Below are 51,271 nucleotides of genomic sequence, written 5' to 3'. Positions count from 1 at the left end.
GAGCACAACCTTGCCAAGGTTGGGGTCGCGGGTTCGAGCCCCGTTGTCCGCTCCAGATTGCTCAGGCCTCGCTTTCGCGAGGCCTTTTTCGTATTCTTCCTCACTCATATAATTCGATATCATTCGGGCTGCGATCGCGCTTTTGTATCGCGATTCCTGAAATGCGGGCATTGAAAAGCGCCCGCCGCACGATTCCGCCACGAATGGGTGCGGGTGCGACGGGCGCTTCGGATGCATAGCGCGTTTTCGTGCGGATCAGCGCTCCAGATACTTCATCAAGCCGCTGTAGCAACGTGCGGCTTCGGCGTATCCCTGCTCGTAAAGATCGAACAGCTTTTCGGGGTCCTTCTCCATATTGGAGATGGTCACGGGTTCGACGGGTTGAATCATGAAGACTTCGCCCGCGTCATGCAATCGCTTGATCCATCGATACGTACGGTTGTACTCGACGTGGCGGTATTCCATGCGTTCGAGGAACAGCGGGTAGTCGCTGTAAATGCGTCGTGCGAGAGGCATGGTCTTATCGGGTCCCTTGGTATAGGTCTTGTCCTGCGTGAGCACCACGATGCGCTTGTTGGAGCGGTGGTCGAGCATCGAGCGGAGCAGGGGGATGCTGTCGCACGTTCCGCCGTCGAGCAGCTTCTTGCCGTCGACTTCGATGATTTTCGATACGAGCGGCATGCTCGCCGACGCCTGTAGGTACGAGATTTCGCGTTCGCTGCGCGCCTCTTCCATGATGTGGTAATCGGCTTCTCCCGTTTCGATATTGCTCGCCACGGTGGTCAGGTTCATCGGAGAATTGCGGAACGCGTCGTAATCGAAGGGGTCGAGCACGTTCGGGATGGCGTCGAACATGAAGTCGCGACGCAATGCGCTGCCGGTAAGTGCGAAATTGCGCATCGACAGATACCGCGAGTCGCTGCAATACTTCGTGTTCAGATAGCAGGTTCGTCCCAATTCTCCGGCTACGTAGTTGTATCCGTTGAGCGCGCCCGCGCTCGTTCCGTAGACGTTTTTACACCAGATTCCGTGGTCCATGAAAAAATCTAGAACGCCCGCCGTGAACTGGCCGCGCATGGCTCCGCCTTCAAGGATGAGGTCGGCGTCCATGATGGTGGCGCCTTCGTATGCGGGCGTACGTTCGAGAGCGGTGCGGGTGGAATACGATTGCTTCATTCCTGATTCCTTCCTCGTCCATGCCATCGTCGGCGAAATAGTATTGGTGGTCAAGTGCGGGCGAGGCGGTTGTCGCGAAAGCGTCGAAATAGAACGCCGCGTGCGGATGCGCAATGTGCGCGGACGCACGGCAGCCGCAGGGCCATGATGGCCGATGTGCAGGAATCGTGATGAAATCGGATTCCGGTCCGTGTCGCTTGTGTCCTTCGTGCCATATGCTATCATTCAAGTATCAAATAAGCGATCGGCATGCGAAGCCTGGCGAAAGCCCGCCGAGCATGACCGGCATCACAGAAAGGTCCCTATCATGGCCAAGGTTATCAGCTCCTCTGAATTCCAGTCCGAAGTTCTCGAGTCCGACGTACCGGTCCTGGTCGATTTCTTCGCCACCTGGTGCGGTCCCTGCAAGATGGTGGCTCCGATTCTCGACGAGGTCGCCGAAGAGGTCGCCGTTAAGGCGAAGGTCTACAAGGTCGACGTCGATCAGTCTCCCGACCTGGCGCAGCGCTATAGCATCATGAGCGTCCCCACCATGATCGTGTTCGAGAATGGACAGATTAAGAAAACCTCCATGGGGGCTCAGCCCAAGCAGGGCCTGCTTGCTCTCCTCGATTAAAATCAATGCATGAGGCGCCCGGTTCTTTGGAGCCGGGCTTTTTCGTATACCATCGCGAAAGCGGCGTCGTCGCGCCATTGCGCCGCTTTGTTTCATAGGAGGTCGACGATGAGTAATCAAGAAAAGCATTTCGACGTGGCCGTGATCGGGCAGGGGCCCGCAGGCATGACGGCCGCTTTGTATACCGCCCGTTCGGGGCTTTCCACCGTTTCATTCGAGCGCATGGGGCCGGGCGGCCAGATGACCGACACCGAACAGCTCGATAATTACCCCGGCTTTCCCGACGGCGTGGCAGCATTCGAGCTTGCGTTCGCCATGAGCGGCCAGGCCGCCCGCTTCGGGGCGCAGTCCGTGGGTGAAGAAGCGGTCGAGCTGGACTTGAACGTCTCGCCTAAGAAGATCGTCGTCGCTTCGGGTGCGGTCTATACGGCCGACGCCGTCATTCTGGCCATGGGCGCCGAGCCCAGGCCGCTGGGCGTCGAGAGGGAAGGCGAGCTGGCGGGCCGCGGCGTTTCGTATTGCGCCACCTGCGACGGCGGATTCTTTCGCGGCAAGCCCGTGGCGGTGGTCGGCGGCGGCAACACGGCCGTCGGCGACGTCTTGTATCTGGCGCGTATCTGCTCCGAAGTGCATCTGATCCACCGTCGCGACGCGCTGCGCGCCGATGCCGTCTATACCGAGCCGCTGCGCGAACTACCCAACTTGACGGTGCATTTCGACAGCGTCGTGGACGCGCTACATGACGAAGATGGCAAGCTTTCCGGTCTGACGCTTCGCAACGTGAAGACCGACGAGGTTTCCGACATCGAGGTGGCCGGCATGTTCGTGGCGGTGGGAACCGCCCCGAAAAATGCGCTTCTGGCCGAAGCGGGCCTCGATCTCGATCGCGGCGGATACGTGGTTGCCGATGAAACGGGTAAGACGAGCATCCCTGGCGTTTTCGTTGCGGGCGACTTGCGAACCAAGCCGCTGCGCCAGGTCTCTACTGCCGTTGGCGACGGAGCAAACGCCGCTCAGGCTGCTTTCGAATTCCTTTCGTTCTCATAGGTATATGCTATGTTTCTTAATCGGACGGGTCGCAATGCGGCCCGTTTCGTCGTGTCCGGACGCGTTTTGCAACGTCTTGTCGCGGCGGTCCGAGAAGGTCCGTTTCGACGAAAGGGAGGATGTCGAACACTATGAAGATGAAGAAGGTTCTCATGTCATTGGCATGCGCGGCCATGCTTGCGTGCGGTCTGGCGCTTGCGGGATGCTCCAACGGCTCGGATCCGCAGGAGAAATCCGAGGAGGCGCAGGTGCCCGCCATGCGTATCGGAACCATGCAGACCGAGGACGCGCTGCCGTTCTGGGTTGCCGAACAGGACGGCCTGTACGGCGACGCCAAGGTCGATATCGTCACGTTCCAAAGCGCCCAGGAGCTTTCCACCGCATTCGCGGCGGGCGAAATCGACGCCGCGATGACCGACGTGCAGCAGGCCGCGTCCCTGAAGCTTTCCGGCGTCGACGTCCAGCTTGCCTGGGTCACGCTCGGCACCGAGGCTTCTCAGGGCCGTTTCGGCATCATGACCTCGCCCGAATCCGGCATCAAGAGCCTTTCCGACCTTGCCGGCAAGGGCATCGGCGTCGGCTCCAACACCGTTCCCGAATACGTGATGGACAAGCTGATGGAAGCCGCAGGCGTTCCTGACGACCAGATCGTGAAGGAAGAGATCAAGAAGATGCCCGTTCGCTATGAGTCCATGGCGAACAACCAGGTCGCCGCGGCCGCGCTTCCCGCGAGCCTGCTCGCTCTCGGCGAACAGACGGGCATGGTGCTTCTGGCCGACGACACCCAGGGCGAAAACATCAGCCAGTCCGTCTTGGCCGTGCGCGCCGATTGGCTGTCCAACGGCGGAGATAAGACGCTCGACATGGTGCGCGCCGCATGGGACGAGGCCGTGACCTCGATCAACGCCGATCCTGAGGCGTATCGTTCGCTGCTGGTGGAGAAAGCTAATCTTCCCGCGCCGGTTGCAGACACCTATGCGATCTGCACGTATCCCGAGGCGGCGCTTCCTACGACCGCCATGGTCCAGCCCGTGCTCGATTGGATGCATGACAAGGGTTATCTCGCCAAGGCGATGACCTACGACGAGTCGACCGGCACCTTCTCGGTGGCCGAGTAGGCTTCGAAACGTTCAGGCCCCGTGCTGCGGACTCGTTCGACTGCGGCACGGGGCTTTACGTTTTTTCGGGTGCGTTCGCCGCATTCGAGGCGGTGCGATGGATCGACTGCTGTGGAAAGCGCATGACGAGGCTTCGGGCGTGGTAATATATGCAGTCGGCAATTCTCTATAAATGGAAAACGCGGCCCCGTGTCGCTCGAATAAGGGAAACATAATGCGCGATAAGCTCGAAAAGATCATTCAAGGCTATGAAGACTTGCAGGAAAAGCTCGGCGACCCTGCGGTTCTCGCCGACCAGAAGGAATACACCCGCCTCTCGAAGGAACATGCGAACCAGGGTCCGCTCGTGGCCAAAGCCCGCGAGTACGTCCAGGCGTGCGATGACATCGCCGACGCCAAGGAGATGCTCGACGACCCTGACATGAAGGAATTCGCCCAGGAGACCATCGCGGCCGCCGAGGCGAAGCTTCCTCCGCTCGAGGAAGACATCAAGTTCATGCTCATCCCGTCCGATCCCGCCGACGAGAAAGACATCATCGTCGAAATCCGCGCTGCCGCGGGCGGCGACGAGGCCGCCATTTTCGCGGGCGACCTGTACAAGATGTATATGCGCTTCTGCGAGCATCATCGCTGGAAGGTCGAGACCATGGACGTCTCTGCGTCCGAGGCCGGCGGCTATAAGGAAATCCAGTTCAAGGTAAAGGGCGACAAGGTTTACTCGGTCATGAAGTTCGAGTCGGGCGTCCATCGCGTCCAGCGCGTCCCCAAGACCGAAAGCCAGGGCCGTATCCACACCTCTACCGCCACGGTGGCCGTTTTGCCCGAGGCTGACGAAATCGATATCGAAATCAACGAGAACGACCTGCGCATCGACGTGTATCGCGCAGGCGGCCCCGGCGGTCAGTGCGTCAACACCACCGACTCCGCGGTACGCATCACGCACCTTCCTTCGGGCCTGGTGGTTCAGTCTCAGGACCAGAAATCCCAGTTGCAGAACAAGATTGCAGCTATGGCCGTTCTGCGCGCCCGCCTCTACGAGAAGATGCTCGCCGAGCAGCAGGCGGCCGAGGGCGCAGAGCGTCTGGCCCAGATCGGTTCGGGCGACCGCTCCGAGAAGATCCGCACGTACAACGGTCCCCAGGACCGCGTGACCGACCACCGCATCGGCTTCAACTCCACATACAACGGCGTGCTGCTGGGCGACGGCCTGGGCGATGTCATCACGGCGCTTCAGGCGGCCGACCGTGCTCGCAAGCTCGAGCAGGCGGTGTAATTTCCGAAGGCACGCGAGATACGGTTTCTCGCATCGAAGCGCCCGGCATGTCCGGGCGCTTTTCTATAAACGCGTTTTCATGCGCATGGCGAAGATGCGTGCGGCGGGCAGGGAACGAGACGAGAAGGAGAGGCATCCATGGCGAATTCGACCGAGGTATGGACCGTCAAGGCGGCGCTCGATTGGACTGCGGGCTATCTCGAAAGGAAAGGCGACGAGAATCCCCGTCTTTCGGCCGAGTGGCTTCTCGCCGAGGCGACGGGTATGCGCCGCATCGATCTGTACGTGAATTTCGACCGCCCCCTCTCTATGGACGAGCGCGATATCCTGCGCGGCTACGTTTCGCGCCGCGGCGTGGGCGAGCCTCTGCAATACATCACCGGCGAAGTGGCTTTCCGCCATATCGCCGTGAAGGTCAAGCCCGGAGTCCTGATTCCACGTCCTGAGACGGAGGTGCTGGTCAGCGAGGCGTTGTCGCTCCTGCCTGCCCAGAAACGCCGTTGTGCGATCGACTCGCTTTCTTTCGAAGAGCAAAAGGCGCTGCTGTCCGCCGCAACCGAAGGCGACGATGCGGCGCGCGTCGGCGACGAGGGGGAGCGCGGTCCTTTGGCGGCCGACCTATGCACCGGTTCCGGCTGCATCGCATGTTCGATCGCTTACGAATATCCAGGCGCGCGCGTCATCGCTACCGACATCTCGCCCGTCGCGGTTTCACTTGCGAACGAAAATGTCACGGCGCTCGGGCTGCTCGACCGCGTCGAGGTGCGCGAGTGCGATCTCGCAGGAGCGCTCGTCGACGAGTTCGCGGGCGCCTTCGACTTGGTGGTGTCGAATCCCCCCTACATTCCCGACGACGTGATGGAGCGCCTGCCCGATGAAGTGGCGCAGCACGAGCCTCGCCTGGCGCTCGCAGGAGGCGCCGACGGGCTCGACGTGTATCGGCGTTTGCTCGAGCAGGCCCGCGTGCTGCTGAAGCCCGGCGCCGCTTTCGCATTCGAGCTCCACGAGGACTGCCTCGATGCGGCCTCGTCCATGGCGCGCGAGGCCGGCTACGAAGACGTTCGCATCGTGAACGACCTGACGGGCCGTCCGCGCGTCCTTACGGCTCATCGGGCTTGCGGCGGCCGATAGGACCCTTTCGCGACGACTGAGACGCTGACGCGCATCTTCGCGCCGCTGCTCCGATGCAGACGGCGCCGCGCTCGGGCTCGCGGGTATAATCGCGTTTCAGGTCCGCCTTCCGCGGAGTGCACTATTTCGCCGTCTATGCCTGCAAGGGAGTATGCCGTGAAGATTCTGATAACCGACAAAATCGTCGACGAGGGAATCGCCATTCTCGAGAAGAAGGGCTATACGGTCGATACCCGTTACGATATGACCCCCGACGAGCTTCTTGCGGCCGCGCCCGAGTATGACGCATTCATCGTCCGTAGCGCCACGAACATGACCGCCGAGGTGATCGAGGCGGCGAAGAACTGCAAGATCATCGGCCGCGCGGGCGTGACCTGCGACAACATCGACGTCGATGCGGCAACGGCCTGCGGAATTCCCGTATGCAACGTGCCTACCAGCAATATCGTCTCCGCCGCCGAGCATACTATGGCCCTCATGCTGGCCGCAGCACGCGAGGTGCCTGCCGCCAATTCGTCGGTGCACGAAGGCGCATGGCGTCGCGACGCGTTCATGGGCCATGAGCTTTTCGAGAAGACGCTCGCCATCTTCGGTCTGGGTCGCATCGGGGGCCTGGTGGCCGAACGCGCCCGCGCATTCGGCATGCGAGTCATCGGCTACGATCCGTATTGCTCTCCGTCGCGCGCAAGCCAGCTCGGCGTGACGCTGTACGACACCATGGAAGAAGTGCTGCCTTTGGCCGACTTCATCACGGTGCATGTGCCGCGCACCGAGGAAACCCATCATATGTTCGCCGCCGAGCAATTCGCGATGATGAAAGACGGCGTGGTGCTGGTGAACACCGCCCGTGGCGGCATCATCGACGAATCCGCCATGGCCGACTTCATGGCCGCAGGCCGCGTGTTCGCCTGCGGCGTCGACATGCTTGAATCCGAGCCTGTCGCCGAAACTCCCTTGGCCGAGTTCGATCGTGCGGTTCTGACTCCGCATCTCGGAGCCAATACGGAAGAGGCGCAGATGCGTGCCGGCGTCAATATCGCTCGCTACGTGGCGAACGGCCTCGAAGGCCTGGTCGTTCCCACGGTCATCAACATGGTGGCCGACGATCTTGCCGATGCGGTGGCGAAATACATCCCTGCCTGCCAGATGTGCGGCAGCATGCTCGCCCAGCTCGGGGGCGATATTCCCAAGACCCTTTCCATCATGGCCGCAGGCCCTTGCGCGGGCGATTTACAGGTACTGTCGGCTTCGGCTTTGAGCGGCGTGCTTTCCCGCCACGGCCAGGCCTCCGTTTCCACCGAGAACGCCGACGCCTCGGCGCGCCGTCACGGCGTGAAGATGGAGGCGTGCGCCTCGGCCGATTCGCGCGGTTATGATTCGATCGTGTCCATGGAGGCCGACGGCCTCGAAATATCGGTCACGGTGCCGGGTTCGCTGCATGAAGCCCATATCGTATCCATCATGCGCTACCGCCTCGACGTAGTCCCCGCCGATCATGCGCTGGTCTTCATGTACGCCGACGAACCCGGCCAGATCGGCCGCATCGGCACCATTCTGGGCGAGGAGGGAATCAACATCTCCACCATGGCTATCGGCAAGCGCGCAGGATGCCACGAGGTGCTCGTGTTCCTCAACGTCGAAAGCGAGGCCCCCAAGGAGGTGGTCGACCGCGTTTCGGAGGCCATCGGCGCTACGCATGCATGGAGCATCCGCCTCTAGCCGCGCAGGAGAAGGCCCTCGCATACCATTCGCAGGAAACGATGCCCGTGCTTCGCGTGCGGGCATTTTTCTTTATTCAGGGCATTCGCGATTCGGCCTTTATGTGTATGCGGTCTGCATCGCGTTCGCGCAATTTTTCGTGTGCTAAAATGGGCGGTCGTGTATAGCGGCTATGCCTTAGGGGGCATGCTGAAGATAGAGAAAACGAAACGGAAAAGGACTCTCTCTATGTCGTTCATGGATTTCATAAGCAACCTGACCGGTGGCTTCGGCGGATTCGGGGGTTCCTCTTCGTCTGACCTGGCTATCGACCTGGGTACTGCGAACACGCTCGTCGCGGTGACGGGGCAGGGCGTGGTTCTGAACGAACCGAGCGTCGTTGCAATAGAGCGGAGCACGCACCGCGTGCTCGCCGTCGGCCACGAGGCCAAGCAGATGATCAATCATACGCCCGACGCGTTCTCGGCGGAGCATCCGCTGCGAGACGGCGTGATCGCCGATTACGATGTCACCGAAGCGATGCTTTCCGCCTTCATCAATAAGGCGATAGAGCGTCGTTATCCGTGGCAGGCGAAGCCGCGTATCGTCATTTGCATTCCGTGCGGTGCGACGTCGGTCGAAAAGCGAGCCGTGTTCGAGGCTGCGATTCAGTCGGGCGCTCGCCAGGCGTACCTGATCGAAGAGCCCATGGCTGCCGCCATGGGCGCCGATTTGCCGGTGACCGAGCCGACCGGCTCGATGGTCGTCGACATCGGAGGCGGCACCACCGAGGTCGCCGTCATTTCGCTCGGCGGCATTGTGACCAGCTCCAGTCTGCGTCTCGCCGGCAACAAGATGGACGAGGCGATCGCCATGCACCTGCGCGACCTGTTGGGCATCAAGGTGGGCGAGCGCACGGCCGAGATCATCAAGATCAAGATCGGCTCCATCCTGCCGTTCGAAGACGGCCGCGAGAAGGATATGATCATTTCCGGCCAGGACGTCGTCACCGAGCAGCCTCGCGAGGTCACGATTCAGTCCGAGGATGTGCGCGCCGCGTTGCAGCCGCCGATCGAGGAAATGGTCGTCCATATCAAAGAGACGTTCAAGAAGACCAACCCCGACCTCGCCAGCGACATCATCTCCAACGGCATCTTGCTGACGGGAGGCGGCGGCTTGCTTTCCGGCCTCGACCGCTTCCTCACGCAGCGCCTCGAGATTCCCGTCTGGACGAGCGAGACGGCCTTGACCAATGTGGCCATGGGCTGTTTGAAGGTTTTGGAAACGCCGTCTGCCCTCAAGCAGACGCTTATGCGCTCCAAATAAGGGGCCGTATCGCTATCTCGCGCCGGACATCGCGTCCGGCGCTCTCGTTTCATGGAGGTGTTTGCATCGTATGGCATTCAAACAGCCGACCGTCCATAAGAAGTCGATGGCGCCGGGCGGCGTGGCATTGCTCGTCACGCTTCTCGTGATGGCCGTCGTGTGCGCTTCTGTCTATAGCCGCGAAAGTGAAAACGGGTTTCTGCACAATGTCCAGTCGGTCGCGGGCATGGCGGCCGCGCCGGTGCAGTTCCTCGGAACGGGCGTAGCCTTCGCCGAAGAGGCCGCGGGCGACGCTGTGGAAAACGCTACGGTGAGCGATCAGTCCTATACCGCCCTCAAGGAAGAGAACGCCAAGCTCAAGTCGCAGGTCATCCAGCTCGAAGAATACCGTCAGGAAGCCCAGCGCCTCCAGGGCCTGCTTGACTTGTCCGACCAGTACGGGGTCGAGGGCGTGACGGCGCGCGTCATCGGTTTGGCATCGGATGCATGGGACCGCGTGATCACCGTGGGCGTGGGTTCCAACGCGGGCGTCGAGCCTGGCCTTCCTGTCATGGGGTCGAGCGGTCTTTTGGGCCAGGTTGTCGAGGTAAGCCCCTTGACGTGCAAGGTTCGCCTGATCGACGACCCGCAAAGCGGCGTTTCCGTCTATATCCAAGGAAATCGCGCCGAGGGCGTGGTGAAGGGATCGGTCGAGGGCCTGCTGTATCTTGAAAACATCGATTCGTCCGTCGAAGTGAATGTAGGCGACGTCATTGTGACGTCCGGTCTGGGTGGAAGCTACTTCCGCGGTATGGAGCTCGGCACCGTATCGGCGGTTCGGGCGTCTGCCGGCACGTCCGACCGGACGATCGTCGTTTCGCCTTTGTCCGTCGCCGACCCGCTTGAGGAAGTCACGGTGGTCATGTCCGTCGCCGAGCAGTCGACGGACGAGTCTGACGGCGATTCTTCCGCCTCTGCGACGGGGTCGACGGCGGTGGGGGAGTAGCCGATGCGCGGTTCGGTGCTTTTGTTCCTTGCCGGCCTGGCGAGCCTCGCATTGCAGCTCATCTTGGCGCCCTCGATCGCCATCTTCGGCGCCATGCCCGATTTCGTCCTCGTGTTCGTCGGCGTGGCAGCCATGTTTCGCCCGACTGATTCCACGATGGCGGTGGGCTTCGCTCTCGGCATGGTATACGACCTGGTGTTAAGCGGTACGCCCGGCGTCATGGCGGCGCTTTTGGCCCTGGTTGCCTTCTGCGCGAGCCGTGCTTCCATGCGCTTGGGAAACGATACGCTTTCGGTGTCGCTTCTGATTACCATGGCGTCTTCGCTTCTGGTCGAGACGTGCTACGCGCTGTTTTACGTGGCCACCACCGATGTTTCGGCGGCTGACGCGCTGCTGATGCGCGCCCTCCCGTGCGCGCTCTACGACTGCGCGGTCTGTCTAATCGTGCTCCCCGTGCTCTCGGCCTTGTTTTCGCGCGGCGCCTCGATTCATGCGGCGCCGGAATCTTCCACGATACGACTGCGTTAAGGAGGCGCTATGGTAACGGCGATCATCACGGCCATCGTCATCCTGGTCATATCGGGCGCCGCGCTGGTCATCTATTATCGATCTCGTTCGGTGAAGCCCGGCTCTTCGGTGGCCAAATCGGTCTCTTCGATCGGTTCGGCCGAACCGCTGCGTGTGCATAAGGGCGAATCGATGGCCGCCTCCGCAGGAGCCCATCAAAGCTCGAACAGTCCGTTGAAGGACCGCCTCAGGCCGCGCTACACCGCGCTCGGCGTGCTGATAGCAGGTATCTTCGGCAGCCTGTCGGTCAAGCTGTGGAGCATGCAGGTGCTCTCCTCGAGCGAGTATCGTGCCAAATCCGACGAAAACCAGCTCACCACCATCAAGACGCCCGCCGCCCGTGGCCGCATCTACGATAGCGAGGGCATCGTCTTGGTCGACAACAAGATCACGCCTGCGATCGTGGCCGATGCCGAGGTGGCGCAGGACCGCAGCGTCCTTATGCGCCTGTCGGCCTTGACCGGCGTTCCCTACGCCGTGGTCAGGCAGCGCATTCTGGATACCAGCGGCGGTGCTCAGGCGCAGCGCGAGGTGTCTTCGGATGCGAAGGCGCGCGATGTCGCGTTCATCGCCGAGCATCCCGAGGCGTTCCCCGGCGTCAGCGTGCAGAGGCGCTCCAAGCGCGTCTATCCCTACAAAGGCCTGGCCGGTCAGGTTCTCGGCTACACCGGCACGGTGACCGACGCCCAGTTGGGCGCCATTCCTGCCGGTCGCGACTACCAGAGCGGCGATGAAGTGGGCCAGTCGGGCGTCGAGCTGACTTACGACGGCTACCTGTTCGGTTCGCACGGCGCGAAGGTCGTCGTCTCCGACGTCGACGGCACCGTGCACGAGGTGCGCAGCGAAACGCCGCCCGCCCAGGGCAGCGACCTGTATCTCACCATTTCCGCCAAGGTGCAAAAGATCGCCGAAGAGGAGCTGCAGTCCCTGATCGCTCCGAACGGCGTGATCGGCGGAGGCACGGGCACGTCGGGCGCGGTCGTGGCCATGGAGGTCGATACCGGCGACGTGATCGCCATGGCGAGCTTCCCGCCGTTCGACCCGACGCATTTCGTCGGAGGCGTGTCGCAGGACGACTGGGATCGCTACAACGACAAGGAATCGTCGGGTTCGCCGTTGCTCAATCGCTGCATCGCCGGCCAGTATCCCGCTGCATCGACCTTCAAGGCGTTCACCGGCATGGCCGGCCTGCATTACGGATTCGCCGATTCCGCTCGTTCGTGGAACTGCACCGGTAGATGGACAGGTTTCGGCGAGGCGTACGGCCAGAATTGTTGGAAACTCGACGGCCACGGCCCCATATCGTTTCGCCAGGCCATGGTCATCTCGTGCGATACGGTGTTCTACGAGATCGCGAAGGATTTCTACAACGCGGCTCCGACGTTGGGCATGGATGCCATGGCTAATTACGTCAAGGAATTCGGCTTCGGCAAGAAGACGGGCATCGAGCTGGAGGGCGAGGGCGAGGGCGTGGTTCCTACCCCCGAATGGAAGGCCAAGAACTGGGAAAACGCCCCCGAGCAGGGACAGTGGCAGCCGGGCGATATGTCCAACATGGTGATCGGCCAGGGCAATGTCATCGTCACGCCTCTGCAGATGGCCGTGGGTTACGCGGGCGTCGCCACGGGCAAGCTGCCCAAGCCGAATCTTCTCAAAGAGGTACGCAATTCCAGCGGTGAAAAGGTCGTAGGCCACGAACCTGAGTTCACGGGCGAGCCCGACGTGCGCAAGGCCGAGCTCGAGACGGTGCGCGATGCGTTGCGCGGCGTGGCCGAAGAGGACGCCTCCATTCCCAATCTGCTGTCGCAGTACGACTACGAATGCGCCTGCAAGACGGGTACGGGCGAATGGGCCGAGCATGACGGATATGCGTGGTTCGCGATGTATGCGCCTTACGATAATCCGAAATACGTCGTGACGTGCGTCATCACCGAAGGCGGCGCCGGCGCGACCGCTGCGGCGCCTATCGCGGCCAAAGTCATGGACGGGTGCGTGAAGCTCGGTCAGGGCGCCCTCGACAAAGAGCTCACGCCCACGGAAGAGATCACGCAGTCCGTTGAGTATCACGGCACGGGCGCAGGAAGGGTCGACTAGCATGGCCGGATTCAACGAGATCGATCGTGTTCGCATGCCCGAAGGCGGCGTCGTCGGGTCGGGTTCTCCCGACGGCGCGACGCGACGCAAGCGCGGTTTCATCGACGCCATTCCCAAATCCCTCGTCGCCGTGGCGCTCTGCCTGATCGCCTACGGCCTTCTGGTGGTGTGGTCGGCGGTCCAGGGCAACGAGGATTACTCGTTCACGCGCCAGCTGATGGGCGTGGGCCTGGGCGTGGTGGCTATGATGGTCTTCTATTCGATCGACTACCGCCAGCTTGCGGGCTATACCACGTTGCTCTTGATCGTGAACGTGGTGCTGATCCTTTCGCCCCATCTGCCGATCATCGGCGTCGAGGCGAAAGGCGCACAGAGCTGGATCAACGTCGGCATGCAGCTGCAGCCTGGCGAGTTCGCCAAGATAACGGTGATCCTGCTCGATGCGAGCGTGCTCGCGCGCTATGGCGGCAACCTCGACGACCCGCGCGAGTATTTGAAGGCTCTCGGCTACATCCTCATTCCTTTCGCTTGCATCATGACCCAACCCGACTTGGGAACCGGCCTGGTCTATCTGTTCATCGGCGGCGTGACGCTCGTCATGGGCGGTGCACGTTTGAAGTATCTGCTGATTACGTTGGGCGCGTTGGTCGCCGCGGTGGCCGCGGTGTTCGCCGTCGACGAGGTATTCAAAAATGCCACGGGCGAATACAAGCTGCTCAAGCAGTACCAGCGCAATCGCCTTCTGGTCTTTTTGGACCCGGGCGCCGACACGTCGGGCGCGGGCTATAACCTCAACCAGGCCATGATCGCGATCGGTTCGGGAGGATTTTTCGGCAAGGGCCTGCTCAATGCGTCGCAATCAAGCCTAGGCTTCGTTCCCGAGGCGCCGACCGACTTCATCTTCTGCGTGCTTGCCGAGCAGTTCGGCTTTGTGGGCGCGCTTCTGTTGCTCGGCCTGTACCTGGCGCTCGTGCTTTCGTGCATCCGCATCGCGCGCAACGCCGGCGACCTGTTCGGCACTCTGATCGTGATGGGCATCGTGGGCATGTGGCTGTTCCAGATTCTCGAGAACATCGGCATGAATATCGGGCTCATGCCCGTCACGGGCATCCCGTTGCCGTTCATGAGCTACGGCTCGTCGTTCATGCTGGTCAATTTCTCGTTGCTCGGCCTGATCGGCTCGGTCTATGCGCACCGATGATGCGGAGAAGCGGTCGATAAACGCACGCCTGCGAGGCGGGCGTGGTAAGGTGAATCGAATGGCGGAATGCAGCGTGTCGATGCGCGCTCCGTCCGAACCGATCGTTCGAAGGGGAGATTCCCATGAAGAAGATACCTATCGATATCATGGCGGTGTTTCAGGAGGCGACCGACGTCGATGCCGCGCGCTCGGTGCCGCTGTGCGTCTCGGTGATGCTCGACGACACCGCACCTGCCGATTTGGCCGCTTTCGTGCGCTCGTCGTTCGCAAGCGCGTCGCCGCAGGCCCGCGTGTCGGTGAACTATTTCTCCGACGTCTCCGCGGTCTTCGACCCGCGAAGCGACATGGCGGTGATCGCCGCCGGCGTCACGCCTGAGGTGGGTCTGATTGCGGAGCGCGTGCGTGAGGCGGGCATTCCCGTCATGGTGGTCACCACGCTTCCCGAGCTGGTCGACGCCGCGGCGCGCGAGCGCGGTTTCGCCATTCCCGAAGGCGACCTGATCGCGCCCGAAATCAAGGACGGCAGCATCGTGATGCTGTCCGAGCCGATCGATATCGCCAAAGACGATGCCGATTCCGAAGGCGTTTATTCCGCCTTCGATCCGAGCGATCCGTTCGCCCTCGAGCCCGTTCCTCTGACGCAGGAATTCTCAGACGAGCTTTCTCGCAAGATGGGCGAGTGGGTGGTGGCTGCGTTTCGGACCAAGCGCCTCGCGTTCGCCCAGGCGTTCGATTTCGTGCGTAAGCCGCTTTCGGTCGAGGCGGTGCGCGCAACGTCCGTTCAGAACGCGGGCATCGGTTTCGTCGTGTTCATCCCGGGCGCCGACCTGCCGATTATGACGCTCAATCAGGCCAAGATGGTCCTGCAAATCGCGGCGGCCTACGGCCAGCCGCTGAGCGCCGAGCGCGTTAAAGAGCTTGCTGTCGTCGTGGGCGGCGGATTCGCATGCCGCGCCGTCGCGCGTCAGGCGGTCGGCGTGGTGCCTGCGCTGGGCTGGGCGATCAAGGCCGGCATCGGCTACGCCGGCACGAGCGCCATGGGCTGGGCCGCGATAGAGTATTTCGAGCATGGCGGCACCATGGCGGGCATCGCCGGCGTCGTCGACGACGCGCGCCGCGCCGTCCAGGACGCGGCCGCATCCACGCGTACCGGGCAGGTGGCCAAAGAGGCCGCGGCCGAAATGGGAAGGCAGGCGCGCGACGCGGCCGCATCGAAGGCCAAAGAGGCCGTACGCGAAGTCCCTTCGAAAGCGTTCGCTTGCGCTCGCAGCGTCGTCCGTTCGGCGGCTGGCGCCGTCAAGCAGGCCAACGACCGCGTCGCGCGCTAGGCGCCCGCGGCTTTGTACGAAACGACAGACAGGAATTTCCATGACCGACCTCTGGCCCCGCATCGAGGGGCTTTTGCGCCAGGCTGGCCGTTCGATCGAACGTCCTGCCCGTTATCTGAACCACGAATGGGGCTGCACGTATAAACCCGAGGCCCCGTATCGTTTCTGCATGACCTATCCCGACACCTACGAGCTCGGGCAGGCCAATCAGGCGGTGCGCATCCTGTGCAACTGCGTCAATGCCGTGGAGGGCATGGCGGCCGAACGCGCGTTTTTGCCCGCCGCCGACATGTGCGACCTCATGAGGAAAGAGGGCATCCCTGCGTTCTCGCTGGAAAGTTGCGCTCCGATTGCCGAGTTCGATGCCGTCGGTATCACGCTTCCGCACGAGCTCGCAGCCACCAACGTGCTCGAATTCCTCGATTTGTCCGGCATCGCGCTGCGCGCCGAAGACCGTGGAGAAGACGATCCCATGGTATTCGCCGGCGGCCCGTGCGCGTTCAACGCCGAGCCGTATGCGCCGTTTTTCGACGCGATCATGCTCGGCGAGGGCGAGGAGATGCTTCCCGAGCTTTTGGAGCTGCATCGCGGCATGAAGGCCGAGGGCGCCTCGCGCGCCGAGATGCTGCGCGCCATGTCCCACATGCACGGCGTCTACGTTCCTTCGCTTTATGACACGCTCGACGAGGCTGCGGCGCAGGAGCGCGGCACCTGGGCGGTTCCTCGCTACGAGGACGTGCCTGCCGTGATCGAGAAGCGCCTTTGGGACGGTTTCGCCGATTCTGACGCCTACGAGCCCATGATCGTGCCGTATACCGAGGTCATTCACGACCGATTCAACGTCGAAGTGCTGCGCGGCTGCACGCGCGGCTGTCGATTCTGCCAGGCGGGCATGATGTATCGTCCCGTGCGCGAGCGTTCGGCCGACAATATCGTGTCGGCAGTCTGTTGCGGCCTGGCCGAGACGGGTTATGACGAAGTGAGCCTGACTTCGCTTTCGTCGACCGACCACAGCCAGATCGAGCAAATCCTGCGCAGGCTTAATCGCGCGCTCGAGGGCAAGGGCATCTCGGTGTCCATTCCCAGCCAGCGCCTCGACTCGTTCGGCGTCGAGATGGCCGAGCTCGTGGCGGGCGGCAAGCGCGGCGGCCTGACGTTCGCGCCCGAGGCCGGCACCCAGCGTCTGCGCGACGTGATCAACAAGGGCGTCACCGAAGACGACCTGTTCGACGCGATCGACGCGGCGTTCGCGGCAGGCTGGCGCCGTTGCAAGCTGTATTTCATGATCGGCCTTCCCACCGAGACCGACGACGATATCAAGGGCATCGCGAGCCTCGCCCAGCGCGCTTACGACCGCGCGAAGAAGGCTGTTCCTGAAAACCAGCGCGGCAACGTGCGCGTGAGCATTTCGTGCGCCCTGTTCGTGCCCAAGTCCCAGACGCCGTTCCAGTGGGATGGGCAGATCGCGCCCGAAGAGGCGAAGCGTCGCATCGACTTGCTGCGCCGCTCCGTGAAATATCGCGCCGTCGACGTGCACTGGCACGAACCCGACGTGTCGCTCGTCGAGGCCATGATGAGCCGCGGCGGCCGCGAGGTGGCCGAAGTGGTCGAGGCCGCATGGCGTTCGGGCGCCCGCTTCGACGCATGGACCGAGCATTTCTCGCTCGATACCTGGAAGAAGGCGTGCGAGGAATGCGGCGTGAGCATGGAAGGCGTCGCCCAGGCAACGTATGACACCGATTACATTCCGCCTTGGTCCCATCTTTCCGCGGGCCTGTTCGTCAAGTTCCTTCAGCGCGAACGCAGACTTGCCCAGGCGGAGAAGACCACGCCCGATTGCACGTTCGACCACTGCTCCGCCTGTGGCGTGTGCATGGGCCTGAACACCGAGATCCAGACCCAGGAGGTGCGCCATGGCTGATTTCCGTTTGCGCGTGACCTATCGCATGGCGGGCCGCCTTGTGATGCTGTCTCATCTTGAAGTCGCTCGCGCTCTCGAGCGCGCCGTGCGTCGAGCCGATCTGCCTTATGCCGTGAGCCAGGGCTTTTCGCCCCATATGAAGATGGCCTTCGGCGCCGCGCTTCCTGTAGGCGTCGGCGGCGATGAGGAAATCTTCGACGTGCAGCTGACCGAGTACGTGGCCCCTGAACGTGCGCTCGAGCGTCTTCGTGCTGCAAGCGCCGATGATTTGATGCCGCATGCCGCACGCTACATCACCAAAGAAGACGCGGCCGCCAGCGTGGCGTATCCGTTTTCGACCTACCGCGCCGTTCTCGCTTTCGATGACGGGCACGACGACGCAGCCTTGCAGCAGGCGGTTGCCTCCTGCGAGATTCCCGAGCAGATCGTGGTGGTGCGCAAGAAAAAGGAGAAGGTGCTTGTGCCCTCCGAGTTCATCGTGGGCGAGATGGAGCGCGGCGGCGCGTCGCTGACTTTCACGCTTGAGGCGAAGAAGACGGGCAGTTTGAGGCCCGACGTCCTGCTCGACGCTATGCTCGATAACACGGGCCTGCATGCCGTTTCGATCATGCGTGTGCGTCAGGCCGAAGGTTGCTAAAGACGCTCGCGTTCGTTTCGACGTCATATATATGAGAGCCGCATTTCCGATTTCGAGCCGCGCTGCGGCAGCGAGGGTTTCGGAAATGCGGCTCCTTTTATAGGTCGTCGCAGGTTCCTTGCATCCATGGCCCGGAGAGACGGGTCGCATCGATGAAGTTTGGAAAAAATCGCCGCCTCAGGCCGAAAAATCGAAGCTCTGCCACAAAGGGGGACGGATACTTCGCCGCCTTGTTTCAATAAATCTACGTTTAATTACTTTATGGGTATTAAATAAGGTATTTATGCCTTGATTGAAGGGTGTCATGGGGTTTCGCCGTGGCAGAACCTCGAAAAAACGGCCTAGGAGGCCGATATTTTCCAAGAAGGGCTGAAGCGGGGTGGGGCTTTGCGCGCTTCTGCTCCGTGCGAGCCGAAAATCGCATCGCCAGCGTCTTCGATGTCATCGGAAATAGAGGCTTGTGCGCTTCGAGTAAAAGAAAAGAGCCGCCAAAGCGACTCTTTCGAATTCAGATGGCGGGATGTACGAGACTCGAACTCGCGACCTCCGACGTGACAGGCCGGCGCTCTAACCAACTGAGCTAACACCCCGTGTTGTTGTCTTTCGCTCCTGCGTCAGACAGCTCGGTTATATTACCTACAATCCCAGCGGCGTGCAAGTACTTTTTCAAAAAAATTTTCGTCAGTGCGAAAAAAGTCGAATCGAGCGAAAAGGGATGACGCACGGCCTGGTTTTCGCTTCTTAAGCGTCGAATATGGAATGCAGCCATTCTATTAATCAACTTTATTATGTAGGTGCTACAATTTATGCGTTTCATTCGTCCGTCCCCGTGTTGCCGACCGTTTTTTTTCGCGCGGCCCGCATCGCGACCGGATATCGGCGCATGCGCCGAACGACGAGAAAGGAAAAGTCATGGATCATGAAGAGTCCGAGGCCCTGCGCGCGAAGCTCTATGATCTTATGGGACGCTTCCATCGGGAGCGCTACGTTCCCGCCGAGATGCTGTGCGGCCTGACTCACGCCGAGATGCAGATCATTCGCTGCGTGAGCATGGCGGCCGAAAGCGGAGCGCCCCTGAGGCCGTCCGATGTGGCCCGCCGTTTCGGCGTGACGCCGTCGGCCGTGTCCCAGTCGGTCAAAAAGCTCCAGATGCAGGGCTATGTGGAACGCGTGCGCTCCGATGAAGACAGCCGCTCGGTCGCGCTGGTCCTCACCGCGAAAGGCAAGGGCCTCGCCGCAGAGGGTCGCGCCGCCCATCGCGCTTTCATGGACGAGATGTTCGCCTATGTGGGAACCGACCGCATCGAACAGCTGGTCGAAACGCTCGAGATGGTGCTCGACTTCTTCGAGCAGAGCCCCTCGGTGAAACGCTTCGAAGGAGAAGGGAAGGGTCCGTGCGCATAATACGGTATCTGAAAGAATCGAAGGCGGCGGTGGCCCTGGTGGTCGTGCTGCTTATCGTGCAGGCGTTCGCCGACCTGTCGCTGCCGCGCCTGACATCCGACCTCGTCGATGTGGGCATCCAGCAGGCGGGCGTGGAAGACGCCGCTCCCGAGGCTTTGCGCCCGTCCATGTTCGAGGCCCTTTGCATGCTCGCGCCGCCCGACGACGAGTCGTTCATCCGCTCGAGCTACGACCGGGCCGATGACGGCACGTACCGACTGAACGCGCAGGGCGAAGAGCGGCGAAAGGAGCTCGACGAGTGCATCGCGATGCCGTTCGCCCTGGCGTTTTTCGCCGAATCCGCCTCCGAGCGCGCTGACACGCTGTCGGGCGACGCATTCGACCTCGATGCGCTGACGGCGGCGTATGCGCAGGGCGCCGTTACGAAAGACGACGTGCTCGCCATGGCCGACGAGGCGCTGTCCGCCGCATCGGGCGTCGACGAATCCCTCGTCGCCCAGCAGGCCGTTTCCGCCGCGAAGGCGGAATACGAGAATCTCGGTTACGACATGGATTCGATGCAGATGCGCTATCTGCTGGGAATCGGCGGGCGTATGCTCGCGGTGGCGGCCCTCATGACGGCGGCGGCGGTCGCTGTCGGCTACATCGCGTCGCGCACCGCCGCAGGCGTCGCCAAGCGTCTGCGCGAGAGACTTTTCGCCAAGGTGCTCGCGTTCTCCGATGCCGACGTGCAGAAGTTCTCGGCCGCGTCGCTGATCACGCGCGCCACCAACGACATCCAGCAGATACAGATGGTCGTGACCGTGCTGCTGCGCATGGTGCTCTACGCGCCGATCCTTGCGATCGGCGGCATCGTCATGGTGTCGCGCACCGACGCCTCGATGAGCTGGATCATCGTGGTGGCGGTCGCTGCGATCTTTGCGACGGTCGCCGTGCTCATGGGGCTCGCCATGCCGAAGTTCAAGGTCATGCAGAAGCTGATCGACCGCGTGAACCTCGTGTCGCGCGAGATCCTTACCGGTCTTCCCGTAATCAGGGCCTTCGGTCGTCAGGAATACGAAGAGGACCGCTTCGACCAAGCTAGCAAGGCCCTCATGCGCACCCAGCTGTTCACCAACCGCGTCATGACGTTCATGATGCCCGCCATGATGCTGGTGATGAATGCAGTGTCGGCGCTCATCGTGTGGGTCGGCGGCTTTTCGATCGACGCGGGAACCATCCAGACGGGCGACATGATCGCGTTCATCACGTATTCGATGGTCATCATCATGTCTTTCCTCATGCTGGGCATGGTCGCCATCATGTTGCCGCGCGCCGACGTGGCGGCCCAGCGCGTCAACGAGGTGCTCGCCGCGCCGTGCTCCATTGCCGACCCCGCCGAGCCTGAACGTTTCGCGGGTTCTCGACGCGAAGGCGCCGAAATCGTCTTCGACGACGTGACGTTTTCCTACGATGAGGAAAGCGACCCGGTGCTCAGCCATGTCAGCTTCACGGCGGAAGCGGGCAAGACGACGGCCGTCATAGGATCGACCGGATCAGGCAAATCGACCGTCATCAAGCTGATCGAGCGTTTCTACGACGTAAGCTCGGGGTCGGTCCGCATCGACGGCGTGGATGTGCGAGATATGACGCAACACGACCTGCGCGCCCAGTTCGGCTATGTGCCGCAGAAGGCGTTCTTGTTCTCGGGCACGATCGCCGACACCATCGGCTACAGCGATCCAGGGATGGGCGATGAGCGCATGCGCGCGGCCGCAGACCTTGCCCAGGCCGCCGATTTCATCGCCGAACGCGAAGAGGGGCTGCTCGCTCCCATCGCCCAGGGCGGTTCGAACGTATCGGGCGGCCAGCGCCAGCGTCTCTCGATCGCTCGCGCCCTTGCGGCCGATGCCCGCGCGTACCTGTTCGACGATAGCTTCTCGGCGCTCGATTACAAGACCGACGCCCGCCTGCGTGCCGCCATCTCCGACGGCCTGCGCGGCAAGACGGTCCTGATCGTGGCCCAGCGCATCTCGACCGTGCTTTCGGCCGACCGCATCGTGGTGCTCGAAAACGGCGCTGTGGCGGGCTGCGGCACCCATGACGAGCTCATGCAGACGTGCGAGACCTATCGCGAAATCGCGCTGTCGCAGCTATCGGAAGAAGAGTTGAAAGGAGGCGGTGCGCTGTGATGCATCAGGATAAAGGAGCCATGCCGCCCCGCCGCCACGGTATGGGAGGACATGGCATGATGGGCGGCCATGGCGGCCACCATCGCATGATGCCCGGCGAGAAGGCGGGCGATTTCAAAGGCGCCATGAAGAAGATGCTTTCCTTGATGGCCGCGTTCAAGTTCGCGCTCGCCGCGGTGCTCGTCTTCGCCATCGGTTCGACGGTCTTCAACATCATCGGCCCCAAAGTGCTTTCGACCGCCACCACCGAGCTGTTCGAGGGCGTGGGCGCCAAGATCGCGGGAACGGGCGGCATCGATTTCGGCGCGATCGCCGCGATCCTCGTCGCTACGCTCGCGCTTTACGGCCTCTCTGCCGCCTGCTCGTTCGTGCAGGGCTGGCTTATGACCGGCGTTTCGCAGAAGACCTGCTATCTTCTGCGCCAGCGGATCGCCGAGAAGATCTCGCGCATGCCGATGGGGTATTTCGAGCGCACGAGTACCGGAGACGTGCTTTCGCGCATCACTAACGACGTCGACACGCTCGGCCAAAGCCTCAACCAGGGCCTGACCCAGCTGGTGACGAGCAGCGTCACCGTGGTGGGCGTCGTGGTCATGATGCTTACGATCAACGTCCCCATGACGCTGATCGCGCTTCTGGTCATCCCGCTGTCGCTGCTGCTGGTCAAGGCGGTCGTTTCGCGCAGCCAGCGCTACTTCCGCGCGCAGCAGAAAAACCTCGGCGCGATCAACGGCCAGGTGGAGGAGACGTTTTCCGGCCATACGGTGGTGCGCGCCTTCGGCAAGGAGGACGAGGCGCTCGAGCAGTTCCGCGCGACCAACGACGTGCTGTACGAATCCGCGTGGAAATCGCAGTTCCTGTCGGGTCTGATGATGCCCGTCATGAGCTTCGTGGGCAACCTCGGCTATGTGGCCGTGGCCGTGTCGGGCGCCGCGTTCGCGATCAAGGGAACGATCACGGTGGGCGACATCCAGGCGTTCGTCCAGTACGTGAAGAACTTCACGCAGCCCATGACCCAGCTCGCGCAGGTTTCCAACGTCTTGCAGCAGATGGCCGCGTCGGCGGAGAGGATCTTCGAATTCCTCGACGCTCCCGAGGAGGAGCCTTCGCGCGGCGAGGATGCCGTGCATGCGACGTCGGGCGAGGTGGTCTTCGATCGCGTCCGGTTCGGCTACGATGCCGACGAGCCTGTGATCAAGGACTTCTCGGCGCGTGTCGAAAGCGGCCGCACCGTGGCGCTCGTCGGTCCGACGGGCGCGGGCAAGACGACGATGGTCAAGCTGCTCATGCGTTTCTACGACGTGGATGCCGGCTCGATCCGTATCGGCGGCGCGGACGTGCGCGACATCGACCGCGACGAGCTGCGCTCGATGTTTTCCATGGTGCTGCAGGACACGTGGCTGTTCAAAGGGACCATTCGCGAGAACATCCGGTACGGACGCCTCGATGCGACCGACGAGGAAGTGGAAGATGCGGCTCGCGCGGCCTTCGCCGATCACTTCATCCGTACGCTTCCGGGCGGCTACGACATGATGATCAACGAGGACGCGAGCAACATCAGCCAGGGCCAGCGCCAGCTGCTCACCATCGCCCGTGCGATTCTGGCCGACCGCGGCATGCTGATCTTGGACGAGGCCACGAGCTCGGTCGACACGCGTACGGAGCGTCGCATCCAGATGGCCATGGACAGGCTTATGGAGGGACGCACGTCGTTCGTCATCGCGCATAGGCTCTCGACGATACGCAATGCCGACTTGATCTTGGTGCTCGAAGACGGCGACATCGTCGAGCAGGGCACGCACGACGAGCTGATAAGGCTCGGCGGCGCGTATGCCGAACTCTACGAAGCCCAGTTCGAAGGCGACGGGGAAGGGGAATAATCTCCGGTCGCGAAGCGCCGCATGTGCTCAGAGACGCATGCGGCGCTTTTTCCTGCCGTCAAGATGATCGCGTGATATAATTCTCTTTCTGTCATCTTGAATGAGCATCGGGAAACGAAGGGGCGCGGGCCATGTCCGAAGAAGCCATACACAAGATCGCCGCATTCGATTTCGACGGCACATCCATCCAGGGCAATTCTCCTGTGATTCTTGTCCGCCATCTGCGCAAGCTCGATATGCTGCGCAAGCGAGTCATATCGAAGGTCCTCGCGTGGGCGGCGGCTTACAAGCTTCGTCTGCCGCAGAGCGAAGCTTGGGTGAGGGGCCAAGTGTTCACGGCATTCGAAGGCATGTCCAAGAAGGACGTGGACGATTTTCTCGCCGAATTCTATGACAACTTGATCGAGGCGCCGGGGCGTTTCCGTCCGCAGGCCGATGCAGCCATGGAGCGTTTGCGCTCCGAGGGCGTGGAGGTCCTCGTCGTGTCCGCGACATTCGGTCCGATCGTGCGTCGCGCTCAATCGAGCCACCCGTTCGACGGCTGCCTGTGTACCGAGATGCAGGTCGACGCCGAAGGTCGCTATACCACGCACGTCGATGGGCCCTGCGTCGAGGGCGAGGAAAAGGTCAAGGCGCTGCATGCTTATGCCGACGCGCGCTATGGGGCGGGGAATTGGAGGCTTGTCGAGGCTTACGGCGACCATCATTCCGATATTCCCATGCTTGCCGCCGCCGATCGCGGTTTTGCCGTCACTCCCGACAAGCCGCTTGCCCGTGAGGCGCGCCGCCGCGGCTGGCAGGTGCTCGATTGGGATGTGACTGTGGAGAAATGAGGGGCGTAACCCGAGTCTTTTGCTCGGCGTTTGCGGGATGCGCTCCTTCCTATTACACTGCAGTATGAGAACTGCTACCTTCGCGTAGGCATTTAATGCGCGAAGGATCGATGAACATTGCAAAGGAGGTGGGCGTATGCTCGAATCGAACGATAACGAAGCGAACATCGCCGACCAGCATCACGAAAACGACGCTTTCCATCGTCCTGCGGCCGATTATTCCGCAGCGGCGCGCGATGTCTACGAAGCGGGCGACCGCGTGCTTGCCATGCACCTGTATCTGACGGCTTACGAAGAAGCCTGCAAGCGGGAGCCGCTGCCCGATATGGGGGCGGTGGCCGCCTTGCGCGAGGCTTGGAAGGTCGCATGCGAGTTGCGCGAGCGCTCGATCGCCGAATACATCTACGACAAGCTCGAGCCGCATCTGCCGACCGACGAGGCGAAGGAATTCGCCTCCAGCCTGCAATCGATGGCGCTCGACAAGCTTTCGGAATTCGGCATTTCGCGTGCCGATCTGGAAGATATGGCCGATATGATTTCCGACGAGATAGGTGCTCAGGCGCACATCTCCCGCGTCACGCCGCCCATGAGCACCGCGGCTCCCGCCGATGCGCTTTCGCTTCCCAAAAAAGAGGAAGAAGAGGCGAAAGGGCAAGTTGCCGGCGAGGAGGCGCGTGCCGAAAGCGACGGAGGCGATGGAGCTTCCGAAGAGACCCCCTCGAAGTCGTGTCTGACGGCTCGCCCGATGGGTTTTTCCGACCTGGTGGGCTTCGAAGCGGCTGTCGAAGACGTGCGCGCGCTGGGCATCGGCGTGAAGGACGACGAGGAATACCGTCTTCTTCTGGATACGCTGCGCGCCCAGCATGGTCTCGACAAGCTTTCTGCGGCGGGAAGCATCGTGTTTCGCACGTCCTCGCGCGAAGATGCGAGCCTGCTCATGGCCGCCGTGGCCGGCGAGCTCGGCCTTCCGACGCTGCGCGTGCAGATGCAGCCGGGTCCGCAGGGCATGCCCGTGCTATGCGTCACCACGGCGGCCGACCGTCCCGCCCGCATGAACAACAACAGCAGGCTTTCGCTCGAATCGCCCAGCGTGTTGCTGCTCGAAGATATCGATCTATGGGGCGGCCCGCTCATCGAGGCCGCATCTGCGACCGATGGCGAAGGCATCATGTTCGCCAGCATGTCGCGCGCCGCACGCGAGGCGTTCGGTCTGATTGGATCCGCTGTGGGCAATCCCGATATCTATGTGCTGGCGTCCGTTGCGGGCGATGCGTTCGATCAGGGGTTCCTCTATGATGCGATGGAGCCGATGAACATCGTCGATATCTACCTTCCCGACGAGCTGGAGCGCCGCCGTATCTGGAACGCCATCGCGCTCGACCATCCCTCCATCCGCCAGCTCGATTTGGCGCGCTTGACCAGGGTTTCGCGCAATCTCGCTCGTTTCGATATCGTCGCTGCGGCGCGCGAGGCGGTTGAAGACGCCTACAGGCAGGGTTTGAAGAATCGTCGCTATGTGCCCGTTACGCAGAGCATGATGTTCGAGCACATCGCCAACTTCCAGCCCCTCGAATCGGACGAATACCGCTTCCTCGAAGATGCGGTCGCTACCGATTTCCGCAACCATCTGGATGAACTTGAAAACCTCGACGATGCAGGTCAGAACGCCGTTTCAGGCGGGGAAGGCGAAGAGTAGCCATGGAGCTCACCCGTCGAAGCGATTACGCATGCCGCATCATCCGTGCGGCCTATGACAGCAAGGATGCGTACGTGTCCGTTTCCGAAGTGGCCGAGCGCGAGAACATCCCCTACGCGTTCGCTCGCAGCATCCAGCACGATTTGGTACATGCCGGGCTTCTGAAGACCGTGCGCGGGGCTAAAGGCGGATTGTCTCTCGCATGCGACCCGAGCACTACGACGCTGCTCGAAGTACTCGAGGCCCTGCAGGGTCCGATCAACATGTCGCCCTGTGCTGCCGATTCGGGATACTGCGAGCGTTGCGGCGAATGCGAGTTCCGCGGCGTTTGGAAACGCGCTGACGACCTGGTGAAGGATTATTTCGATTCCATCACGCTCGAATCGCTGTTCGAGGGGCAGCGTCGCCCATGACGGCCGCGTTGCCGAATGGTATCTCGCGCGCGGCCATCGATGAATTCGTCGCTCGCGTGCGCGAGCAGGGGAATGAGCTGTATCGCGACCTTCCGTGGCGCAACACGCGCGACCCGTATGGCATTTGGATCTCTGAAGTCATGCTACAGCAGACGCAGGTCGCTCGCGTTCTGACGCGATGGGAGCGTTTTATGTCCCGTTTTCCTACGGTGGACGCGCTGTCGGCCGCGTCGACCGCCGATGTCGTCGAGGAGTGGCAGGGCATGGGCTACAACCGGCGTGCCCTGGCGCTTAAGCGCGCCGCCGATATCTGCTCATCCGAATTCGGCGGAGCGCTTCCCGTAGGCGTCGACGAACTTTGCAAGCTGCCGGGAATCGGGGAGGCCACGGCGGCGGGGATCACGGCGTTTTCGCGCGACGTTCCCTGCATATATATAGAGACGAATGTGCGCGCGGTGTTCATTCACGAATTTTTCCCTCATGCCGAGCGTGTGACCGATAAGCAGTTGCGCCCCCTCGTCGAAGCGGCGTGTCCTTCCGAAGATGTGCGCGGCTGGTATTACGCGCTGCTCGATGTGGGGTCGTATCTTAAAAAGACTCAGGTCAACCCAACGAGGCGTTCTGCTTCTTACACGCGTCAGAGCGCTTTCGAAGGCTCACGCCGCCAAAAGCGCGCCTGGATCGTGCGCGAAGTCATGTCGTGTCCCGGCATTGCCGACGAAGAGCTCCTCGCTCGGCTGGATGCCGAGGAATTGCGTGCCGGACGAGACCGCGTTTCCGTCGCGGATTATCGTTCGATCATGGCCGACTTGTCACGTGAGGGATTCTTTTCTCAGACGGACGGACGTTGGCGGGCGTAGCGCTCGGATCCTTCGTTCTGTGTCGTTTTATGCATGTATAAGGGCGGCATGATATCCTTGACGAAGGCGCCGCATGCCGTGCGGCGCCTTCGTGCGCAAATATGCTGCGCGATCGTCTTCGTGGAAAGGGGAGATTCCATGGAATTGAAGGGAAGCAAAACCGAGAAGAACCTCATGGCGGCATTTGCCGGCGAATCTCAGGCCCACACCAAGTATCTGTATTACGCATCGCAGGCGAAAAAGGACGGCTACGTCCAAATCCAGAACATTTTCGCCGAAACGGCCAAGAACGAATCCGAGCATGCGAAGCTTTGGTTCAAAGCCTTGCATGGCGGGTCGATTCCTTCGACGCTCGAAAACCTTGCCGATGCGGCGTCGGGCGAGAATTACGAATGGACCGACATGTACGCAGAATTCGCCGCGACTGCTCGCGAAGAAGGTTTCGACGAGCTCGCCCGTCTTTTCGATGGTGTGGCAGCGGTCGAAAAGGAGCATGAGGCTCGCTATCGCAAGCTGATCGAGCGCATCAATGCCGGCGAGGTCTTCAAGCGCGGCGAAGTGCACGCATGGAAGTGCAATAACTGCGGTCATATCCACATCGGAACGGAGGCGCCCGAAGTCTGCCCGGTGTGCAATCATCCACGCGCTCATTTCGAGATCCGCGCCGAGAACTACTAGGACACGCGCATCGTCTCGACAAGACGACGATTCGCGCGTTATGCGCCTTGAAGGGAGCCGTATCTATAGATACGGCTCCCTTCTTTTACGCGTATGCATAATTTTGTATCGCCCATTTGACACGAGTGCGCAGCCAATTGCTTTTTTAGTGCATACTTCGTTTTCCACGCATCACCTTTATTGGGTGATAAATATTCCGTACACGTCTTTGACCTGGGGCATGTTACCAAGTTCTAATAATGTAATATCAAGTTGCTACAGCATCATGATTTCGTAACATTTTTATGCCTTTGAACAGGAATTTTGCATAAATGCCATTTTTTGGTGTCGGGACGGCAACAGTTCGCGGATAATGCCGCCTGTCAGTATTTTCGACACATCTAATAGGAGGTGTATGTATGGACAACGAAGCCACTGTCTCAGAGTTTCAGGGTATGCTCGATTCGCGAGGAGTCTCGCGTCGTAGCTTCATGAAACTGTGTGGCACGCTCGCGGTCATGGTGGGCCTGGGCGAGGCCGCCGCGCCCCGCGTGGCTCAAGCTCTCGAAGAGTCCGTCATCGGAGCAAGCCAGGGCGATCTGTACCCCGTCATTTGGATCGAGGGTGCTTCTTGCACGGGTTGCACGGAGGCGTTCGCTCAGCTCGACGCTCCCGATGCCGCTTCCGTCGTGCTCGAGATGATTTCGCTGAATTACAGCGAAACCTTGAGCGCCGCCGCAGGCTGGTCCATGGAGGAAGCCAAGGAACAGACCATCAAGGCCGGCAACTACATCCTCGTCTACGAGGGCGCCGTGCTGAACGGCTGGGGCGGCAACGCCCTGCGCATCGCCGGCAAGACCGGCAACGAGCATCTGATCGAGGCCGCCGAGCATGCCAACGCGGTCGTCGCTTTGGGTTCGTGCGCCGTCAACGGCGGTTGGATGGCGGCTCATCCCAATCCGTCCAACGCCGAAGGCGTGCAGATGTTCCTCAAGGAGCAGGGCATCGAGACTCCCGTCATCAATATTCCCGGCTGCCCGCCGAACCCCGAGTGGCTCTGCGCCATTCTGATCGACGTTCTGCTGCTGGACAAGCTTCCCGAGCTCAACGCCGAGAACAAGCCCGTTCAGATTTTCGGCCAGACCGTGCATGACAACTGCCAGCGTCGCGGCCACTTCGAGAACGGCGAGTTCGTCTATCAGTTCGGTTCGCCGGAAGAGGCCAAGGGCTACTGCCTCTATCCGCTGGGTTGTCGCGGTCCTCAGACCAAGGCCAACTGCGGCGTCGTTCGCTATAACCATCGTCGCAGCTGGTGTGTCGAGGCAGGCGCTCCCTGCATCGGTTGCTGCGAGGCCAACCCCGAGAATCCGGGTCAGAACTGGGTCGAGGTCAACACCCCGTTCTACAAGCGCCATCGCGACCTGCGCATCGGTGATTTCGTGGTCCAGCCCGGCACCATCGCGCTCGGCGTGACCGGTATCGTCGCCGCCGCTCTGGTGGTCCACGGCTTCGGCATGAAGGCCGCCGGCCGCGTTCCCAAGGGCGCCGATTTCGAGAAGGTGCGCGCTTGGGACGCCAAGCACCCCGATAAGTCCATCGGCGTGTACGCGAAAGAAGACCTCGAAGCCGCTAGCAAGAAGAAGGGAGGCAACCAGTAATGGCACGTTCCATCATCGACCCGATTACCCGCATCGAAGGCCACCTGCGCGCTGAGATGGAAGTCACCGACGGCGTGGTCACCGACGCATGGGTTTCCGGCGGTTGCTTCCGCGGCATGGAACTCGTCGTGCGCGACCGCACGCCCGAGGACGCGGCGCAGATCGTGCAGCGCATCTGCGGCGTGTGCCCCGTTTCGCATGCTCATGCCTCTGCAATCGCGGCCGAGAAGGCCTATGGCATCAGCATTCCGAACAATGCACGCATCATTCGCAACCTGATCGAGGGCTCTCAGTTCCTGCACAGCCACATCCTGTGGTTCTACAACCTGGCAGGCCTCGACTACGTGAATCCGCTCAATGCGCTTTCCGCCGACGCGACGGCCGCCTATGATCTCGCTGCCGAGCTCGGCACGCCGTCCGCCGACTTCGTCGGCTTGCAGGACCGCCTGAAGAAGTTCGCCGAGAACGGCCAGCTCTCCATCTTCAGCGGCAACTGGTTCGACACGGGTGAGTACAACCTCACCCCCGAGGCCGACCTCATCCTGACGGCGCACTACCTCGAGGCTCTTCAGATGCAGAGCAAGGCGTCTGAAATCGCCGCGCTGCTCGGCGGCAAGATGCCTCACATCATGACGATCGTCCCCGGCGGCACGGCTTTCGTTCCCACCGAGGAGAAGCTCGACGACCTCAAGGGTCTCGTCGACGAGCTGTACAACTGGGTCGCTTCCACGATGATTCCGGATACGCTCGCCGTGGCCAAGTTCTATCCCGAGGCCGCCACGTTCGGCAAGGGTGTCGGCCGCTACGGCGCATGGGGCGTCTTCGAGCGTCCGTCCATGGAGATGAACGAGCGCTACCTGCCCGCAGGCGTCCTCGACGAGAACTTCTCGCTCTCCGACGTCGACGAGTCCAAGATCACCGAGTATGTCGGTCGCTCCTGGTACGAGGGCGATGCCGACCTGCCTCCGTTCGAGCAGGGTGTCAAACCCGCCTTCACGGAGTACAACGTCGACGACCGCTACACCTGGAACAAGTGCCCGCTGTATGACGGCAAGTCTCTCGAAACCGGCGGCTTCGCCCGTCTGCTCGTGGCCTACAAGCGCAACGTTCCCTTCGTCGTCGAGCATATCGACTCGCTGCTCGAGGCTCTCGGTGCGAAGAAGGGCGACCTTTCCGCGCTGCAGAACACGCTCGGCCGTACCGGCTCTCGTCAGATCGAGACCCTCTACATCGCTACGCTGATGAAGGAATGGGTCGAAGAGCTGTGCGAGGCCGTCAAGGGCGGCGACAGCGCCTACTTCGAGATCCCCGACCACATCACCGGCGAAGGCACCGGCTTCTGGGAGGCTCCGCGCGGCGCTCTCTATCACTCCGAGAAGGTCAAGGACGGCAAGATCGAGGATTACCAGATCGTCATCCCGTCCACCTGGAACCTCGCTCCGCATGACCCGCATGGCAACTACGGTCCGCTCGAGCAGGCTCTGATCGGCGTGCCCGTGGCAGACATCGAGAAGCCCATCAACGCGCTGCGTACCGTCCACAGCTTCGACCCCTGCACCGCTTGCGCCGTGCATATCGTCGAGCCGAAGACGGGCAAGAAGTTCGAAACCGTTACCAGCCCTTGGGGGGTGAAGTAAGATGGCCCATCTCGCGCATTACTGTGAAGCGCATCCCGCGCCGTTCCGTGTGACCCACTGGGTCAACCTGATCGCGATGATCTTGTTGATCGTTACGGGCTTTTGCATCCACTTCCCGTTCTGGCCTGAGTTCATGGGCATCGCTCGCGGCGTCCATATCTTCTTCGGCTTCGTGATCTTCATCAACTGCCTGCTGCGCATCGTGCTGGCCTTCGTCGTGAAGTCCGCTCCCGCGGGCGGCACGCGCGAACTGGTGCCCGACTACAAGACCTGGCTGCCCCAGGCCGACAACAAGCATCAGCTCGGCGCATGGATCAAGTACTACCTCTTCCTGAAGAAGGACCATCCGCTGTCTGCAAAGCTCGGCGTGCCCCAGAAGCTTTCCTATCTGGCCATTCCGCTGCTGCTGGCGTTCATGTTCTTCACGGGCCTGCTCCTGTGGCCTCCCACGGCCAACCTGCCGGTGTTCGAGGCGGCCATCAACATGATGGGCGGTGCGATGAGCGTTCGCATCATTCACTACTTCATGATGTTCGTCTTCATCTGCTTCACGATGCTGCATGCCTACTTGGCCAACATCGAGGGTCTTGCTCCCTCCAAGCTCATGTTCTTCGGAACCGAGCACGGCGGTCTGACCTACGATCCGGAGAAGCACAACATCTCTGGCGAGGACAAGCTCGATCATTAAACGCGATCGCGTGCCTCACGGCTCTTTGAAAGAATGGCGGCGTAATGCCGCCATTCTTTTTTATGTTCCGGAGGCCTGCGGCGGGGCATCGCTGCGGCACCATGCTGTTTTGAGGCCGACATATCGGCAATTTATAGGTAAATACGTTATTTAAGACTATATCTTGAATACAGGCGGGCTAAACCCGATATCTGATTGCATATTCTCTTATGGCATTCGCGCGTTTAAAAGAACCGTCCGCCGCTCGGGGCGTTTGCGCGACGCGTCGCGTCTTATACTAAACAGTGACGCAACGCATCTCTGCTTGCAGCGTCGCGTCTTTTTCTCTCTGCCTCGCACATTCAATCGAATCAATATCTCGTGAAGAAATCGCGCCGTTTCCTCGGCGTCCGTTCGACTGCGCCCTGGGTCATTCTGCAATCTTTCGGCCCACGGAGAAACGCCGCATTCTTCCACGTTTCGGTCAGCATGCAAGGTGATTGCCCATGATTTATCTCGACAACGCTGCGACGACGATGAAAAAACCCGATGAGGTCATCGATGCCGTGACGTGCGCCCTGCGTTCGTTCGGCGGTCCGGGTCGCGGCGTCCACGAAGCCTCTCTTGCCGCGAGCGAGGCTCTCTATGGCGCTCGCGTTCGCGCGGCGGAGCTTCTCGGCGCGCCCGATGCTTCACGCGTCGCTTTCGCCGCAAACGCAACGGCTGCGCTCAATACGGCCATCGCGGGAACGCTTCCGTACGAAGGCCGCGCGCTCACCACGGCCGCATCGCACAATTCGGTGCTGCGCCCCCTATTCAAGGCGCGCGACGAGTGCGGATGCGCCGTCGATGTGGCGCCCATCGACGTCGACGGCTCGCTGCGCCTCGACGAATACGAACGTCTGCTTGCCTTGAGGCCCGATATCGTCGCCGTGACCCATGTGTCGAACGTGACAGGCGATGTCTACGACGTGGCCGCGATGGCCCGCTTGGCTCATGAGGCCGGTGCGGTCTTTATCTTGGACATCGCGCAAAGCGCGGGCGTCATTCCCGTCGATCAGGCAGCCCTCGGCGCCGACATCATGTGCTTCACCGGTCATAAAAGTCTGCTGGGCCCTCAAGGCACGGGCGGACTGTGCGTCGCCCGCGATATCGAAGTTGCGCCTTTTGCCGAAGGCGGATCGGGCGTGCATAGCTTCGATGAGCGTCATCCGCGCTTCATGCCCGACGCGCTCGAAGCCGGAACGGCGAACGCCCACGGCTTGGCAGGCCTTGCGGCAGGTATCGCATATTTGCAGCACAAGGGGATCGATGTCGTTTCGGCCGAGGTCGCTCGGCTTTCCGCACGTTTTCTCGAGGGCGCGCAGGCGATTGGCGGGGTGCGGGTCGTCGGCGGTGGTTCAGGAAAACGATGCGCGATCGTCGCTCTCGACGTCTGCGGCGCCGATGCCGCTGCGGTGGCGATGCGTCTTTCGATGGAGTATGGAATCTGTACGCGCGCAGGTGCCCATTGCGCTCCTTTGATGCACAAGGCACTCGGCACGCAGGACGGCGGCGTCGTTCGCTTCAGCTTCTCCCATCTCAATACCGACGAAGAAATCGATGCGGCCCTTGCGGCCCTCGAGACGATTGCAAGCGAGGAACGATGACGGATATCACCGACCAGACGAACGAATCTAGAACCGACGAGCCGATTCGCGTCGGCATCGACATCGGGTCCACGGCGGCGAAGGCGGCTGTGGTCGAAAACGGGAAGCTCGCATTTACGACGGCCATCCCAACGGGCTACAACAGCACTGATGCGGCGATGCGGCTCGCGGACGAGCTTCGCGTCCAGGGCTACGACGTCGATGACCCGCGCATCCGTACGGTCGCCACGGGATACGGACGCATCTCGGTTCCTTTCGCCGACAGAGCCGTCACCGAAATCACATGCCACGGGCGAGGGGCCGCGTTTTTGTTCGGCGATGACGTGACGGCGATCGATGTGGGCGGACAGGATACCAAGGCGATCCGCCTGGTGAAGGGAAGGGTGTCGAAATTCGTCATGAACGACAAGTGCTCCGCCGGCACGGGCAAGTTCCTTGAAATCATGGCGAACAGGCTCGGCGTTTCGATGTCTGAGCTGTCGGTGCTGGCGCGCGAGGGCGCGCCGACGCCTATTTCGTCCATGTGCACCGTATTCGCCGAGTCCGAGGTCATCTCGCTGATCGGCCGCGGAATTCCGCGCGAGGACATCGCCTGCGGCGTCATCGATTCGGTTGTGGCCAAGGTGGTTCCTTTGGTCTCGCAGGTAGGGGGCGACTCCTATGTGCTCACGGGAGGCTTGTGCGACGAAGCCTATGTCGTGCAGCGTCTTGCCGAGGCTTTGGGGGCGCCGGTGCGCACGACGCCCGAGGCCCGTTTCGCCGGGGCCATCGGGGCGGCGCTGAGCTCGTCTTAAGAAAACCGGCGCCTCCGTCTGCTGATGCGAAGGCGCCGGCAGCATGGAATTCGAAGTCACGAAAGGAACGATGTTCATGACCCAGGAAAAAACGACGCCGCAGGGCGCTCCCGACACCTTGCCCGAAATCTTCGAGGCGTTTGACGACGCTCGCCGCGCAGGCTTCATTGCGGCCATGGAGTTCAAGCAAAACGGCGGAAAACTTGCCGGATGCCTGTGTTCCTATACGCCGCTCGAGCTGCTCGACGCGGCGGGCATCGCCGCCGTCGGTTTGTGCGGCATGAGCAACGAGACCGTTCCCGATGCCGAGGCCGTCTTGCCCAAGAATCTTTGTCCGCTGATCAAGGGCACGTACGGCTTCGCGCTCACGCAGAAGTGCCCCTATACCTATTTCTCCGATCTGATCATCGGCGAGACCACGTGCGATGGCAAGAAGAAGATGTACGAGCTTCTCAATGACATCAAGCCCACCTACGTCTTGCATCTTCCGCAGAGCCAGAGCCGCGCTTATGCCTCCGACATTTGGCGCGAGGAAGTCGAGCTGCTGAAGCAGGAGCTCGAGCGCCGCTTCGATGTCGAAATAACCGACGAGGCGTTGCGCGCCGCCGTCCGCTTGCGCAATCGCGCCCGTCGCGCTTTCAGCAGGCTGTATGCCCTGCAGGAGAACGTGCCGCCTGCGATGAGCGGCGTCGAGATGATGACCACGCTTCTGAAAAGCACGTTCAGCTTCGATGTAGAGAAGTTCGTCGAGTCGGTCGAGGCGCTCGCCGAAGCGCGCGGTACCGCTTACGAGGCGGCGGAGCGCCCTGTCCCCGCTTTCGCGAAGCGTATCATGCTCACCGGCTGTCCGTCGGGCGGCGTGATCCAGAAGGTCGGCATGACGGTCGAGCGCAACGGAGGCGCTATCGTGTGCCTCGACGATTGCTCAGGGGAGCGCACTCAGAGTATGCTTGTCGACGAAGATGCCGACGATATCCTGCGCGCCATTTCCGACCGTTATCTGAGCATCAACTGCTCGGTCATGACGCCGAACGAGGGCCGTATCGAAAACAGCCTCGCCATGGTCGAGAAATACCGGGTCGATGGCGTTATCGAGGTTGTTTTGCAGGCATGCCACACGTTCAACGTCGAGTCCGCGAAGGTCGCGGCCGCATGCGAGGAGCGCGGCATTCCGTACCTGAAGATCGAGACCGATTACTCGACGGGCGATCTGGGCCAGCTCGAGACCCGCATCGCCGCCTTCATCGAGATGCTGTAGGAGGACCGATTATGAAAATCATCGACGCTTTCGGCAAGCAGTGCCCGCTGCCGCTGGTGATGGCGAAAAAAGAGCTCGATGCGGGATGCACCGAGCTTGCCGTGCAGGTCGACAACGAGACCGCCGTGAAAAATCTTTCCAGGCTCGGCGAGAAGCAGGGTATCGGCGTTTCCGTCGACGCGATCGAAGGAGGGTGGCTCGTCTCATTCGCCGTGGGCGAACACGGCGCTGTCGTCGAGCTGGCGGCTCCTGTCGGCGCCGATGCCTCCGTGCAGAGCGTTTGCGGTCCTGCGGGCTGCGGTTATGCGGTCTTCGTCAAGAGCGATTCTATCGGAACGAGCGAGAGCGAGCTTGGCGGAAACCTGATGAAAATGGCGCTTTATACGCTTTCCGAGGCGGGCGACCCCCCTGCTTCTCTTCTGTTCATGAACGAGGGGGTCAAGCTGATCGTCGAGGGCCAGGACCAAAACATCGAAAGCGTTCGCAAACTGATGGAGCGGGGCACCGAGGTGCTCGTGTGCGGAACCTGCCTCGATTTCTATGGCCTGAAGGAAAAGCTCGCGGTGGGAGAGGTGTCCAACATGTACGACATTCTCGGCCGTATGCGCGAGGCTGCGAAGGTGATTGCGCTGTGACCGAGCCCATGTATGTGATGGCGTTTGAGTCGACTCATGCGGCCATGGCGGCTTATCATGCCCTTGCACAGGTCAAGCCTGCCATGATTCCCACGCCGAAGGCGATTTCTGCGGGTTGCGGCATGTCGCTGCGCTTCGCGGCGCAGGACGCGGCCGCCGCGCTCGCTCTTGCTGGAAATGTGGAACAGGTCAAAGGACTGGCGTCGCTGTATGCCGACGAAGACGGCTCGTTCTCTTTGATCGAGAGGCTCTAGGCGCGCATCGTGAATAAAAGCAGGCGCTGCATCGCGTTTGTGGAGGGCGGGCCCGAAACGGTTGGCGTTTCGGGCCCGCCCTCGTTAAAAGAAAGACGAGATGGCTGCGTTTCGAACAGGAGAATTCGACGTTTTCGCGTCGACAGGAAGTGGGTCAAGCGCGCGGTCTGCGATTTCCTTACCATTCAGCGCAGCCTACAGGCGCGTTCTTCGGTCAATTTCAGAGAGGCGTGTGTACGAACGGAATCTAAGAAAAAAGCATGTTTTGGTCTTAATAAAAGCATGTTTCGCATCTTTTATGCATGATGTGTCCATTTGCCGAATCAAAGGGCATGGCGTTGCCTTCCGCCCCGTGTAATTGATGCCGCGATGCTACCATTGCAAAATGTAACGGGAAGGTAACGCCTCCTCGTTTCCGGTTTTCGGTTCATGCTCGATTTGGAATTCGCGATGCATGAGCCGATTCTCGAGGATATGCACGTGACAACAGAAAGAAAGGAGACGAGGCTATGGACCTGACACGCAGGGGCTTTTTCAAGGCCGCGGGCGCGACGTTCGCAGCGGGCGCGGCGTTCCAGCTCGCATCGGCTTCGCCGGCGCTCGCCGTCGAAGCCGATAAGACTTGGAAGCTTGTGAACACCGAAGAGTACACGAACATCTGCTGTTATTGCGCAGGAGGATGCGGCTCGCTTTGCTCGGTTCGCGACGGCGAGCTCGTCAACCTGGAGGGCGACCCCGACCATCCGATCAATCAGGGCGGTCTGTGCCCGAAGGGCGCTTCGATGTTCCAGCTTCGCAACATCGTCGACCCCGAGACACGCGAGGTCATCAAGAATCCCGACCGCATCTCCCGTCCCATGGTGCGCCGCCCCGGTGCTGCCGATTGGGAGGAAATCAGCTGGGAGGACGCCATCCAGGAAATCGCGCGCAACGTCAAGGATACGCGCGATGCCACCTTCGTCGAGACCGACGAGACCGGTCTCACGGTGAACTACACGCCCGCCATTGCGAGCTTGGGCGGCAGCCAGCAGAACTCCGAAGAGGAGTACCTCATTCTCAAGGCCATGCGCAGCCTGGGCGTCGTAGCAGTCGACAACCAGGCCCGTGTTTGACACGGCCCCACCGTTGCCGGTCTGGCAGCATCATTCGGTCGCGGCTCTATGACGAGCCATTGGTGCGACTTCCAAAACGCCGACGTCATTATGAACATCGGCTCCAACAGTGCGGAAAACCACCCCGTCAGCTCGAAGTGGATTCATAAGGCCCACGAGAACGGCGCGAAGTGGATCGTCGTCGACCCGCGCTACACCCGTACGGCCGAGCAGGCCGATATCTATTGCCCCATTCGTTCGGGCACGGATATCGCGTTCTACGGCGGCTTGTACAACTACATCATCGAAAACGATTTGTGGCAGCACGAGTACGTGCTGAACTACACGAATGCTTCCTATCTGCTCGATCCCGAATACGAATTCGATCCCGCGACCGGTTTCTTCAGCGGCTGGGACGAAGAGGCGGGCAAGTACAGCGACCATAGCTGGCACTATCAGGTCGAGTCCGAAACCGTTTGGGACACTTCCGAGGGCGGCGATTACGCATGGGCCGTCGCAGAGGGCGTGCCCGAGTTCACTCCTCCCGTAGTGCAGCATCCCAAGCGTGACATGACCCTGCAAGATCCGCTGTGCGTTTTCCAGCAGTTCAAAAAGCATTATTCCCGCTACGACATGGACACCGTGTGCAGCATCTGCGGCATGGACAAAGAGACGCTCGAGCTGGTGTATTTCACCTACGCCTCCACCGGCCAGCCCGGCAAGGCCGGCGCCATTCTGTACGCGCTCGGCCAGACGCAGCACACCTACGGCGCTCAGAACACGCGCGCCATGTCCGTCTTGCAGCTGCTCCTGGGCAACATCGGCGTTCCCGGCGGCGGCCTCAACGCGCTGCGCGGCGAGCCCAACGTCCAGGGCGCTACCGACATGGGCATGCTGGTCAACGAGCATCCCGCATATCTGAAATGGGCCAACACCACGGACCGCTCTTCGTTGCGCAAGTGGCTCGAGTCCCAGACGTATTCCGACGGCTATTACACCAACAAGCCTAAGTTCCTCATCTCGAGCTTGAAGGAATGGTTCGGCGAGAACGCCACGGTCGAAAACGACTACGGCTACGACTGGTGGCCGAAGGTTCCCACGTCTCCCGACTTCACCATGATGTCCACGTTCGAGCTCATGGACCAGGGCGTCATCAAGGGCTACTTCAATTGGGGCATGAACCCGTGCCACTCCGCTCCGAACGCCGGCTTCGTCCGCCGCTCCATGGCGAAGCTCGATTGGCTGGTCGTTGCCGACCAGGTGGCCACCGAGTCGGCCACGTTCTGGAAGGCCCCGGACATGAATCCGGAAGAGATCGACACCACGGTGTATTTCCTGCCGTGCGCGCTGATCTACGAGAAGCCGGGCGTCATCCTGAATTCCGGCCGCTGGCTGCAGTACCGCAACAAGGCGGTCGAGCCGTGGGATATGGCCAAGCCCGACTACGAGATGTGCGACCTCATCTGGCGCGAGGTCTGCCGTCTGTACGAGGAAGAGGGCGGTGCCAACCCCGACCCGATTCTCAAGACGAAGTGGGACTACTACGTCGACGGCAAGATCGACCCGCGTCCTGTGGCATGGGCCCTCAACGGCTATCGCGTCGCGGGCACCGAGTGCGATACGACGTCTGGCGCGCCCAAGACCGACCTGCTTCCGGGCTATGGCGACTTGAAGGCCGACGGCTCCACCGCATGTGCGATGTGGATCTACTCGGGCTTCTGGAGCAACAACGATGCTCCGCTCGACCCGGCCGAGCAGCCTATCGGCCGTCGCGACAATTCCGACGCTTCGGGCATCGGCCTGAATTCGACCTGGGCATACGCCTGGCCGAACAATCGCCGCATCCTGTACAACCGCGCTTCCGCCGACATGGCGGGCAAGCCGTGGAACCCGGATAAGGTTCTGGTCGAATGGACCGGCGACAAGTGGAACCTGGTCGACGCGGCCGACTTCGTCGCGGCCAAGAACGGCGCTCCCGTTCCGCCGAACGACAAGGCCTTCTTCATGCTGTGGGAGCAGAACGGCCGCCTCGAGAGCTACGGCATGACCGACGGCCCGCTGCCCGAACACTATGAGCCGTTCGAGACGCCCGTCGAGAGCAATCCGCTCAACGGCGCGCTTAACAGTCCCTGCATGATGTTCGCGCGCAACGAGTCGACCAAGAAGGGCGATTCCGCCTCGTACCCGATCGTCGCCACCACCTACTCGGTCACCGAGATGTGGCAGACCGGCGGCCAGTCGCGCATGTGCCCGGCGCTGGTCGAGGCCATGCCTTCGCAGTTCGTCGAGATCAGCGAAGAGCTCGCGGCTGAGAAGGGTATCGAGAAGGGCGACAAGGTCCGCGTGTTCAACAACCGCGGTTCCGTCGTGGTCGACGCCGTGGTCACCAAGCGTATCAAGCCGCTGATCGTCCATGGCGAAACCCAGCATCTGGTGGGCCTGACCCATCACTACAGCTGGGCCGGCGTCTTCGGCACGGGCGATACCGTGAACGACCTGACCCCGAACGTGGGCGACCCCAACTCGTTCACGCCCGAGTACAAGGCGTTCCTCGTGGATATCGAGAAGGCATAGGGAGTGAATTGGCATGAGTGAAAAAGCAATACTGTTCGATTCCTCCAAATGCACCGCTTGCAAGGGATGTCAGATCGCGTGCAAGTGCTGGAACGGGCTCCCGTCCCCGACGGGCCTTAACGAGAACGAGTTCACGGGCACGCTCCAGAATCCGCCTGACGTCAACGGCGACACTCGTCTGATCATCACGTTCAACGAGTACGACGCCGAAGAGGGCATGTCGAACAAGAGCGTCGCGTGGGCCTTCGGCCGCCGCAGCTGCCAGCACTGCTCCGACGCCCCGTGCGCCCAGGTCTGCCCGGGCGGCGCGCTCGTCAAAGACGAAGAGACCGGATTCGTCGCCGTCGACGACTCCAAGTGCATCGGCTGCCAGTACTGCAGCAGCGCATGTCCCTTCGACGTGCCGCATTACTACGGAGCCCATAGCAAGGTCAACAAGTGCACGGGCTGCATCGACCGCGTCCAAAACGGCATGGCTCCCGCATGCGTGACCACCTGCCAGCCGGGCGCCCTGCAGTTCGGCGATCGCGACGAGATGATCGCTATCGCCCATAAGCGCGTCGAGTTCCTCAAGGCCCACGGCTACGAGAAGGCGACCGTGTACGGCGAGAACGAAATGGGCGGCCTCCATGTGATCCAGGTGCTGAAATACGGCGTCGAGGCTCATGGCCAGGTCGAAGACCCGAAGGTGAGCCCCATGGTCGGCCTCCAGCAGGTCATGAAGCCCATCACGGCCGTCGGCACGGGCGCGACGGTGCTCGGTCTGGGCGCTATGTTCGCCCTGGCGGCCGGCTATCGCCATAAGAATCTCGCGTACAACGAGAAGACCGGCGATACCATCGACGTCGACACCGGCGAGGTCGTCAAGCACGGCGACGCTCAGGACGAGCTGACGGTCGTCGAACATCTGACCGAGAACCTGCCTAAGAAGAAAGGAGGCAGCCATGAGTAGCGCCGTGAAGGTTTCCGCCGCCGACGAAGCCCTCGATCGAGAGTTCCTCGAAGAGCGCAAGGCGAGCGAGACGGGCCGATACATCAAGCGCCATTCCAAGCAAGCGCGCTGGACGCACGGCATCACCATCGTGTGCTGCATCCTGCTGTGCTTCAGCGGCCTGTTCGTGTTCGTTCCGGTCCTGGGTCAGGCGATCGGCGCCGATAGCGTGTTCGTCATCCGCATGGCGCACCGCGTGCTCGGCGTGCTGTTCGTCGCCGTTCCCCTGATCAGCGCGATCATGGCCCCCAAGGGCGTCGCGCATATCTTCAAGAACCTGTTCGCGAAGTGGGACTCCGACGACAAGAAGTGGATGATCCTGTTCTTCCCGTACCTGTTCATGGCGCGCTTCATCCACATGCCCGACCAGAGCGAGGTCAAGAGCGGCCAGCGCTTCGCCGACGGCATGCTGTGGCTCTTCGGCGCCTTGATGGGCATCACGGGCGTCGCCCTGCTGCTCGACACCACCGTGCTCGATTTCGGCGCAGGCGTCTACGGCGTCATGCTGTTCTTGCATGACCTGGGCTTCCTGGGAATCGCCGTGTTCGGCCTCGCGCACATCTTCCTGGGCGGCGGTATCTTCCAGCCTTACAGGGGCATGCATCGCGCCATGTTCGGCGACGGCCTCGTCTCCGAATCCGACGCGCTCTATCACTGGGGCCACTGGGCTCGTGCCGAGCTCGAAGACGGCAAGAACGTGGTCGAGAAGCGCAAGTAAGCGCCTCTTACCCGACGTTGTCTCGGAGGGAAGGCCGCCGCGCCGGCAGGTTTTCCCTCCGGGCCCCGAGGGTCCGCGCATGCGGTTTCGCCGGTTTTCCGACGCCGCATGCGCGGGGCCTGCGTTCGACTCGAAAGGCGCCTTGTCGCTTCGCCCGATAAGGCGCCTTTCGCTTCGAATGCGTTACCTATCGGAATTCGGACTCGGCTCCGTTCGGGCCGGGATGGGAGAGTATCCATGAATCTGAGGCTGGCAGATGCGGCGGTGGCCGCATATAAAGAACAGCTCGACGACGCCGACAACGCCAGGCTCGCGTTTTTCCGCGCGATTTGGGAAGTGCAGGAGCAGATCGCGGCGGATCACGCTCCGGCCGCGCATGTGATGCCGGACGCCGACGACCTGCGCACCTGGGCCGGCGAGGGCTCGCCGGTGCTCCACTGCGCGCCGCTTTCGATCGATGCCGCCGCCTTGAGCGACGCGTGCGGCCGCATCGCCGCGTGTGCCATCGAAAAGGGCGGGTTCGCCCCCGAAGCCACGGCGGTCCTTTCCGCGTTCGATTGGGCGGCGGCCGTCGAGGCCTCGCCGCTCGAGGTGGCGGGCAGCAATCCGGCCGCCTACGTCGACGCGTTCGCGCAGAAGATGCTTGCCGACGGCATGGACGAGGCCGCGGCGATCGTCGCCGCATCGGCGGTTTCGCTTGCGCTTCGCGCGCTCGTCGAACCTGCCGCCGCGGCGTTGCAGCGCGCGCTCGAAGACGCGGCCGCCGATGAGGGCCATCCGCTCGAGTGCCCCGTGTGCGGCGCGCCCGCCACGGCGGCCCGCGTGGGCGTCACCAAGAAAAACGACGGCCGCGCGAAGACCTTGTGGTGCGCGCAGTGCGGTTCCACGTGGGCGTTCGAGCGTGTGCGTTGCGCCCGCTGCGGCACGCGCAACCAGGGCCATCTGCATTATTTCAACGTCGAAGGCGACGATTCCCATCGTATCGCCACCTGCGACGAATGCGGCGGCTATATGCGCACTGTGTTCCAGGACGACGCGCTCGCGCCGTTTTCGTTCGATGTCGAAGACGTCGTGATGGCGCGTCTCGACTCGATCGCGATGAATCAGCTGGCTGCCCAGGCGCAAGCCGACGCCGTGCAGCGATAGGGCATCGGCGAGCTCGACCATAGGCGGCGTCGCTTCGCATGCGAGCGGTCCGGCATCCGAACGCGCTTCGGACGCCGGACCGCTTTCAAGTTTGCTATCCTGTATGGCCGCACATCGAACCGACGAGTCGAACAAGGAACGAAGGCTTATGAGCACCCGAATCAACCATGCCGTCCTGCACGTTTTCGATTTCAATTCGTGCGTGAACGTCTTTTCCGAAGAAGAGCTCGACCTGTCGAGCCGCCAGGTGAAAAACTACGTGTCGACGCATGCCCGCCGCGCGCTTTCGAATATCGACAACAAGCACGGCTCCTTTTCCGAAGGTAGCATGTTCGCTGAAAGGCTGCGCGCCTATCGCGACGGCGCTCTCGGTTTCATCGACCTGTCCGTCGAGGCGGCGCAGTTCCTCTGCAGCCAGCTCGAGCACCAGGACAAGGCCGCCTCGGCCGATCTTCTCGCGATCGACTTCGAGGAAGACGCCGAAATCGAGGCGGGAACCGAGAGGCAAGACCTGGTCGACGAAGCCTTCGACGGCCGCACTCCCCGTTATTTCGCCCTGCTTCTGCTCGAAAGCAAACAGGCCTATATGCACGAGGTGGGCCGTGCCGACAACGGGGCGGTGCGCAATGCGATCGCCCGCCATTATGCCATCCTGCCCAATCCGTCCCAGAAGGTGGCGTCGTATGCGGTCGTCGACCTGCGCTCGATGTCTGTCGTCTTCTGCGACAAGCCCCGCTCCATTTCGGGCGAAGAACGCCTGATCATTCCCGACGGGCTTCTGCAGTGCTCGAGCGAGGCGTCGAGCAAAGAGGTCATCGACACGGTGACTCGCATCGTCGAAGAGGTGGCCGACGAATACGGCGCGAACAGCGCGGTGGCGCTTTCGAAGGCGAAGGCGCGCGTAAGCGAAGCCGCCGACGAGGAGGAATATCTCGCTCCATGGGACATGGCGGCCGATGTGTTCGAAGACGAGCCGCTGCAGAAACGCTTCGAAGAGGCTGTGGCCGAAGAACGGCTTCCCGAGCGCATCCCCGTCGAGAAGAAAGTCGCTCAGCGCGTGGCGAAAAACCATAAGATCCGAACGGATACGGGCATCGAGATCACGTTCCCCTCGGAATACAGCAACAGCTCCGAGTTCATCGAATTCGTCAACGCGCCTAATGGCCTGATCCGCATCGAGTTGAAAAACATCGGCAGCATCGAGAACCGTTAGCTGCATCCGAAGAGCCCTTTCGCGCGAGCGAAGGGGCCTTTGCCGCGCGGCGGCGCGGAAATGCTGCGAAGCGTCTCGTCGCCCGGTAGAATACGCAGGACGCGGCGTGAAACCGCGTCTTTTTTCGCATGAAACGCCCGGGGTCGTCGCGTCGCGCGAGTTTCGGGCGTGTTTCTCGAACCGAACTTGAAGAAGGGAAGTGCCGCATGGCGGAATTCATCTACACCATGTATAAAGCGCGCAAGGCGCACGGCGACAAAGTCATTCTGGACGATGTGTCGCTTTCGTTCTATCCCGGCGCCAAGATCGGCGTGGTCGGCCCCAACGGCATGGGCAAGTCCACGCTCCTCAAACTGATGGCAGGTATCGAGGAGGTCTCTAACGGCGAGGCCCGCCTGAGCCCCGGCTACACCGTCGGCATCCTGCAGCAGGAGCCGCCGCTCGACGAGGACAAGACCGTCCTCGAGAACATCCAGATGGCGTTCGGCGACATTCTGGCTAAAATCGAGCGCTTCAACCAGGTCAGTGCCGAGATGGGCGACCCCGACGCCGATTTCGACGCGCTTATGGAGGAGATGGGTAAGCTCCAGGATGAAATCGACGCCGCCAACGGCTGGGACCTGGACAGCCAGCTTTCCCAGGCCATGGACGCGCTGCAGTGCCCCGAGCCCGACATGCCCGTGAATGTGCTTTCGGGCGGCGAGCGCCGTCGCGTCGCGCTGTGCCGCCTTTTGCTCGAAGCTCCCGACCTGCTGCTGCTCGACGAGCCCACCAATCACCTCGATGCCGAGAGCGTGCTGTGGCTCGAGCAATTCCTCAAGCGCTACCAGGGCGCCGTCCTTGCCGTCACGCATGACCGCTACTTCCTCGACAACGTCGCCGAGTGGATCTGCGAGGTCGACCGCGGCCACCTGTATCCCTATAAGGGCAACTACTCCACGTATCTCGAAACCAAGGCCGCCCGCATGGCGGCTCAAGGCCAGCGCGACGCGAAGCTCGCCAAGCGCATGCAAGCCGAGCTCGAATGGGTGCGCAGCTCTCCGAAGGCTCGCCAGGCGAAGAGCAAGGCGCGTTTGGAGAACTACGACCGAATGGTTGCCGAGGCCGCGCAGTCCAAGAAAGTCGATTTCACCGACATCCATATCCCCGCAGGCCCGCGCCTGGGCGCAGAGGTGCTCAACGTCGAGCATCTGCATAAGGCTTTCGGCGATCGCGTGCTGATCGACGACCTGTCTTTCAGCCTGCCGCGCAACGGCATCGTGGGCGTTATCGGCCCCAACGGCGTGGGCAAGTCCACGCTGTTCAAGATGATCGTGGACAAAGAAGAGCCCACGTCCGGCGAGCTCAAGCTGGGCGAGACGGTTAAAGTTTCCTATGTCGACCAGAACCGCGAGGGCATCGATGCCGACAAGACCTTGTGGGAGGTCGTTTCCGACGGTCTCGACTACATGCAGGTCGGCGAAACCGAGGTTCCCAGCCGCGCCTATGTGTCTGCATTCGGCTTCAAGGGCTCCGACCAGCAGAAGCCTGCGGGCGTTCTGTCGGGCGGCGAGCGCAATCGCTTGAACCTCGCCCTGACGCTCAAGCAGGGCGGCAACTTGCTGCTGCTCGACGAGCCCACCAACGACCTCGACGTCGAGACGCTCGAAAGCTTGGAAGAGGCCCTGATGGAGTTTCCGGGTTGCGCCGTGGTGACGAGCCACGACCGTATGTTCCTCGACCGAATCGCCACGCACATCCTGGCGTGGGAGGGCACTGACGAGAACCCCGGCAGCTGGTTCTGGTTCGAGGGCAACTTCGACAGCTATCAGAAAAACCGTATCGAGCGTTTGGGCGAAGAGGCCGCCAAGCCGCATCGCATCCACCGCAAGCTGACGCGCGACTAGCGCGTTGCGAACAGGGCGTGCCGGCGCGAAGCCGGGCGCCCTGCTTCGCGCATGAAGGGCGTCCGCCGGGCGTATCGAGCGGCGGCGCCTTCGTAATAGAGCAGAGGCGTTTCATACGCGTCTCTTTCGAAACATCGTTTGAAAGGTAGGAAATGGAAAACGAGGCAAAGGAGAAAGGCAACGTCAAAGCGTTGCTTCCTATCGGAGTCTTTCTGGTCCTGTATCTGGGCATCGGCATAGTGTTCGAGTACGTCATGGGTATCTCGATGGGCTTCTACAATATTCCCATCGTCGTCGTGTTCTTGATCGCGCTGCTCGTCGCGTGCTTCCAAAACCGCAAGCTTCCCTTCGACGAGAAACTTGCGGTTATGGGAAAAGGCATAGGCGATAAGACCATCGTCACGATGATTCTCATCTTCATGGCGGCGGGCATTTTCGTCGGCGTAGTCGGTCGCGACAGCGCCGAGAGCGTGGCGTATCTGCTGTTGTCGGTTATCCCGCCGCAATACGCGGTGGCGGTCCTGTTCGTGGTGAGCTGCTTCGTTTCCGTGTCGATGGGCACCTCGGTCGGCACCATCACGCTGATCGCTCCGATTGCCGTGGCCGTTTCGGCGGCTTCCGGCTTCGACCTGCCGCTGTGCATCGCTGCGGTCATGGGCGGCGCTATGTTCGGCGACAATCTGTCGTTCATCTCCGACACCACCATCGCGGCCTGCCAGGGCCAGGGCTGCAAGATGCAGGACAAGTTCCGCGAGAATTTCAAGATCGCGCTTCCCGCGGCTATCGTCACGCTGGTCTTGATCCTGGTCCTTTCCATGGGCGCCGATCTCAACGGCAGCATCTCTCATGATTACGATTTGATCCAGCTCATTCCGTACGTGATCGTGCTTATCGGCGGCATCGTCGGCATCAATGTTTTCATCGTGCTTTTGCTTGGCATCCTTTCCGGCACGGTCATCATGGTCGCTACGGGTGCCACGCCTGCCACCGAGCTGCTCGCCAACATGGGCTCCGGTGCCGCCGGCATGTTCGAAACCACCATGGTCGCGGTGCTCGTCAGCGCGATTTGCGCCCTCATCCGCGAGCATGGCGGCTTCGTCGCCTTGCTCAACGGCATCAAGAGCCTGTTCAAGTCCCGCAAGGGCGGCATGCTCGGTATGGGCCTGCTCGTCGGCGCGATGGATATCGCTACCGCCAACAACACGGTGGCGATCGTCATGGCCAACCCGATCGCATCCGATATGGCCAAGACCTATGACATCTCGAAGCGCAAGACGGCGTCGTTGCTCGACACTTTCTCCTGCGTCTTCCAGGGCGTGATTCCTTATGGCGCTCAGATGCTGGTCGCTGTGTCCGCCGCAGCCGAGCTGGGCTACGCTGTTTCCGCGTTCCAGATCATGCCGTTGCTGTTCTATCCGTTCCTGCTGCTGCTCAGCTCGCTTGTCTTTATCTTCATCATTCCCGACAAGCGCCATTACGACGGCGAGGAATAGGCCTTCGAGCCGATTCGTTTGCAAAGATGGGTTTCAAGCGCCCGGTCGCATGCGCGGCCGGGCGCTTTTCTGCCCCTGGCCGTTTGTATGGACGTTTCATGTCGGAATTGCAAGAGAAAGGCAATGTTATCTAACTGCAACCTTCTTTTGGCGCGGGGCGCCCGCGCGGAGGCTCCGTCTTTGCTAGAATGCTCGCTTCTAGCAACTGCGCTTGTGACCTGCGGAAACGTTTTGGAATATCCTAAAATATCCTAACTGCGCAGAAAAGCGGCGTACGCGCGGGCGAACTGCTCGGCGAGCTGGTCCGCGCTCATGCGCAGGTAGTGGCGTCCCGTCACGCCCGGCAGAAGATGCCCCATGAGCACTTCGAGCACGTCGTAGTCCACCCGCCATTCCGCCTGAGCGAAGGTTCGCCAAGAGTTGCGCAGGTTGGCGAACGGGATGTAATCGGACGCGGCGACGCGCCGCCACTCGTAATTGAGGTTGGACACGTTCATCGGCGTGCCGTCGCCGAAGTCTGCGAACCACGGGGAGCCGAACGCCTCGCGTTCCGCCGCTATCTCGCGGAGCCTGACGGCGTACTCGCCCGGCACCACCACGGTGCGCCGGCTCTGCGCGTTCTTAAGGCCGTCCACCGGGGCGCGGCCCTGGTGCTCCATGCGGCGCGTTATCGGCACGAGCGCCATGTCGATGCCCGCGACCGTCTCGAATCGCGTCTCGTCCACGCGGGCGGCGAGGGATTCCCCGGTGCGGCACGACCCGAAGCAGGCGAGTATGTATGCGGCTTCGACGCGCGTGCCGCGAACCGTGGACAGCATCGCGCGTGCGCGGGCGAGGTCGTACACGTCCTTGCTGCGCTGCGCCGAGTTCGCGGGAATCTCGTAGGGGATGCGGAACTTGTTCGTTGGCGCCACCTCGTATTGCACGGCGAAGTCAACGCACTGCCGTAGAACGGCGAGCGCGACGAGCGCGGCGCTGCGGTTCATGCCGGACAGCCACTCCTGCACGGCCACGGGTCGTATGCTGTCAACGGGCGTGCGGCCCCATTTCGGCGCGCAGTCGTTCTCCCACGCGCGGCGGTATGCGTCCACCGTGTTGGGCTTGAGCCTGCCCGCCTCGGCCTTGGCGAGCACCGACGGCCACCACCATAGGCGGTGGACCTGGCCCACCGTCGGCACGGGCGCATCGTCGCCCACGCGCACGCGGATGCGGGCCAATTCCGCGTCGGCCTCCTTATATGTGCCATAAAAGGTATGTGACTTGCGTTTCCTGCCTTCGGGCGTGTTCTCGACCCAACGCAGGATGTATTTCCCCCGCGCGGCCTCTGTGATGGATCCCCAGGAGCGGCGTCGCTGCTTTCGTGGCATAATGTCACCTGCCTTCCTTTGGTTACGAAGGTTGTGCAATGTTCGAGGCCCTGCGCATCTGGTTCGGCGACCTGCGCGGGGCTTTCGCGACTAATCCGCCTTCGCGATGAAGGCCCGAGATCGGAGGCTTCATGGCCGTATTGGACGGAAGGCTCGTCCCCCTCAGCGTCGGCGACGTCGTTTTCTCGGCCGAAAGGGGAGACAGGCTCGTCGTGGTCGGCGTCGACGAATCGTCGGACGGCGTGCACGAAGGAGGCCGCGTCATGCTCGCCGCCATCGGCGAGCCGTTCGAGGCGTATGCGTGCGACCGGGGCGGAGACGTCGCGGTTCACGGCTACTGGTCGACGGGATCGTCCGTTTCGTAGCCGTTCGAGGCCCCGCGCCAGTGTTCCAGCACGTAGGCGCGGGGCTTTCTTTTTGTCGAAGTCAACAAAAAGACCACGACGAGGCGTTTTGCGTCCTAGTCCTCGAGGGCCTCGACGAACACGGACACGCGCTCGCAGCCTTCGGGGGCCTCGGCGCGCTCGTAGGGCGGAAGGGCGCGGCCGTCGGCCAAGGCGGCCGCTATCCACGTCTTCATCGCGTCGGCGGCCATGAACACCGCGTCCCGGTAGTCGTCGCCGCACGTGAAGCATCCCGGAAGCGCGGGGACGTCCACGCTGTAGCCGCCCTCTTCCTCGGGGGTCAGCACCGCGTCGTATATGTACTTTCCCATCATCTATCCTCTCGTCCAGCGGGGCGGCTAAAGCCGCCGCCTCTCATCTCATGCTTCACAACGGCGCAAAAATGGCGTAGTATGTTCCAATCAAGAGGTTTTCGATGACCGACTTGGGAAGGAACAAAGCTGGGTTCCCGAATGGGGGTAGGCCTTACGGCTTAGAATTCCCTTGCTCCTGGGGTCGGTCATCGAAGGCCTCTTTCTTTTTCGAGAGCGCCTGCTTCGCCTCGTCTATGGCTCCCGACGGATTCGCCTTCAGCACGGCGAAGATGTCGTCTATGGCCTGCTGCGAGTAGGCGTACCACGCGCTTTCCGACCCCATGTTCGTATTCGTCGAATATCGCTGGTCGTCTTTCATCCCGTAAAGCTTGGCGAAAAGGTTGAAGTCGGAGGTCGTGAACGACGGCTTCGCGCACCCGCCGCATTCGAGCTTTATTCCCGCCTTGGAGACCTTCCTGTTCACCGCCTCGACGACCGCCTTCGCCCTGAACGGGTATTTGTCCTTCGGGTCGACGACCTGCTTCAGGATGGCAACGGGCATATCGGAACCGGAATCGATTCGGAACTCCAGGTCGGCATCCTTCCTCTTCGTCATTCTCAGCTCAGTCGTGTATGTGAAGGCGTACCGCCTGTTTCCGTCTTCGTCGGCGTTCGAAAGCACCTCGCTTCTGGCGGATATCATCCTGCCGACCACCTCGGGGGAATATCTCGCCCTGCACTCCTCCATGTCGACGGATGATCTCCGGACCGAGAGCATGAGGTGGTTCTCGGGTATCCGGTCGCTTATCTCTATGCCCATGAGCTCACGCGCTTTCCTGTCGTAGTTCTCGACGCACGCCTGGAGAATCGGGGCGTAGATTCCCTCGTATTCCTCCACTACGAAATGAGTGCTTGTGTTCCTGAGGTCGACGACCCTCTCGAGGTTCCTTCTGAGGGGGTCGTTCGCATTGGTGAACACCTTCCTGATGCAGTCGTCGAGCGAAAGCGTCCTGCCGTTCTTCCCCGGATAATAGATCGCCTCCTCTCCGTGCCTTTTCGTTATGAACGCCTTCAGAAGCAGCTCCCATGCGTTGCAGAGGAAGAAGGCGCACCCTTCCACTCTGTATTTGATGGTCGGCCTGTTGTACAGCTCTATGGCGAGGATGAAGGCCTCTTGCGACTTGTCGCAAAGCCTTTCCACGGTGTCGATCACTGGCGTTCCTTTCGTATATTCCCGCGTTGCCGCCTCTTCTTCATCAGGCAGATGCCGCTTTCCGCGTGCGCCCATCCTACACCGCCTCGCTCACGACGCCGGCAGATGAAGCACGTTCGGCCTCCTCCCGGCTTTCGCCCGCTGCCGCGCGGGCGGTCATGGAGATGGTGGACTTCCACTGGGATGAGCACGCGCGGTAGTTGCGCATCAGCTCGGCTTCTTCGGGCGAAGCGTTGTTGCAAGAACGCCTCGGATTGTCGGTCCATCCCAATAAATCGTTCGGGGTACACCCAAGATA

43 protein-coding genes and 1 tRNA gene are annotated in these 51,271 nt (G+C 61.6%); 38 read left to right on the top strand and 6 right to left on the bottom strand.

Annotation, left to right across the window (positions count from 1 at the left end):
• Positions 1-255: 255 nt before the first annotated feature.
• The gene (locus Q6E04_RS05995) at positions 256-1,176 is read right to left on the bottom strand and encodes a patatin family protein (RefSeq protein ID WP_303249900.1); all 921 of its coding nucleotides are present in this window, start codon (positions 1,174-1,176) and stop codon (positions 256-258) included.
• A gap of 307 nt (positions 1,177-1,483) precedes the next feature.
• On the opposite strand from Q6E04_RS05995, the gene trxA reads away from it, so the two are divergent.
• The 14 genes from trxA (at position 1,484) to Q6E04_RS05925 (ending at position 18,118) form a co-directional block, all read left to right on the top strand.
• Positions 1,484-1,792: a thioredoxin gene (gene trxA, locus Q6E04_RS05990; protein WP_303249899.1), complete on the top strand. Its 309-nt coding sequence runs from the start codon at positions 1,484-1,486 to the stop codon at positions 1,790-1,792.
• 108 nt (positions 1,793-1,900) lie between these two features.
• On the top strand, positions 1,901-2,839 hold the full coding sequence (locus tag Q6E04_RS05985; protein WP_303249898.1) for an NAD(P)/FAD-dependent oxidoreductase: 939 nt from the start codon (positions 1,901-1,903) through the stop codon (positions 2,837-2,839).
• A 119-nt stretch (positions 2,840-2,958) separates the two neighbouring features.
• Positions 2,959-3,957: an ABC transporter substrate-binding protein gene (locus Q6E04_RS05980; RefSeq protein ID WP_303249897.1), complete on the top strand. Its 999-nt coding sequence runs from the start codon at positions 2,959-2,961 to the stop codon at positions 3,955-3,957.
• A gap of 214 nt (positions 3,958-4,171) precedes the next feature.
• On the top strand, positions 4,172-5,230 hold the full coding sequence (gene prfA / locus Q6E04_RS05975) for a peptide chain release factor 1 (RefSeq protein ID WP_303249896.1): 1,059 nt from the start codon (positions 4,172-4,174) through the stop codon (positions 5,228-5,230).
• Positions 5,231-5,368: 138 nt separating this feature from the next.
• The gene (locus Q6E04_RS05970; RefSeq protein ID WP_303249895.1) at positions 5,369-6,361 is read left to right on the top strand and encodes a HemK/PrmC family methyltransferase; all 993 of its coding nucleotides are present in this window, start codon (positions 5,369-5,371) and stop codon (positions 6,359-6,361) included.
• Between the two features lie 156 nt (positions 6,362-6,517).
• The gene (gene serA, locus Q6E04_RS05965) at positions 6,518-8,080 is read left to right on the top strand and encodes a phosphoglycerate dehydrogenase (RefSeq protein ID WP_303249894.1); all 1,563 of its coding nucleotides are present in this window, start codon (positions 6,518-6,520) and stop codon (positions 8,078-8,080) included.
• A gap of 237 nt (positions 8,081-8,317) precedes the next feature.
• Positions 8,318-9,385: a rod shape-determining protein gene (locus Q6E04_RS05960; RefSeq protein ID WP_211324484.1), complete on the top strand. Its 1,068-nt coding sequence runs from the start codon at positions 8,318-8,320 to the stop codon at positions 9,383-9,385.
• 70 nt (positions 9,386-9,455) lie between these two features.
• Positions 9,456-10,370, top strand: coding sequence for a rod shape-determining protein MreC (gene mreC / locus Q6E04_RS05955; RefSeq protein ID WP_303249893.1), 915 nt, complete (start codon positions 9,456-9,458; stop codon positions 10,368-10,370).
• Between the two features lie 3 nt (positions 10,371-10,373).
• A complete protein-coding gene (gene mreD, locus Q6E04_RS05950) occupies positions 10,374-10,898 on the top strand; it encodes a rod shape-determining protein MreD (protein ID WP_303249892.1) in 525 nt (174 codons plus the stop codon).
• Between the two features lie 9 nt (positions 10,899-10,907).
• Positions 10,908-13,031: a penicillin-binding protein 2 gene (gene mrdA / locus Q6E04_RS05945; protein WP_303249891.1), complete on the top strand. Its 2,124-nt coding sequence runs from the start codon at positions 10,908-10,910 to the stop codon at positions 13,029-13,031.
• 1 nt (position 13,032) lies between these two features.
• Complete coding sequence (gene rodA, locus Q6E04_RS05940) at positions 13,033-14,232, top strand: rod shape-determining protein RodA (RefSeq protein WP_303249890.1); 1,200 nt, start codon at positions 13,033-13,035, stop codon at positions 14,230-14,232.
• Positions 14,233-14,354: 122 nt separating this feature from the next.
• Complete coding sequence (locus tag Q6E04_RS05935; RefSeq protein WP_303249889.1) at positions 14,355-15,560, top strand: YcjF family protein; 1,206 nt, start codon at positions 14,355-14,357, stop codon at positions 15,558-15,560.
• A gap of 40 nt (positions 15,561-15,600) precedes the next feature.
• Positions 15,601-17,481 carry a TIGR03960 family B12-binding radical SAM protein gene (locus Q6E04_RS05930; protein WP_303249888.1) on the top strand — a complete coding sequence of 627 codons (1,881 nt, stop codon included), beginning with the start codon at positions 15,601-15,603 and terminating at the stop codon, positions 17,479-17,481.
• Positions 17,474-18,118, top strand: coding sequence for a TIGR03936 family radical SAM-associated protein (locus Q6E04_RS05925; protein ID WP_303249887.1), 645 nt, complete (start codon positions 17,474-17,476; stop codon positions 18,116-18,118). Before Q6E04_RS05930 ends, Q6E04_RS05925 begins: the two co-directional genes overlap by 8 nt.
• 513 nt (positions 18,119-18,631) lie before the next feature.
• On the opposite strand, the gene Q6E04_RS05920 is transcribed toward Q6E04_RS05925, so the two are convergent.
• Positions 18,632-18,708, bottom strand: a tRNA-Asp gene (locus Q6E04_RS05920).
• Between the two features lie 322 nt (positions 18,709-19,030).
• Here Q6E04_RS05920 and Q6E04_RS05915 point away from each other — a divergent pair.
• The 23 genes from Q6E04_RS05915 (at position 19,031) to Q6E04_RS05800 (ending at position 47,696) form a co-directional block, all read left to right on the top strand.
• Positions 19,031-19,522 (top strand): MarR family winged helix-turn-helix transcriptional regulator, encoded by a 492-nt coding sequence (locus tag Q6E04_RS05915; protein WP_303249886.1) that lies wholly within the window; start codon positions 19,031-19,033, stop codon positions 19,520-19,522.
• Positions 19,513-21,693, top strand: coding sequence for an ABC transporter ATP-binding protein (locus Q6E04_RS05910; RefSeq protein WP_303249885.1), 2,181 nt, complete (start codon positions 19,513-19,515; stop codon positions 21,691-21,693). Before Q6E04_RS05915 ends, Q6E04_RS05910 begins: the two co-directional genes overlap by 10 nt.
• Before the next feature lie 41 nt (positions 21,694-21,734).
• Positions 21,735-23,573 (top strand): ABC transporter ATP-binding protein, encoded by a 1,839-nt coding sequence (locus Q6E04_RS05905; RefSeq protein WP_303249901.1) that lies wholly within the window; start codon positions 21,735-21,737, stop codon positions 23,571-23,573.
• Between the two features lie 131 nt (positions 23,574-23,704).
• Complete coding sequence (locus Q6E04_RS05900; protein WP_303249884.1) at positions 23,705-24,406, top strand: HAD family phosphatase; 702 nt, start codon at positions 23,705-23,707, stop codon at positions 24,404-24,406.
• A gap of 136 nt (positions 24,407-24,542) precedes the next feature.
• The gene (locus Q6E04_RS05895) at positions 24,543-26,102 is read left to right on the top strand and encodes a ribonucleotide reductase subunit alpha (protein WP_303249883.1); all 1,560 of its coding nucleotides are present in this window, start codon (positions 24,543-24,545) and stop codon (positions 26,100-26,102) included.
• Between the two features lie 2 nt (positions 26,103-26,104).
• The gene (locus Q6E04_RS05890; protein WP_303249882.1) at positions 26,105-26,515 is read left to right on the top strand and encodes an Rrf2 family transcriptional regulator; all 411 of its coding nucleotides are present in this window, start codon (positions 26,105-26,107) and stop codon (positions 26,513-26,515) included.
• Complete coding sequence (locus tag Q6E04_RS05885) at positions 26,512-27,375, top strand: adenine glycosylase (protein WP_303249881.1); 864 nt, start codon at positions 26,512-26,514, stop codon at positions 27,373-27,375. Before Q6E04_RS05890 ends, Q6E04_RS05885 begins: the two co-directional genes overlap by 4 nt.
• A gap of 138 nt (positions 27,376-27,513) precedes the next feature.
• Positions 27,514-28,053, top strand: a complete 540-nt coding sequence (gene rbr, locus Q6E04_RS05880) for a rubrerythrin (RefSeq protein ID WP_303249880.1) — start codon at positions 27,514-27,516, stop codon at positions 28,051-28,053.
• Between the two features lie 398 nt (positions 28,054-28,451).
• A complete protein-coding gene (locus Q6E04_RS05875; protein WP_303249879.1) occupies positions 28,452-29,690 on the top strand; it encodes a hydrogenase small subunit in 1,239 nt (412 codons plus the stop codon).
• Positions 29,690-31,327, top strand: coding sequence for a nickel-dependent hydrogenase large subunit (locus tag Q6E04_RS05870; RefSeq protein ID WP_303249878.1), 1,638 nt, complete (start codon positions 29,690-29,692; stop codon positions 31,325-31,327). The genes Q6E04_RS05875 and Q6E04_RS05870 overlap by 1 nt, the downstream gene beginning before the upstream one ends.
• A gap of 1 nt (position 31,328) precedes the next feature.
• On the top strand, positions 31,329-32,015 hold the full coding sequence (locus Q6E04_RS05865) for a cytochrome b/b6 domain-containing protein (protein WP_303249877.1): 687 nt from the start codon (positions 31,329-31,331) through the stop codon (positions 32,013-32,015).
• Between the two features lie 485 nt (positions 32,016-32,500).
• Positions 32,501-33,643: an aminotransferase class V-fold PLP-dependent enzyme gene (locus Q6E04_RS05860; RefSeq protein ID WP_303249876.1), complete on the top strand. Its 1,143-nt coding sequence runs from the start codon at positions 32,501-32,503 to the stop codon at positions 33,641-33,643.
• Positions 33,640-34,437, top strand: a complete 798-nt coding sequence (locus Q6E04_RS05855; RefSeq protein ID WP_303249875.1) for an acyl-CoA dehydratase activase — start codon at positions 33,640-33,642, stop codon at positions 34,435-34,437. Before Q6E04_RS05860 ends, Q6E04_RS05855 begins: the two co-directional genes overlap by 4 nt.
• Positions 34,438-34,513: 76 nt before the next feature.
• Complete coding sequence (locus tag Q6E04_RS05850; protein ID WP_303249874.1) at positions 34,514-35,695, top strand: double-cubane-cluster-containing anaerobic reductase; 1,182 nt, start codon at positions 34,514-34,516, stop codon at positions 35,693-35,695.
• An 11-nt stretch (positions 35,696-35,706) separates the two neighbouring features.
• Positions 35,707-36,330 (top strand): sulfurtransferase-like selenium metabolism protein YedF, encoded by a 624-nt coding sequence (yedF, locus tag Q6E04_RS05845; RefSeq protein ID WP_303249873.1) that lies wholly within the window; start codon positions 35,707-35,709, stop codon positions 36,328-36,330.
• A complete protein-coding gene (locus Q6E04_RS05840) occupies positions 36,327-36,584 on the top strand; it encodes a putative Se/S carrier-like protein (protein ID WP_303249872.1) in 258 nt (85 codons plus the stop codon). Before yedF ends, Q6E04_RS05840 begins: the two co-directional genes overlap by 4 nt.
• A 509-nt stretch (positions 36,585-37,093) precedes the next feature.
• The gene (locus Q6E04_RS05830; protein WP_368656403.1) at positions 37,094-40,249 is read left to right on the top strand and encodes a molybdopterin-dependent oxidoreductase; all 3,156 of its coding nucleotides are present in this window, start codon (positions 37,094-37,096) and stop codon (positions 40,247-40,249) included.
• Positions 40,250-40,262: 13 nt separating this feature from the next.
• Positions 40,263-41,201, top strand: a complete 939-nt coding sequence (locus Q6E04_RS05825; RefSeq protein ID WP_303249869.1) for a 4Fe-4S dicluster domain-containing protein — start codon at positions 40,263-40,265, stop codon at positions 41,199-41,201.
• Positions 41,194-41,958 carry a cytochrome b/b6 domain-containing protein gene (locus tag Q6E04_RS05820; RefSeq protein ID WP_303249868.1) on the top strand — a complete coding sequence of 255 codons (765 nt, stop codon included), beginning with the start codon at positions 41,194-41,196 and terminating at the stop codon, positions 41,956-41,958. Before Q6E04_RS05825 ends, Q6E04_RS05820 begins: the two co-directional genes overlap by 8 nt.
• A 237-nt stretch (positions 41,959-42,195) precedes the next feature.
• Positions 42,196-43,104, top strand: coding sequence for a formate dehydrogenase accessory protein FdhE (locus Q6E04_RS05815; protein WP_303249867.1), 909 nt, complete (start codon positions 42,196-42,198; stop codon positions 43,102-43,104).
• A 148-nt stretch (positions 43,105-43,252) separates the two neighbouring features.
• The gene (locus tag Q6E04_RS05810; RefSeq protein WP_303249866.1) at positions 43,253-44,317 is read left to right on the top strand and encodes a nucleoid-associated protein; all 1,065 of its coding nucleotides are present in this window, start codon (positions 43,253-43,255) and stop codon (positions 44,315-44,317) included.
• Between the two features lie 206 nt (positions 44,318-44,523).
• A complete protein-coding gene (gene ettA, locus Q6E04_RS05805) occupies positions 44,524-46,203 on the top strand; it encodes an energy-dependent translational throttle protein EttA (protein ID WP_303249865.1) in 1,680 nt (559 codons plus the stop codon).
• 152 nt (positions 46,204-46,355) lie between these two features.
• On the top strand, positions 46,356-47,696 hold the full coding sequence (locus Q6E04_RS05800) for a Na+/H+ antiporter NhaC family protein (RefSeq protein ID WP_303249864.1): 1,341 nt from the start codon (positions 46,356-46,358) through the stop codon (positions 47,694-47,696).
• Between the two features lie 251 nt (positions 47,697-47,947).
• On the opposite strand, the gene Q6E04_RS05795 is transcribed toward Q6E04_RS05800, so the two are convergent.
• Positions 47,948-49,063 carry a hypothetical protein gene (locus Q6E04_RS05795; RefSeq protein WP_303249863.1) on the bottom strand — a complete coding sequence of 372 codons (1,116 nt, stop codon included), beginning with the start codon at positions 49,061-49,063 and terminating at the stop codon, positions 47,948-47,950.
• Between the two features lie 131 nt (positions 49,064-49,194).
• Between Q6E04_RS05795 and Q6E04_RS05790 the strand changes: the two genes are divergently transcribed.
• Complete coding sequence (locus Q6E04_RS05790) at positions 49,195-49,428, top strand: hypothetical protein (protein ID WP_303249862.1); 234 nt, start codon at positions 49,195-49,197, stop codon at positions 49,426-49,428.
• Positions 49,429-49,523: 95 nt separating this feature from the next.
• On the opposite strand, the gene Q6E04_RS05785 is transcribed toward Q6E04_RS05790, so the two are convergent.
• From Q6E04_RS05785 to Q6E04_RS05775, 3 genes are all read right to left on the bottom strand, one after another.
• A complete protein-coding gene (locus tag Q6E04_RS05785) occupies positions 49,524-49,778 on the bottom strand; it encodes a type II toxin-antitoxin system HicB family antitoxin (protein WP_303249861.1) in 255 nt (84 codons plus the stop codon).
• 154 nt (positions 49,779-49,932) lie between these two features.
• On the bottom strand, positions 49,933-50,973 hold the full coding sequence (locus Q6E04_RS05780) for a DUF3644 domain-containing protein (protein WP_303249860.1): 1,041 nt from the start codon (positions 50,971-50,973) through the stop codon (positions 49,933-49,935).
• A gap of 76 nt (positions 50,974-51,049) precedes the next feature.
• Positions 51,050-51,271: hypothetical protein (locus tag Q6E04_RS05775; RefSeq protein ID WP_303249859.1), on the bottom strand; the 222-nt coding region annotated here is incomplete at its 5' end.

Source organism: uncultured Slackia sp. (assembly GCF_959608125.1).
Taxonomy (GTDB): domain Bacteria; phylum Actinomycetota; class Coriobacteriia; order Coriobacteriales; family Eggerthellaceae; genus Slackia.
The sequence above is the reverse complement of the archived record's forward strand: the minus strand, read 5'-3'. Positions and strand labels throughout refer to the sequence as shown.

Bases quoted from the DNA above. Each gene is read 5' to 3' on its own strand.
- Q6E04_RS05995 (WP_303249900.1), bottom strand. From the start codon at position 1,176: ATGAAGCAATCGTATTCCACCCGCACCGCTCTCGAACGTACGCCCGCA.
- trxA (WP_303249899.1), top strand. From the start codon at position 1,484: ATGGCCAAGGTTATCAGCTCCTCTGAATTCCAGTCCGAAGTTCTCGAG.
- Q6E04_RS05985 (WP_303249898.1), top strand. From the start codon at position 1,901: ATGAGTAATCAAGAAAAGCATTTCGACGTGGCCGTGATCGGGCAGGGG.
- Q6E04_RS05980 (WP_303249897.1), top strand. From the start codon at position 2,959: ATGTCGAACACTATGAAGATGAAGAAGGTTCTCATGTCATTGGCATGC.
- prfA (WP_303249896.1), top strand. From the start codon at position 4,172: ATGCGCGATAAGCTCGAAAAGATCATTCAAGGCTATGAAGACTTGCAG.
- Q6E04_RS05970 (WP_303249895.1), top strand. From the start codon at position 5,369: ATGGCGAATTCGACCGAGGTATGGACCGTCAAGGCGGCGCTCGATTGG.
- Q6E04_RS05960 (WP_211324484.1), top strand. From the start codon at position 8,318: ATGGATTTCATAAGCAACCTGACCGGTGGCTTCGGCGGATTCGGGGGT.
- mreC (WP_303249893.1), top strand. From the start codon at position 9,456: ATGGCATTCAAACAGCCGACCGTCCATAAGAAGTCGATGGCGCCGGGC.
- mreD (WP_303249892.1), top strand. From the start codon at position 10,374: ATGCGCGGTTCGGTGCTTTTGTTCCTTGCCGGCCTGGCGAGCCTCGCA.
- mrdA (WP_303249891.1), top strand. From the start codon at position 10,908: ATGGTAACGGCGATCATCACGGCCATCGTCATCCTGGTCATATCGGGC.
- rodA (WP_303249890.1), top strand. From the start codon at position 13,033: ATGGCCGGATTCAACGAGATCGATCGTGTTCGCATGCCCGAAGGCGGC.
- Q6E04_RS05935 (WP_303249889.1), top strand. From the start codon at position 14,355: ATGAAGAAGATACCTATCGATATCATGGCGGTGTTTCAGGAGGCGACC.
- Q6E04_RS05930 (WP_303249888.1), top strand. From the start codon at position 15,601: ATGACCGACCTCTGGCCCCGCATCGAGGGGCTTTTGCGCCAGGCTGGC.
- Q6E04_RS05925 (WP_303249887.1), top strand. From the start codon at position 17,474: ATGGCTGATTTCCGTTTGCGCGTGACCTATCGCATGGCGGGCCGCCTT.
- Q6E04_RS05915 (WP_303249886.1), top strand. From the start codon at position 19,031: ATGGATCATGAAGAGTCCGAGGCCCTGCGCGCGAAGCTCTATGATCTT.
- Q6E04_RS05905 (WP_303249901.1), top strand. From the start codon at position 21,735: ATGGGAGGACATGGCATGATGGGCGGCCATGGCGGCCACCATCGCATG.
- Q6E04_RS05900 (WP_303249884.1), top strand. From the start codon at position 23,705: ATGTCCGAAGAAGCCATACACAAGATCGCCGCATTCGATTTCGACGGC.
- Q6E04_RS05895 (WP_303249883.1), top strand. From the start codon at position 24,543: ATGCTCGAATCGAACGATAACGAAGCGAACATCGCCGACCAGCATCAC.
- Q6E04_RS05890 (WP_303249882.1), top strand. From the start codon at position 26,105: ATGGAGCTCACCCGTCGAAGCGATTACGCATGCCGCATCATCCGTGCG.
- Q6E04_RS05885 (WP_303249881.1), top strand. From the start codon at position 26,512: ATGACGGCCGCGTTGCCGAATGGTATCTCGCGCGCGGCCATCGATGAA.
- rbr (WP_303249880.1), top strand. From the start codon at position 27,514: ATGGAATTGAAGGGAAGCAAAACCGAGAAGAACCTCATGGCGGCATTT.
- Q6E04_RS05875 (WP_303249879.1), top strand. From the start codon at position 28,452: ATGGACAACGAAGCCACTGTCTCAGAGTTTCAGGGTATGCTCGATTCG.
- Q6E04_RS05870 (WP_303249878.1), top strand. From the start codon at position 29,690: ATGGCACGTTCCATCATCGACCCGATTACCCGCATCGAAGGCCACCTG.
- Q6E04_RS05865 (WP_303249877.1), top strand. From the start codon at position 31,329: ATGGCCCATCTCGCGCATTACTGTGAAGCGCATCCCGCGCCGTTCCGT.
- Q6E04_RS05860 (WP_303249876.1), top strand. From the start codon at position 32,501: ATGATTTATCTCGACAACGCTGCGACGACGATGAAAAAACCCGATGAG.
- Q6E04_RS05855 (WP_303249875.1), top strand. From the start codon at position 33,640: ATGACGGATATCACCGACCAGACGAACGAATCTAGAACCGACGAGCCG.
- Q6E04_RS05850 (WP_303249874.1), top strand. From the start codon at position 34,514: ATGACCCAGGAAAAAACGACGCCGCAGGGCGCTCCCGACACCTTGCCC.
- yedF (WP_303249873.1), top strand. From the start codon at position 35,707: ATGAAAATCATCGACGCTTTCGGCAAGCAGTGCCCGCTGCCGCTGGTG.
- Q6E04_RS05825 (WP_303249869.1), top strand. From the start codon at position 40,263: ATGAGTGAAAAAGCAATACTGTTCGATTCCTCCAAATGCACCGCTTGC.
- Q6E04_RS05820 (WP_303249868.1), top strand. From the start codon at position 41,194: ATGAGTAGCGCCGTGAAGGTTTCCGCCGCCGACGAAGCCCTCGATCGA.
- Q6E04_RS05815 (WP_303249867.1), top strand. From the start codon at position 42,196: ATGAATCTGAGGCTGGCAGATGCGGCGGTGGCCGCATATAAAGAACAG.
- Q6E04_RS05810 (WP_303249866.1), top strand. From the start codon at position 43,253: ATGAGCACCCGAATCAACCATGCCGTCCTGCACGTTTTCGATTTCAAT.
- ettA (WP_303249865.1), top strand. From the start codon at position 44,524: ATGGCGGAATTCATCTACACCATGTATAAAGCGCGCAAGGCGCACGGC.
- Q6E04_RS05800 (WP_303249864.1), top strand. From the start codon at position 46,356: ATGGAAAACGAGGCAAAGGAGAAAGGCAACGTCAAAGCGTTGCTTCCT.
- Q6E04_RS05795 (WP_303249863.1), bottom strand. From the start codon at position 49,063: ATGCCACGAAAGCAGCGACGCCGCTCCTGGGGATCCATCACAGAGGCC.
- Q6E04_RS05790 (WP_303249862.1), top strand. From the start codon at position 49,195: ATGGCCGTATTGGACGGAAGGCTCGTCCCCCTCAGCGTCGGCGACGTC.
- Q6E04_RS05785 (WP_303249861.1), bottom strand. From the start codon at position 49,778: ATGGGAAAGTACATATACGACGCGGTGCTGACCCCCGAGGAAGAGGGC.